Origin of the sequence: Actinoplanes sp. NPDC051343 (genome assembly GCF_044455125.1) — a bacterium.
Classification (GTDB): domain Bacteria; phylum Actinomycetota; class Actinomycetes; order Mycobacteriales; family Micromonosporaceae; genus Actinoplanes.
The window spans coordinates 233,857-289,114 of sequence record NZ_JBITEL010000002.1 but is presented as its reverse complement, the minus strand read 5'-3'; the positions used below and the strand labels follow the sequence as shown (position 1 = coordinate 289,114).

Genomic DNA, 55,258 nt, shown 5'->3' with positions numbered 1-55,258 from the left:
GCCGGCCTGGGCGGTCTGGTGGCGGTCACGGGTACGCCGTACTCCACCGCGAACTACGGGCAGGACCCCCGTTTCGCGCACACCACCGAGATCGACCACGGGGTGCACGACGAGGGGCTGGTGGCGATCCTCGGCGTACCCCTGCGGCTGGGCTCGGCGGTCATCGGCGTACTCTTCGCGGCCAATCGCACCGAGCGGCCGTTCGCCCGCGAGGAGGTCGCGCTGCTCGGTTCGCTGGCCGCGCACGCCGCGATCGCGATCGACACGGCGAGGTTGCTCGCCGACACCCAGGAGGCGCTGGCGTCCCTCTCGGCGGCCAACCGGACGATCCAGGACCACAGCGCGTCGGTCGAGCGGGCGGCGGCCGCCCACGACCGGATGACCGCGCTGGTGCTGCGCGGCGGCGGCGTCGAGGACCTGGCGGCCGACCTGGTCGAGGTGCTCGCCGGGGCGGTGCTGGTGCTGGACGCGTCGGGCCGTTCACTGGCGACCGCGACCACGGTGGGAGATCCGCCGGGCCGCGACGAGGTCCCGGTGAGCGAGGCGGTGGCCGCTTCCCGCGGCGAGGGCCGGAGCGTACGCCGGGGAGACCTGTACATTGCCGCTGTCGTGGCGGGGGCGGACGACCTGGGCGCGCTGGTGTTCCGGCCCGCCGGCGACCTGGCCGGCGCCGACCAGCGGATCCTCGAACGGGCCGCGCAGGTGACAGCCTTGTTGCTGCTGTTCCGGCGCACGGTCGCCGAGGCCGAGGGACAGGTCCGCGGCGAACTGCTGGACGACCTGATCAGCCGCCCGGTACGCGACGACGAGGCACTGCGCTCCCGCACCCGCCGCCTCGGCGTCGACCTGGACTCGCCGCACGTGGTCGTGGTCGCGTCCTTCGACGCCCCACCTCCCGGTGCGCCCCTCGGTTCGTCCAGCGGATCGTTCGATGCTTCGTTCGACGGTGGCAGCGGACTACGCCAGCGGGCGTTGTCGTGGGCGCGGTCGTTCGCCGGCGGGCGGGGTGGTCTCGCCGCGGCGCAGGGTGCGCGGGTAGCCCTCATGCTGGCCGGGTCGGACGCCGGCGACGCGGCCCGGCAGGTGTCCCGCGAAATGGGCCGGGCCCTGAACCGCCCGGTGACCGCGGGCGGCGCCGGCCCGGCGGTCGGGGCGGTCGCCGTGGCGGGCGCCTACCGCGAGGCCGACTCGTGCGCCACGGCGCTGGTAGCCCTGGGACGCGCCGGGGACGGGGCGGGCGGGTCGGAACTGGGCTACGTCGGCCTGCTGCTGGGCGACCGCCACGGGGTAGGCGACTTCGTGAACGACCGCCTCGGTGCGGTGCTCGACTACGACTCCCGGCGAGGGGCCGCCCTGGTCAAGACCCTGGAGGCGTACTTCGGCGCGGGCGGCAGCCTGGCCCGGGCGGCCGAGGCGCTCCACGTACACGTCAACACCGTCACTCAGCGGCTGGACCGGATCGCCCACCTGCTGGGCGCCGACTGGCACGACCCGGGGCGGGCGCTCGACCTGCAGCTGGCGTTGCGGCTGCACCGGTTGCGAGGGCCCGCAGGAGGGTGGTGAGCTCGCCGGGTCGCTCGCGCCAGGGATGATGGCCGGCGCCCTCGATGACGTTCAGCGTCGCCTGCGGGATCGCGGCGGCCAGTGCCGCCACGGTGCTGACCGGGCGCGGGTCCCCCGCACCGTGGATGAACCAGCAGGGCATGCCGATGCGCCCGGCGCCGGAACCCGGATGCGCGGCACTCCGCCGGAGCAGGCGCGGCCGGTCGGCGCTGGACTCGGCCTCGGCCAGGAGCTCGGCCTCGGCGTGGCGGCTGGTCTCGGCCATCAGCGCGCGGTTCGCGGTCCAGTTGATCGGGCGGTCGACGCTCGCGTCCTCGACGGCCCATTCCCAGGCGTGTTCGCGGTCGGCGTGGTCGGTGAACCAGCACAGGGCGCGGTACTCGGTCTCCTCGTCGCGGGTGCGGTTCGGGCGTTCCTCCAGCTCGGCCCGGCGCTGCCGCTGGCGCGGGGTCATGCGACGGGCGGCCTCGGCGGCGGCCGGGCCGCGCCAGTCGCCGAGGCCCGGACCCGAGAGGTAGCCCAGCGCGCTGGTGCGGTCGGGGTGGGCTACGGCGTACGCGAAAGCAAGCGTCGCTCCGAAGGAGTGACCGACGACCGACCACGTCTCGTGGCCCCACTGGCGGCGGAGCGACTCGATGTCGGCCCGGTAGCGGGCGAAGGTGTGCGCGTCGGACGCGTCCGAGCCGCCGCAGCCGCGGTGGTCGAAGCGGTGCACCGTGGTCAGCGGTTCGAGCATCCGGGCGACGGGTCCGAGGTAGTCCCAGAGGCCGGGGCCGCCGTGGATCAGGAGGACGGGCGGCAGGCCGGTCGCGGTGCCGGTGGTCCATGTCCGCAGGCGTACGCCGTCGCCGGTCTCGACCATGCGCATGCGGCCGATTCTGCCCGGTGGGTGCCGGCGACATGGTCCGGCGGCCGCCGATGTGGCCGGGCACGCTCGTTGCGGCCGGGTCCGGCTTCTAGGCTGCGGGGATGGAAGAGATCGACGTACCGGTGGCCGGAGGTAGCCTGCGGGCGGTGTCCTGGGGCGACTCCGGGCCGACGGTGCTGGTAGCCCACGGGATAACGGCCAACGCGCTGTCCTGGGCCCGGGTGGCCGGGGCGCTGGCCGGCCGCGTACGCCTGGTGGCCCCCGACCTGCGGGGGCGGGCCCGCAGTGCCGGTCTCCCGGGGCCCTATGGCATGGCCGCGCATGCGGCCGACCTGATGGCCGTCGCCGATCATCTGGGGTTGTCGCGGGTGGCCCTGGCCGGGCATTCGATGGGTGCGTTCGTGGTGACCGAGGCCGCCGCCCGCTATCCGTCGCGGGTGTCGTCGGTGCTGCTGGTCGACGGCGGCCTGCCGCTGCCGGTCCCGGCCGGGATCGACGTCGACGACGCCCTGCACGCCATCATCGGACCGGCGATGACCCGCCTGTCGATGACGTTCGACTCCGTGGACGCGTACTCCGGGTACTTCCGGCAGAACCCGGCGCTCGGACGCTATTGGACGCCGGAGATGTCGGCTTACGTGGCGCGCGACTTCACCGGATCGGGGTCGTCGTGCCTGCTCGAGGCCGTACGGGCCGACACGCGTGACATGTTGACGGCGGCCGCCCCGGCCGACGGCTTCCCCCTGCTGTGGGCGCCGCGCGGCCTGCAGGACGAGGACCCCGGCATGTACGCGGCGTCCGATGTGGCCGGCCGGGACGCCGAACTGGTCCCGGACGTCAACCACTACACCCTGCTGCTGGGGGCGGGTGCCGGCCGGGTGGCCGACCGCATCGTCGACCTCGTTACGTGATCTCGTGCGGCAGCAGGCGACGCCACGTGGCCGCCACGAACCGGTTGCTGCCCACCCGGTACATCGGCCAGACCTTCTCGGTGGCCCGCGGCAGCCCGTGCGGACCGTGCGGCAACCGGATCTCCTGGTAGAGCTGCTTCCCGGGCGTGGGTACGCCTTTGGGCCAGTCGCGACAGTGGTCGGGCCGGTAGTCGATCGAGACGACGCCGAGCATCACGCCGGGTGGCCGCCACGGTGTGCCGGCGTGGAGCACGTGCCGCCGGATCGCCTCCACCTGCTGATAGAGCTCGCGCACCGGCGGCGGGTACGCGTGCTGCGGGTCCCCGTCCTGCCACCCCTCGAGGCGGGCCGTGAGGTAGCCGCCGGACGGGGTTCGCGCCCGCACCTGGTCGAACGGCCGGTCGCCCGGGGGCGGCTTGTCGGGGTCACGCATCAGTCCGGCGGGCGTAGTCAGCACGCCGAGGGCCTGGTCGTGCAGCGTGGTGACCCAGACCGGCGGCAGCGGGAGCCGGGCCGCCGCGTCCGCGTAGGCCGTCCCGTCGGCGTAGACGGCGAGCCGCGGCGGCTGCATGACGCCCTCGCCCGGGTTGAAGAACCCGCCCGGCTGCTCCCACTCGAAGAGCGGCCAGCCGGGCAGGCCGGCCTCCCGGACCACGACCGGAGGGGTGTCGGTCGTGGTCCGGGAGGCGGCCCGTGCCCCCGCACCCACACAGGCGTACGCGATCCCGCTGAGCGAGAGCCCGGTGATCAGAAACCGTCGACGATCCACCCCTCCGACGCTAGTCCCATACGCCCGGTATGTCCGATGACCGGGGCGGGGAGTACCCCAACGGGTGGGCCGGCGGAAAACCTCGTGTGACATCGCCCGGACCTCTCCTCATGGGTGACCTCGGGCCGTCGTGCGGGCGCCGGCGACTCAGTCCGCGTACCGCTTGCGGGCGTCCTCCCACCCCGGCAGCGCATCCGCCGCCCGCTCCCCCGGCCCGACGTAGTCCGCCGACGGGCGGATGATTTTCTTCAGCCGCATCTGCTCGAGGATGTGCGCGCTCCACCCGGCCGTCCGCGCGCACGTGAACATCGCCGCGAACATCTCGGCCGGCACCTGCGCGAAGTCGAGGACGATCGCCGCCCAGTACTCGACGTTGGTCTCCAGCACCCGGTCCGGCTTGCGCTCCCGGAGTTCGGCCAGCGCCGCCTTCTCCAGTTCCCGCGCCACCTCGTAGCGCGGCGCCCCCAACTCCCGCGCCGCCTCCCGCAGGATGCGGGCCCGCGGGTCCTCGGCCCGGTAGATCGCGTGCCCGAAGCCCATCAGACGCTGCCCGCTGTCGAGCACCTGGTGCACGTACCCCCGCGCGTCCCCGGACCGTTCGACCGCCTCGACCATCCCGAGCGCCCGCGCCGGTGCGCCACCGTGCAGCGGCCCGGACAGCGCCGCGACCGCCGCCGACAGGCACGCCGCGACGTCCGCTCCGGTGCTGGCGACCACGCGCGCGGTGAAGGTCGACGGGTTCATCCCGTGCTCGGCGGCGCAGATCCAGTAGCGGTCGATCGCCGCCACCTGCCGCGGGTCCGGGTCGCCGTGCCAGCGGATCATGAAGCGTTCGGTGGCGCCGCGGCCGGCGTCGACGACCCGCTGCGGCACCGCGGGGAGCCGCGGCCCGCGCGCCGCCTGCGCCACGTACGACAGCATCATCACCGAGGTCCGCGCGAGGTCGTCCCGTGCCTGCGCCGGTTCGATGTCGATCAGCGGCCGCAGGCCCCAGTGCGGCGCGAGCATCGACACCGCCGCCTGCACGTCGACCCGGATGTCGCCCGAGTGCACCGGCACCGGGAACGGCTCGGCCGGGGGCAGGCCGCGAGCGAAGTCGCCGTCGGCGAGCAGCCCCCACACATCCCCGTACGAGACCCGCCCGGCCAGCGAACGGATGTCGATGCCGCGGTAGCGCAGCGACCCCCCGTCGCGATCCGGCTCGGCGATCTCGGTGTCGAACGCGACGACACCGGCAAGACCTGGATTGACTGTCAACATGACTTCAATGTGTATGTGGACAATGTTGACGTCAATGTTGATGCAGTCAACATGAGAGTATCTGCACATGGCCGCCGAACCGATGCTGAACACCGACGACGTCGCCCACCGACTGGGCGTCAAGCCTTCCACGGTCTACGCGTACGTCTCCCGCGGCCTGTTGAAAAGCCGGCGCAACGCCGACGGCAAGGGCAGCCTCTTCACCCGCGCCGACGTCGACGCGTTCGTCGCCGCCCGCAGGAAGACCACCACCCCGACCGTGCAGACCGGCATCACGCTCATCCAGTACGGCAGCCTGTTCTACCGCGGCCACGAGGCAGCCAAGCTGGCCTTCACCACCCGCTTCGAGTCGGTCGTGAGCCTCCTGTGGACCGGCGAACTGGTCGACGTCAGCCTGACGCCGGCCCCCGCCCTGCTCACCGTGGGCCGCGCGGTGGCCGCCGCGCTCCCGCCGGCGGCCCGCACCACCGACCACCTCCGCGTGATCGTGGCCGCGGCCGCCGCGGCCGACCCGCTGCGCTTCGACACCAGCCCCACCGCGGTGGCCGCCACCGGCCGGGCCCTGCTCGCCACCATGGTCGGGGCCCTGCCCAGCGCGGTGATCCCGGTGGCGCCCGCCTCGCTGGCCGAGGCACTGTGGCACCGTCTCTGCCTGCGCGACCCGACCGGGACCGACCTGCGCCTGCTCAACGCGGCGCTGATCCTGCTCGCCGACCACGACATCGCCGCCTCGACCCTGGCCGCCCGGGTGGCCGCGTCGACCCGCGCCCACCCGTACGCCGTGGTCGGCGCCGGCCTGGCCGCCCTCGACGGCCCCCTGCACGGCGCGGCCAGCGGCCTCGCCCACGGCCTGCTCGCCGAGGCGGTCACCCGCAACGACCCGGTCGCGACCATCGCCGACTACCTGCGGGCCGGCGACCCGATCCCCGGCTTCGGCCACAACCTCTACCCCGACGGCGATCCACGGGCCACGACCCTGCTCTCGGAACTCCCCGCGGGCAAGGTGCGGGACGTCACGGGCCACATCGTCGAGACGATGCGTACGCGCAGCGGCGTACACCCGAACGTCGACCTGGCCCTCGCGGCCTTCACCCTGCACAACGGCATGCCGGCGCATGCCGGCGAAACCATCTTCGCCGTCGCCCGGACCGCCGGGTGGATCGCGCACGCCCTCGAGGAGTACGCCGCCCGGCCACTGCGCTTCCGGTTCTCCGCCCAGTACGCGGGCCACCCGATTACCGCCGGGTAAGGTCTCCTTCCATGCCGTCCCACGAACCCGAGGCCCTCCCGGTAATCGAGGCCCTGCACTCCACCCCGTCCCGCCGCTACCTGTCCACCGAGCCGATCCCCGAGGACGTCATCCGGGCCCTGCTCGACGCCGCCGTGCGCGGCCCGTCCGGCGGAAACACCCAGCTCTGGGCGTGGATCGTCGTCCGCGACCCGGCGGTCAAGTCGCAGATCGCCGAGTGGTACCGCGAGGGCTGGAACGCCAACTACGGCGCCCGCCGCGCCGACCTCGAGGCCGCGGGCAAGCTGGACGCCGTCTTCCGCTCCAGCGGCCACCTCGCCGAGCACCTCGAGGAGGCCCCGGTCTGGATCTTCCCGGTCCTGCTCGGCCCGGCGAAGTCACAGAACCCCCGCCTCGGCGCCTCCATCTACGGCGCCGTCCAGCAGTTGATGCTGGCCGCCCGGGCGTACGGTATCGGCGCCACGCTGACCACCCTCTACACCGGCCACGAGGCCGAGGTGCGCGAGCTGCTGGGCCTCCCGGAAAACGCGATCACGATGGCCCTGATCCCCTTGGGCTACCCCAGCCGCGGCCGTTGGTCGCAGCCCAAGCGGCGCCCCCTCGACGAGGTCGTCTTCTGGGACAAATACACAACCCCCTAAAGACGTACGCGCGAGCGAGCCCCCGCCACCCGGCGCCGGCAACGCATCGGTTCAGCCACCACATCCCACCACCGAGTCACGGGCTTACGCATATTGTCCGCGGCAGATCCGTGCGTTCCTGCTGGTCGGTAAGCGTGCGTAGCAGTTGATCTACACTGCGCCGTCTCGGCACGGGCGTGTTCGTCGTGTGCGGCATCTACGACTACTGGGGCTGCCCCCACGATCCCTTGCCCTAGGTCGTGACGGTTATCGACGAGCTGTCTGCGCAATAACAAGGACCAGCGGGCCACGTCGCCGGCGAGGGTGCAGGTCCCGTTGGAGCAGCGGTCCGCCCCCGTTTGCACCGGAAGCCCGTTTACCGACGCCGACAGAGCGGGCTACCTCCGAGACCGGTGCGGTGACCTCGGATGCAATGATCCTAGGGTCGGGCCCAAAGAAGACAAGGACTGCTATCAGCTGGGCCTGTCTTTAAGAGGATTCCGGACTGTCTTCGGGGCCGGCAATCGGTGCGCGTCGACGCCAACCGTGACGCCCAGGGTGATCAAGATGCACTCGATGGCTATCTCAAGGCTCATCAGGCGACAGGCGGCTTTTTTTGCGAACGTCTTATCCCGCCGACGTATCGCCCTGACCGCGGCTGATCCGCGTACTCGGTCTCGGCACCGTTTATCCTCGTGCCCGCGATTGCCATACTGCGGTGTCGTTCCGGCTCGGCTGACTTCGCTTATGGAACGTTCTGCAATGCGCGGACGCGGAGGGCGGCGACGGCGGCGGCAGGGTCGGCGGCGTAGAAGTGGAAGACGCGCGCAAGGGCATGCTTGCCCAGCGGGCGCATGAATGCCACCGGCCGGGTGAGCTCCACCGTGACGGTTGTCTCGCCGCCTTGGGAGAGCTCGACGCATCCGTCATCGTCAACTGTCCCCTTCTTGCCACGCGCGATCCGGCGTTCGATCCGGACGGCAGCGATGTCCTGCTCCGGGATCCGGATGTCGAGAAGGGCGCCGGAGCGCAGCCGCAGCGAGCCGTCCGCGCCGATGACGTGGGGACGGACCACGAAGGAGGCAAATAGGCCGAGGAAGAACAGCACGCCCCATACGTCGAGGGCGAGCGTGATCCCGCGGACGAGCGGCCAGGGGATAACGAAGGCGAGAACCACCGTCTCGATGACGGAAACGCAGACAAGGGTGATCAGCAGGCCCGCACCGCCGGACGCGTACGGGACCGCGATGTCACCGTCTCGCACGCCGTGCCGCCAGCGGCCGGTCAGCAGACGCAGAATGCTGGTGTAGAGCCGGAACTCGTGAATCATGAGCCTGAGCCCTGGAACTGACAGCATATCGGCGGCGATGGCGTAAGAAGCGGGCCGCCTGGCTAGGCCGCCGCGCCGGTAGCGGACGTAGGTCATGGCCATCCTCGCCACCAGAAAAATGAGCGGCACAGTCGTCGCCAGTTGCAGAGCGACGCGGACCGTGGAACCGACGTGGACTCCAAACATGGCGCACAGCGCCAGCAGCAGCACGCCGGCCACCCGAGCCCCGATCGACCACCACACCGCCTTCCGCAGCGGACGACTTGCGGTACGGACCGTCATGATTTCCTCATCAGATCGATGGCGCGACGAATCGCGGCGGCCTGGGCCGGAGCGAAGTCCGCGTAGAACGCCGCGGCAAAACCCCCGGCCGTGTCCTCAAGCTCCCCTTCGGGAAACGGGATCGCCTTCCGGATCGTCTCCGGGACAGCCGCCGCCAGGGCCAGGGCGGTCTCCTCGACCCGGGCATCGTTTACGGGCAGGCCGACCAGCCCATCGAGGCGTGCGTAAACCGCGTAGACCTGTTCGGCGGCTCCGGGATCGGAGTCGAGTGCCCGTGCAAGCTGGCTGAGCCAGCCAGAGTCGCGGGCCAAGGGCGCTGTCTCCAGGAGAGCCAGGATCTCGCGGTCCTTCGCCGCCATCGCCGGCTCCGGCTCCGGCTTTCCCGCCGCGACGTCGGCCAAGCGGTCGAACAGCGCGGCCAGTCCGGCAGAGACGGGTGCCGGCCCGAAATCCCTGGCCCCGGTCTCGGCCTGTCGCAGCAGCGAAGCCAGCCGGACCCGGCGCCTGCGGATGTCCTCCTCCTGACGGGCGAGATCGCTGTCGAGCTCATAAAGGATCTCCGCCAAGTCTCGTCCGCCGTCATCGGCCAGCGCGTCACCCACCTCGTCCAGGCTCAGGCCCAGCTCGGTCAGGCGCCGTACCCGGGCCAGCTCGACGGCGTCCCGCAGCGAGTACTCGCGGTAGCCGTTCGCCCTGCGCTCGGGCTCAGCCAGCAGACCAATCCGGTGATAATGCCGGATGGCACGGGTGCTGATGCCGACCAGGCCGGCGAGTTCTCCGATCCTCACCCCTCAAGGGAACACCTTGACGCCGCGACAACGTCAACCCGCTTGTCACATGAGCGTGGTGCGCTCGCGGAGTAGAGATCTGCCGTAACTGACATCGGCACGAGCGTGCGTGAATCGGCCGACGACGCGATGACCCGGCGTAACCGCCATCGCTGAGCCGCCGAGCGGGATCAGCGGCAGATCAGTGCGCCGGGCACGGGCAAATGACCGCATTAGTGATCCGGAAGATCCTCGTGGTCGAGCAGGTTAACAAGATTCTGGGAGGATCGTTCGCCAAGCATCTTCGCGATCGTGTCGTGAAAGTTTTCTCGCCGACTTTTTTGCGGAGTTCACGGAGTCCGGATATATTTAATCCGGCCTGAGGGCGCCGATTTCGAGGCGAATCGCCAATGCCTGGCAATGGAGAGTTACTGCTTCGGTGGGCTCTTCTGTTTCGGCACGCAAGACACCGAGCGGGCTAATGGAACGGGCCATGCCGGCCCGGTCGCCCAGCTCGTGTTTGATGGTCAGGGATTGCCGGTAGCGGCGTTCGACGGCGGCCGCCGCTTCATCCCCATCCTCACCGAACCCGTCGACCTACCCTCATACGCAAAAGTCCGACAACCCCTCGACCTCACCGACAGGAAGACCTACGACGCCAACATCGACACCCTTGCACAAGCCATCCGTCGAGCCTAAACCTCCACTAAATCGACGCACTCAATTCGGCTGGATTTGCGCCTGTGATCAAGCCTTGGAGATACAGAACGCGACGACGGCGCCTACGAAGCCCTGCCGGCCGTTCAGGTGGGTGAACGACCCTTCACCGAAGCCGCCTGTTATCCGGAGGCATCGGCCGTCCGGTTGGCAGGCCCGCGAACCTGGCGGCACCACAGCCGGCGTTCTCTCGCGGCCAGGAGTCACCCGGGGCCAGACCGTCCCGCTGGCAGCGGCGCGCTCGACGAGGCTGAGGAACGCGAGGCGGACGACGGCGACCGTCGAGCGCACGGAAGATTGCCCGAGCCCGCACGTCGCGAGTGCCGTCGAGACCGAGATGCTGGCGCGACGGTAGCTCAGCACCATTCTTCGCCGCCCTTTGTCAGCGGCAGATGCGCGTTGATGACGCCGCTGCCACGGGGGTGGCGTGCAACTCGGCGGGCGCTCTACACGCAACGGCCGGTCGGCTCTGCTCGCCGAGCAGGAGAGGCCGGCGAGCCGATGCCGGCGCCTGAACCGATCCGGCTCGGCGCGATGTTACCAATTCGATCGCTGTGGTGACCGGCCGCCGCCGAGCACAGCTTTACGCTAGCCGGTTGGCATACGGCCCCGATCATTCGATTCACCCGGCCCTAACGGCCGGTGCATTCCGGATCCGCGATCGGGCACCGTTGCCCCATTGCGCGGAGAATTCCAACGTGGTGCCGTTCAGGCAGGGAGGCGGTCATTTCCAATGGCGACGGAGTCGCGGGCCGCCGGGTCCGGCGAGCTGACATGCGTCACGAACAATTGCGCTAACATGGGAGGACCGGTGGCAGCGACCGTTTGCCCTTTGTGCTACCGGGAAACGTATGCCGTTCCCCCGGATGATGCTGGGCACGCGCCGGGACGACAATCGACGTCCGGCCTCAGCGCGGCCGCCATAATTATTCGCGTGATCTTCGGCGGATTCTGGTCGATCGCCGCCGCTGCCGCGTTGAGTGCAAGCGTGTTGGCGATCGGCAATGGAATGGTCGGGCCGGGACTGGTTGCCCTGGCCGCAGCCCTGCTGTGTGGCCTGTACGCCCGCTACATGTTCCGAGGCGGCCGGTTCCTCATACTTTTCTGGTGACACCCGTCCGAACGCGGGGACCGGCCCGGGGCCGGGTTCCACACCGACGCGCGGGCGCATGATGGGCTCTCAGACGACTCACAGAGGCCGTCCAGCCGACTTGCCGCCGGTCTGAGATCATGGCGCCGTGAGCGGACGTATTCTGAGCAAGTCGGACCTTGTGGTGCTGGCCGTTGGCGTGCTTGCTGTCGCCGCGGCGGGAGTCATGCATTACGGCAAAATGCCTGCCGTGCTGGCGTTCGTGGTGGCCGGCGCGGCGGTGGCGCTGCTGGCCTCGCTGGTCGGGCGCAGCGTCGAGCAGCTGGGCGACCGGTTCGGGCCGGGCGCGACCGGGGTGCTGCAAAGCGCGCTGGGCAATCTGCCGGAGCTGTTCATCGGCTTTTTCGCCCTCCGGGCCGGGCTGCTCGCCGTGGTTCAGGCGGCGATCATCGGCTCGATCCTGTCCAACATTCTGCTGGTGCTCGGTCTGGCGTTCGTCGTCGGCGGTCTCAAGCACGGGCGGCAGCGGTTCGACTCCGACCGGGCCCGCACCTCCACTGTGCTGATGGTGCTGGCCACCGCGGCCCTCGTGATGCCGAGCCTCGCCCAGTACGTGCATGCCCCCGCGGCGCCGCACGAGAAGGCGCTCTCGCTGGTCGTCTCCGCCGTGCTGCTGGGGGTTTTCCTGCTGTCGCTGCCTTCCGCGCTCAAGCGCTCCGCTTCCGCGGAGCCGGGAAAGGCGCCCGATGAGAAGCGGGCCGAGGAGCATGCGGGTCCGCGGTGGCCGCTGTGGCTGGCCCTCACGATGCTGACCGGCGCGAGCGTGGCCGCGGCGCTGGTGTCCGACTGGTTCGTGTCCGCGCTGGAGCCGGCGATCACCTCGCTGGGCGTGTCGCAGGCGTTCGCCGGCCTGGTCATCGTGGCGATCGCCGGCAACGCCATCGAGAACGTGATCGGCATCCAGCTGGCCTACCGCAACCAGGCCGACTTCGCGATGAGCGTGATCATCCAGAGTCCGCTGCAGGTCGCGCTGGTTCTCGCGCCGGCGCTGGTGTTGCTGAGCCTGTTCACTGCCACCACGCTGACCCTGGTCTTCGCTCCGCTGCTGGTGATGGCGGTGGCGATCGCCGTGCTGGCGACGACGTTCATCGTCTTCGACGGCGAGTCGACCTGGTTGGAGGGCGTCACGCTGATCGCGCTCTACGCGATCATCGCCACGACGTTCTGGTGGGGGTGACGGGCGGCGAAACGGACGGCGCGCCGGGCCGGACGGTCCGGGTCTATGCGGCGGGCAACGCCGCGACCGAGGCGTCGCCGCGGGTGCGTACGCAGGCGGTCACCGCCCGGACGACCAGGACGGCCGCCGCCACCGCGCCGAGGAACAGCAGGGCGGCGTAGGGGTCGACCGCTTCCGCCCGGTTCTGTTCCAGCTGACCCTGCGGGGTCAGCGGCCCGGGGCCGGCGTACGGCATCCACGCGTCGGGACCGTACTGGTGGAGCACGTTGGCCGCCGGGAACAACGCCTGGCCGGGTGACGACCGCGAGCAGCGCGGCCGCCATTGCCATCTCGACCGGGCGGTTCAGCCGTGCGGTCCGGGCGGCGGCCGCGACGATCAGCAGGAAGGCCAGCCACCAGACGAGGCCGGGCGGGAGCACCGGCACCGGCCCGGCGTAGAGGGCGGCGGCTCTCCGGGCAGACCTCATGGGCCGGACATCAGCCCCGCGGCCGACCCGTGAACAGCCGGGACTCTGCACGATCTCGGACCGGCGGGCGGTCTTCCCCGGCCGGGGCGTCCCAGTCGATGCGGTAGCGCAGCACCGGCCCCAGCGTCTTCTCCGGCTTCATCGCGATCTTCATCAGCGGTCGCATCAGCAGGGGCAGGACGGCCTGCCCGAGCCGGCCGGGCGCCTTGGCGTGGTTGACCTTCGCCGCCTGGGCGGCCACGCCCTCGACCCGCGCGCGGCGCAACCTCTCGTAGGTGGCGAACGCCGGCGGCACGTCCAGGTCGCGCAGGCACCGCGCCAGTTGCACCGCACTTTCGATCGACAGCGACGCGCCCTGGCCGGAGCTGTTGGACGGGGCGTGCACCGAGTCGCCGACCAGCACCATGCGGCCCCGATGCCAGTGCGGCACCGGCGGCATGATGTGCAGCGCCCCGTTGGCCAGCAACGACTCCGGCGGGGTGGCGCGCATCAGGTCACCGCCGGGGGTGTCCGGGCCGTACGTCGCCAGGAGCTCCGAGAGCCACTGCTCCGGCGGGGTGGACCGCGCCTCGGCGATCGTCAGCGGTGCGGTGCTGGGCAGGTTGACGCCCCACACCGCGCCGCCCGCCGGCACCGGCCAGTACAGGTAGTACGCCTTGCGGCCGAACGCGAACGTCATCGTCCGCAGGTCACTGTCGACCCGGGCCGGCGAGAGGCCCTCGAAGGCCAGCATCCCGGTGTATCGCGGCCCGGGGGCCGCGGGATCGATCAGCCCCCGGACGGTGGAGTGCACGCCGTCCGCGCCGATCAGCACGTCCGCCCGGGCTTCGGATCCGTCGGCGAACAGCGCCGTCGCCGCTTGCGGCTCCTCGCGTACGCCCGTAAGCCGTTTCCCGTGCAGGAAGCGCACGCCCGCCGCGACCGCCAGGTCGCGCAGGATCTGGTAGAGGTCGGCGCGCCCGATCATCTGCATCGGGCCCGCCCCTGAGATGCCTGGCATCTCGATCCGCCGGCCGCCCACCGCCATCACCGTGCGGTCGATCGGCTGTGCGGCGGCGACCACGGCGTCCGCCGCGCCGACGATGCCGAGGGCGGACACGCCGTTCGGGGCGAGGGCGATGCGGCCGCCGAAGCCGTCGGCGGTGCCCGGATGAGCCTCGTAGATCGTCGCCTCGATGCCGGCGCGGTGCAGCGCGAGGGCCGTCACCGGGCCGGCGATGCCGCCGCCGATCACGATGGCGGTGCGTGCTCGTGTCATTTTCTGATTCCTTCCGTGGTGGTGGACAAAACCACCACGGACCGGCCCGGTTATCCTTGCGACTGCCGCCTGCTGACCGGGTCCGGTCCGTGGGTACCGCCCTGGTGGCCTGTTGCAGCAGGCCACCAGGGTTCATTTCTCGACGGACTTCCGGGCCGTTTCGGCCAGGTCGTCGGGCACCCGGCCGGTCTCGTGGAAGTACCTCCACTGCTCGAGGCCGGGGAGCGTGCCGCCGGCGACTTCCGCGATCAGCGACTCCATCCAGGCCGCTTCGGCGCGGAGCATCGCGATGTCGTACTCGATCTCGATGAGGAACAGCCGCGGCACCTCTTCGGCGTACGCCGCGAGCTGTTCCGAAGCGGCGGCGATCGCCGCCGACACCTCGGCGACACGCTGTTGCAGCAGCGTCGTCACCTCGCCGGGCTCGAGCACCGACATCACCGACAGCCCGGCCCGGAACCGCGGCGTCTCGTGTTCGACGGCCGACAGCAGTTCCCGTGTCCAGTCGGCCAGTTCGGCCCGGCCGGCCGGGGTGATGCGGTAGACCGTCCGCTCCGGGCGCCGGCCTTCGCGCCCGCTCGCGACCTCCTCCAGAAGACCGTGTTTGGCCAGGTTGCGCACGACCGTGTAGAGCGATCCCCACTTGATCGGGACGTCCTGGTCCTTGCCCCAGCCGCGCAGGACGCCGGCCATCTCGTACGGATGGAGGTCGCGCACGACGACGGTCGACAGGACGGCCAACGCCATCAGGTTGCTGACCGCCCGCTTCTTCGCCATCGTCACTCGTCCCCTCGGTTACTCGTTCGCGAGTATACGTGCACGAGTACGAGCGAAGTCAAACCATCTTTTAGGCTGACCGCATGAAGATCGAGGTGGACGACCTTTCCGGGCCCGGGATCCGGGCCCTGCTGGAGGAGCACGTCCTCGAGATGTACGCGATCAGCCCGCCCGAGAGCGTCCACGCGCTCGACCTCGACGGCCTGCGCAAGCCGGAGATCACGTTCTGGTCGGTGCACGACACCGACGGGCTGGTCGGGTGCGGCGCGCTCAAGGAACTGGACGCGGTGACCGGCGAGCTCAAGTCGATGCGTACGGCCCGAGGCGCGACGCGGCGCGGCGTGGCCTCCACCCTCCTGGCGCACATCGTCGAGGAGGCCCGGAGACGGCGTTACGAGCGTCTCTACCTCGAGACCGGCGCCGAGGACTTCTTCGCCCCGGCACGCGCCCTGTACGCCCGGTTCGGCTTCGAGGCGTGCGGGCCGTTCGCCGGCTACACCGACGATCCGAACAGCGTCTACCTGACGAAGGCGCTGCTGACCGAGGGGGCGTCGTGCCGACGTACATCAAAAGCGTGACCTTCGACTGCGCCGACGCCCTCGTGGTGGCCCGGTTCTGGGCCGCCGCCCTCGGCGGCGAGCTGGACGAGGATGCGACCGCCGGCAAGGCGTACGTGGAGGCGCCCGGCTGGGGCGGGCCGGCGCTGTGGTTCCGCAAGGTGCCCGAGCCGCGGACCGCCAAGCTGCGCATGCATTTCGACCTGCGCGCACCGGACGGGATCGAGGCCGAGGTCGCCCGGCTGGAAGCGCTGGGAGCGACGGTCTTCGCCCGCCACGAGGGCCTGGTCGTGATGCAGGACCCGGAAGGCCACGAGTTCTGCGTCGAGGACTAACCGGAGAAACGGTCGCCGCGGACCATCGCGCGGTAGGCCGCGAGCGCCTCGGTGTCGGTGTCCGGACGGAAGTTGTGGTCGGTGCCGTCCTGGGTGTCGGTGTCGAACCAGACCACGGCGCCGAGCGACGGCGTCTTCGCGGCCCACGCGGCCAGCTTCCTGATCCAGCGGGCCTTGGTGTGCGCGCCCAGGTCGACCGCGGCGGTCTCGCTCAGGATGATCGGTTTGCGTTTCCCGTACGCGGTGACGATCGCGCTGAACAACGTCGCCGGCGACTCGCCGTAGAAGTCGTAGCCGGACACCCCCACCCAGTCGACGTAGTCGTCGCCGGGGTAGTAGCGCTGGAACCTGTTCCAGGACGCGTCCGGCGCCGAGTTCCAGTTCGGGCTCCACACCCAGGCGATGTCGGTGGCCCCGTTCTCGCGGAAGATGCGATGAATCCGCCGCCACGCCGTCACGTAGCCGCCCGGGTCCTGCCCGTTGTGCGAACCGTCCCACTCGAACCAGTCGCCGTTCATCTCCCAGCCCCAGCGCAGCAGGATGGGCCGTCGCATGCCGGCCAGCTTCTTCGCCACCGAGGCGATCAGCCGGTCCGAGGAGCCGTCGTTGATCCGGCGGTAGGGGGCGCCGTGCCACGACACCATCAGGATGCTGTGCCTGCTGACGTCGGGTTCGCTGGTCGGGACGTAGCCGTCCCACGGGTAGAACCGGTGCACGATCCGCTGCTCGCGGCCGAGTTGGCGCCGGCGGAGGGCGAGGCTGCCCGGCAGCGAGAGGCCGCTCAGCGCCAGATAGGAGCCGGACATGAGCTTGCCCGGTGTGAACGGCACCGGGCCGCCGCGACCGTCCGAGGCCGGGGGCGTCGTCGTGTGTGTCGCGGCCGGCGTCGCGCTCGGGCCCGGGCCCGGGCTCCGGCCAGATGACGGTGTCGGGGACGGGGTCGGGGACGGGGACGGGGACGGGGAGGCGGTCGTGGGCGGTGCCGCCGGAACGGTCCCCGGCCCGGCGGTGCTCAGGCCACGATGAACGGTCGCGCACCCGGCCGGCAACGTCAGCGCCGCCAGGGCCAGCACGCTCCGCCGCCCGATCCGGCGCTGCTCCGACACCCGATACACCCCTTTACGACGCTCCGACCAGCCCGACCCGGCCAAGACTGCCTGCTCAAGACCGTGATCGTCGTCAGTCGGACCGCCGCGATGTCGGCCCGGACGTCCGCACATCCCGGCCGCCGAGCCCGAATGCACCGTTCCCGAAATGTCCGACTAGGGCGCGCCCTCCCACCAGGAAAGCACCCGCAGCGCCCGCAAGGTGTTCCACCGGCTGGGCGTGCCCACCCCGCCCTCGAGCGCGAAATGCACCCGCCCCGGATGGATCCGGTCGAGCAGCCAGCGTCCGTCCGGCTGCCGCTTCGACCGCACGACGTCGATCGCCCCGGCCATCCGCGGGTCGGGCGGGCCGGCCCGCCGGAAGTAGTCGAGCGCCCGCAGCACGTCGTAATGCCAGTAGTACGGGAACGCGAAGTCGAGATAGTCCGGCTTGACCACCTCGCCGGTGCTCAGCCGGCGGAACAGCCCCCGCGCGAGCAGATAATCCTCGCCGCGACGCCGGGCGTCCCGCACCTCCGGCGAGCCGCCGAACGCCAGCAACCCGTCGAGCACGTTGATCGTCGTGTCGAACGAGGACCGCGGCGACGGATAGCAGTTCCACCCACCGTCCGCCTTCTGCGCGCTCAGGACCCGCGCCACCAGGGGCGAGACGTCGACACCGAAGTACGCCCCGGTCTCGATCGTCCGCCCGTTGATGCACTCCTCGACCTCGCCGTCGAAGTACCGCTGGCCTTCGTGCTCCCACCGGCAGCCGGCGGCCACCCGCTCGATCATCGCGCGAGCGGACGGCCCGGCCGGGTCGAGGCCGAAGATCTGCAGGGTCTGCAAGCTGTGCATGGTGGCGGTCCACGGCTGCCCCGGCTCCTCGTCGGACGGACCCCGGTAGGACGCCGGGAAGCACGCGCCCCCGTCCCAGCACCCGTCCGCGCCCTGCAGTGCCAGAAGGCGCGCTCCCCACCCTTCCCGGGCCACCCGCGCGCGCAGCCCGGGATCCGAGCTCACCTGCCAGGCGATCGCCGGGTCGGAGTCCAGAAGCCAGGACATCACCTCAGATCGCCGCCAGGATCGCCGCGAGCTCGGCCGGCTTCGTCACCATCGGCCAGTGCCCGGAGTCGATGTCGATCAGGTCGAGGTGCTTGGCCAGGGCGGTCTCCGGGGTGTCCCCGGCCTCGATCCACTCCCGCGCCTGGGCCGGCGTGAACTCCGGGCAGATCGCCGCGACCGGCACGTCGAAGCGCCGCTCGTCGGTCAGCCGTACGACGCCCCGCGCGACGCCCTCCGGGACGGCGATCGCCGCCTCGGCCAGCGCCGCCCGCTGCGCCGGGGACAGGTCGTCGGAGTCCGGCCCCTCGAACGGTTCCCATCCGGGGAACGGCATCAGCCCGTCCGCGATCGGGAACAGGTCGGCGTACTTCTGCCCGTTGTCCGGCAGCAGCCCGCCGATCAGCGCGACCGCCGCGACCCGGGCCGGCCGCCGGTCGGCGGCCAGCCACGCGAGACTGCAGGCCGCCGAGTGCCCGACGACCACCACCCGGTCCGTCGCCGCGTCCACCGCCGCCACGACCGCCGCGACCTGATCCTCCAGCCTCGCCGCGGTGTTGCCGTCGCCCTGACCCGGCAGAGTCACCGGGACCGCGCCTTCCAGCCGCGGCACGATCGGGTCCCAGATCGACGGCGGCATCCACAATCCACCCGCAAGTAGGTAAGTCATGACGACAACCTAGGACCGATTCCGGACGTTCGGCTTCCGGTACATTCGAACCCGTGCCGAGTCCTACCGCGCGCGCCCTCCGCACCCTCGAACTCCTGCAGGCCCGCCCCGGGACCACCGCCGATCAGCTGGCCGAGCACCTCGGGGTGACCGAGCGCGCGGCCCGCCGCTACATCGGCATCCTCCGCGAGGCCGGCATCCCGGTCGAATCGGCGCGCGGCCCGTACGGCGGCTACCGGCTCGGCCGCGGCACCCGCCTGCCGCCGGTCGTCTTCACCGAGGAGCAGGCGCTCGGGCTGGTGATGGCGATCCTGGACGGCCAGCCGGGCGCGATCGACACCGGGGATCCGATCGGCGAGGCGCTCAGCAAGGTGATCCGGGCGCTTCCCGAGGGCATCGGCCGCCAGGCGGCGGCCCTGCGGGCGTACGCGTCGGCGGCACCCGACCGCAACCCGGCCCGGCCGAACCCGGCGACCGTGAGCACGCTCATCACCGCCGTAGCCGAACGTCGATGCGTGTCGGTGACCTATCGCGCGGAGAGCGGCGACGAATGGGACACGGACGTCGATCCGTGGGCGGTCGTCGTGCGCTACGGCCGGTGGTACCTGCTGTGCCGGTCCCATCGGGCGGACGCCATCCGGACGTACCGGGTGGACCGGATTCACGGCGTACGGAAATCGGCGCAGGCATTCGCGCCGCCGGAAGACCTCGATCCGGTGGCGGCGCTGGAACAGAATCTCGGTGCCGGCTGGCGATATCCGACGCGGGTGATCTTCCATGCGCCGCTCGGCAAGGTCGCGCCGTGGATCCGCGGGCCGATGGGCCGCCTGGAACCGGACGGCGACGACCGCTGCGTGCTGACCGGCAGCACCAGCAACCCCGCGATGTACGCGCAGGAATGGCTGGCCTCGGTCCCGTTCGATTTCGTCGTCGACCAGGGCCCGGAACTGACGGCTGCGGTCCGGCGGGTCGCCGAGCGATTCGCGAAGGCTACAGTTCGCTGAGCTTGCGCAGAACGCGCGCCAGATCGGCCCGGTCCGACGGGTCGAGCGCCGCGAAGAAGCGCTCCCCTTCGGCCTGCCGCGCCTGGAGAATGGCCTGCGAGATCCGCGCACCGCGTTCAGTCAGCGCGACGAGCACCGCCCGCCGGTCGTCGGGATCGGGACGCCGGGTGACCAGCGCCATGCGCTGCAGGTCGTCGACGACCTCGGTCGCCGACCGGGGGACGATGCGCAGCTTCTCGGCCAGCGCGCTCAGCCGCAGTTCCCCGTCGCGGGCCAGCACGCTCAACGCCCGGGCGAGCGACGGCGACAGGTCCCACGGCTCGAGCGCGATCTTGGTGCGGTGCCGGAGGCGGCGCGCGACCGTCCAGAACGCCTCGGCGAGGCGGTCACCGTCCGGGGAAGGGGAAGTCACCCGGAATACCCTACCGGGCGACGGCGTTGCAGCCTCATAATGAGGTAACCTCAGCATGTCGTCGCCGAAAGGATCCGCCCTTGCCCCGCCCCAGCCGCAAGAACACCGCCGCCGAAAAGGCCCAGGCCCGCAGCGTCTCCCTGAGGCGCATCGGCGCCCTCTTCACCGACCACAAGTGGCCCCTGTCGGTCGTAGTCCTGATCATCGTCGCCTCGTCGATCGTCGGCATGGCCTCGCCCTTCCTCCTGCGGGCGGTGCTCGACCAGGCGCTACCGCACAGCGACGTACGCCTGCTGGCCATGCTCGTCGCCGGGATGGTCGGCGTCGCCGCCGTCACGTCCGTCCTCGGCGTGGTCCAGACCTGGATCTCGACCGCCGTCGGCCAGAAGGTCATGCACCGCCTGCGCACCGACGTCTTCACCCACCTGCAACGGCAGTCGATCGCCTTCTTCACCCGCACCCGCACCGGCGAGGTGCAGTCCCGCATCACCAACGACATCGGCGGCATGGAGGCGGTCGTCACCTCCACCGCCACGTCGATCGCCGCCAACCTCACCACGACCATCGCCACCGCGGTCGCCATGGCCGCCCTGTCCTGGCGGCTGTCGCTGATCTCCCTGGTCGTACTCCCGCCGGCCGTGTGGCTGACCCGCCGGGTCGCCCGGATGCGCCGCGAGATCACCGACCAGCGCCAGAAGGAACTCGCCGACCTCAACGTCACCATCGAGGAGGGCCTGTCGATCGGCGGCGTCCAGCTCAGCAAGACCCTCGGCACCGCGCCCGCGCTGATCCAGCGCTTCACCGCCTCCTCCGAGCGCCTGATCGACCTCGAACTGCGCTCCGAACTCGCCGGCCGCTGGCGGATGGCGTCGATGAGCGTGCTGTTCGCGGCCATCCCCGCCGTGATCTACCTGGCCGCCGGCCTCCCGGCGACCCGCGGCGTGATGAGCATCGGCACGCTGGTCGCGTTCACCGCCCTGCAGTCGGGCCTGTTCCGCCCGCTGCTCGGCCTGCTCAACGTCGGTGTCTCGCTGACCTCGTCACTCGCGCTGTTCGCGCGCATCTTCGAATACCTCGATCTGCCGATCGACATCCAAGAGCCGGCCCGCCCGGTGCCGCTGACGGCTCCGCGGGGCCACCTGCGCTTCGAGGACGTCAGTTTCTCGTACGCGGGGAGCACCGCCCCCGCCGTCGAGAGTCTGACCCTGGACGTGCCCGCCGGTGGTTCGCTCGCGATCGTGGGCGAGACCGGCTCCGGCAAGAGCACGATCGCCGCGCTGATCGCCCGCCTCTACGACCCGGACTCCGGCCGCATCACCATCGACGGCGTCGACCTGCGCGACCTGTCCTTCGAAGACCTGTCGTCGGTCCTCGGCGTGGTCTCCCAGGAGACCTACCTGATGCACACGACCGTCCGCGAGAACCTGCGCTACGCCAAGCCGTCCGCCTCGGACGCCGAGATCGAGGCGGCCGCCCGGTCGGCGCAGATCCACGACCTGATCGCGTCGCTGCCGGACGGCTACGACACGATGGTCGGCTCGCGGGGCCACCGCTTCTCGGGCGGCGAGAAGCAGCGCATCGCGATCGCCCGCACACTGCTGCGCGACCCGCGCATCCTGGTACTCGACGAGGCGACAAGCGCCCTCGACACCGAGACCGAGCGGGCGGTGCAGCGCGCCTTCGACGCACTGGCCATCGGCCGCACCACGGTGACGATCGCCCACCGGCTGTCCACGATCCGCGACGCCGACCAGATCGTGGTCGTCGACCACGGCCGGGTCCTGGAGGAGGGCACCCACGACACGCTGGTGGGTTCCGGCGGCCGGTACGCGATGCTCGCCGCGTGACGGCCTCCCCCGTTTACCGCTGGCTCAGTCTCCGGGCCCGGTGAAGCCGAGACGGCGGTTCATCGCGATCGCGGTCTCGTTGCGCGGATGGTGGAACGTGACCAGCCGGCGGTAGCCGGCCGCACGCTTCAGGCCAGTGACAGGCCGCCGCCGCGGTAGGGACGCAGCACGCCGGTCATGTCGGAGAACGCGACACCCTGATCCGCACCCAGCGACGTCGCGGACATCCCGGCCCACTTGTCCGCCAGCCGGGCGATCACGACGCCGCGGGGATCGAACGTCGCGTCGTCGAACCGTCCGATGTCGAGCCCGAGCCGCACCCACTCCGCCATGGCGAGACCCTACACAGGCGCCTCCTCCGCGGCGACGGCCAGCAGGGCGATGATGGCGAGGCCGCGCTGGGCGGCGTCGTTGGTCGCGAAATCACCCGCCGGGATCTCCTGCACCGGCTCGGGCACGCGGCTGCCGGAGACGGTGACCGCCGCCGGCCAGGGCTTGCCGGCCGGGTCGTTCAGGAACTGGTCCCAGCCCCGCTGCCGCAGGCCCTTGTCCCCGGTCGCCTCTCCGGCCCAGGCGGTCACCCGCGAATAGATGGTGGGGAAGACGCCGGGGTTGAAGTCGAAGCCGTACCGCGCGATCTTCTCGGCCGACGGGGCCTGCACATAGCGCGCGAAGTCCAGGAACACCGCCTCGAAGGCCGGCACGTCGACCAGCGAAAGGGCCTCCCACAGGATCTGTTCGCCGCCGAACGCCATCGCCAGGTTGTATCCGCCCAGGTAGTCACCCTTGCCGAAGTTGGTCAGGTGGCCGGTGGCCGGGTCGAAGCCGACCGCGCCACCCGCCTCCCCGGTGAACAGCCCGGCCGGGAAGGCGGCGATGTCGGTCATCCCGGTGACGATCCGATCCCGCCAGCGCACGTCACCGGTCCGTTCCCACTCGGTCAGCCAGTTGCTCACCAGCGCGTACCAGTCGGGGCCGATCCGCAGCCGGGTCGGTGCCAGGGTCTGCGGCGGCAGCACCTCGCGGAGGGGTTCGACGGTCAGCAGCGTGCGGTCGGCCCGCAGTGACGCCCGGATCAGCTCGCCGAGCAGCTCGTCGGCGGTCAGGTAGTAGGCGAACCGCTTGGTGAACGACTCCCCGATCCGGGCCTCCTTCGCCCCGTCGCCCCAGTGCGAGACGTTGTGCCGCGAGCCCAGCCCGGCGAACCGCCCGGTGTGGTGGGTGTCGACCTCGCTCACGTGCCGGGTCATCGCCCGCGCCAGCCGGAACACCGCCGGGTCGCCCGAGCGCAGGAACGCGTACCAGAGCATCGCGTCGGTACCCAGCTCGGCGTTGTCCCAGGCGTAGCCGCCGACGTCGTAGCGCCACTCGTGCCGGTCGGCGTCGTAGGTGTGCATGACGTCGCCGTAGTTCCAGTAGCCGTACCAGTCCCGCTGGTCGACCTGCCCGGCGTAGAAGGCGATCTGGTCGTCGAGGGCCTTCTCCAGGGTGGCGCGTGCCGGGGTGCTGCGGTCGGGCAGGCTCCAGCGCCCGAAGACGCCCGCCGCGTGGTAGGCCGCCGGATCGGCGACGATCTGCGGCGGCGCCTCCAGGGCCCGGGACAGCGCGGCGATCCGGTCCCGCGACGGCGTTGCGGCGTACGCCCACAGCACCATCTCGTCCGACCGCACTATCCCCTCGGGCGTACTGAACCCCTCCTGGACGTCCTCGTAGGCCAGGTCCAGCCCGTGCGCCGTGGTGTCGTAGTGCCGCAGATCCATCGCGGGCGCATCCGGCGCCCACGACCACAGGGTGACCTGCGCCGTGCCACTGGCCGCGCCGCGGATGTCGAGCGCCCTCGGGAAGCGCTGCCAGAACTCGGTCAGCCCGAAGCCGAGCCCGCCCGACGGCCCACCCACGTACCCGAAACCGCTCGCCCGCCGGCCGCGCCCCGCATGCGTGAGCCACCGCCCGGCCGGCGATGTCCGCTTCGCGACCGTGAAGTGATGGGCCGACCCTTGGCTGATCCGGAAGTCGTTCCACTGGGCCAACTGGCCGTACGAACCACTGACCTGCGGGTTCCATGCGGACTGCGGCGGCGCCGGGGTGCCGTCCACCTGTGCCGCGTCGACGGCCGCGCCCGGGTCGCGGCGCAGTCCGGTCAGCACCCGCACCGGCTCGCCCCAGACGCCGCCGCCGACGACACCGAACCGGATGTGCCGGTCGTAGGTCTCGCCGGTCATCGGCACGTCCACCTGCAGGCCGAGGCCGCGCACGAAGTCGCGGCCCGCGTCGGCGTCCCAGGTGAAGCTGTGCACGAGCCGCACGGCTTCGCCGGCGACTGCACCGGCGGCCTCATCGGCGGCTTCGCCCGCGGCCAGATAGACCCGGAGGGTCCAGGGAAGGATCCGGCGCGGGCCCCCGGACGTACGCCGGTAGGTCCCCGACAACCGCACGACGGCCCGGACCGGGCCGGTCTGCTCGATCTCCGCCTTCTCCACATAGCCCAGGTACGACGATTGCCTCGGTACGACCGTCTCGTCGTCCGGCCGGTCCTGAAGGCGCAGCGTCAGCCGCCCGTTCCCGGCCGTGACCCGGCCGCCGCGCCGGAGGCTGACGATCGCCACCGGCCCGCGGGTCGCCAGCCGCACCTCGACCGTCCCGTTGGCCAGCACGATGTCCGCGCCCTGCCGCCGGACGGTGACCGGCGTGGCCGGCGGGTGCGGCTCACCCGGGCCGAGCAGGTAGCGGTCCCGCTCGCTGCCCCCGCCGATCGCGTGCCCGGTCCATTTGAGCGAACCGTCCGGCCAATAGGCCAACGGCCAGGTCTGCACCGCGATCGGCGCGCCGCTCCCGTCGGTCAGGGCCAGCGGGGTGTGGGCGGGGAGTACGCCCCGGGGCCAGGGCACCCCCCAGGCCGCCCCGCCCGCGGTCTCCGGTGGCCGCCCGTCGAGCCAGTGGAGCGCCGTCTCCCCCGGTTTCGTCGATGCCGCCGACGTCCGGTGAGGCTTCGCGGCGGGGACGCCACCGGCTGCGGCGAGGGTCGCGGTCAGGAGCGTACGGCGAGAGAGTCGCGGCATGCCGGTCCTCCGGTCTGATCGTCAGCGATCCGTTCCGGCATTCATACCGATCGATCAGGAACGGCTCAATCGCTCCGCCCCGAACAGTCAACATCCTCAGGAAAGCGCTTGCCCGGGCGAATCCCGCATTTCCGGCATCGCGTGCGTCGTGGCCGCCTTGGACGACCTGCTCGTTCAGCACCGTGCGCGTATCAGGTGACGGACGCTCGGCGACGGCCGGGCCCGCCGGTCAGTCGATGCCTTCGATGATGCGGAAGTCGCGCTCGACGCCGTCGGGGAGGGCCACCAGCGCCTTCTGGTATGCCTCGCTCTCGTATGCCGCGACGGCCTGTTCGAAGCTGTCGAACTCGACCAGAACGACGCGTTGCGTGATTCCGGCTTCGTGGGCGACGACCCGACCGCCACGGGACAGGGTGCGCCCGCCCCCAGCCCGGACAGCCGGACCGGCCAGCTTGTTGTAGGCAGTCAGCCTCTCCGGGTCGGAAATGGCGGGGTAGACACTGACCCAGTAGCCCTTAGCCATGGAAACCTCCGGTGTTCGGCCGGACACGTCCGACATCGAACTGACACTGGGATCGATCGATCCCGGCGACGGGTACTGCGGTCGGTTGAATCGTCATATGCGCAGGTTAGGGCTTGATGTGCGGTCGAGGGAAAGACCGGTACGGGACAGGCTCAGAAAGGATCGTTAGCAATTGACGATCCACCTGGTCCCCCCACGCGAGCAGTCGCCGCTGCACCGCCGCATCCGCGCCGTCGCCAAAAACCTGGCGCACGAGCTGCACTGGCTGCCGGACCGACGCGCAAGAGGTCAAGCGAGACGGACGCCTGCGGGGGCGAGGACCCTGCGCCCGCGGACTTCGCGCTGATGACGACGGCCGTCTTGCTGATTGTCCGACACGACCTCGCTACGCCGGCGGATCAGCATCCGATGACGGCCCCGGATCCGGTCCGAGCCGTACACCGCGGCGACGACGCCGCCCAGCTCGAGATCCCGGCGGATACCGCCCGCCGGGCACGGCGTGCGTCGTTCGTCGAGACGACGACCGCCGGCGTGTCAACGAAGGCAGGCGACTGTCCGCTATCGGTGCGACGAAACTCGCACTGGTTCCGGCAAGCTGGTACCAAGGCGAGATGGCCGACTTCGTCATCCGCAGGTGGGAGCTGGCACACTACGACGGCTTCCAGGCCCCACCGCACGTCCACGAGCGAGGCGACGAGGCCTTCTGCGTCCTCCGCGGCCGCCTCCGCGTCCTGATCGGCGACGCCTGGACCGAACTCGGCCCGGGCGAGCACGCGACCGTCCCGGCCGGCACCGCACACACCTTCGCCACCGCCGACCCGTCCGGCGCCGACGTCCTGGCCGTCATGACCCCCGAGATCGATGCCCTAGTGACCGCCCTCCACACGGCAACGACGGACTCGGAACGCGCCGCGCTCTGGAAGCGCCATCACGCCCACCTGGTGGAGCTGCGCTGACAAGCCGGCGGACCGAGCCCCACGGAACGCCGACCAGGACAACCCGATCCGGCTTCACGACCACAACGAACGCCGGGACCTCGGCCACCCCGACAAGCCAACGGCCCCGACCACAACGACGGACCACCAGCCGCCGCCTCTACCCACCACCGATTGACCGATGGCCACGCCGCCCCGCCGCGACAGACGTATCCCACGCCCTCTCGACCATGCGCCGACCGCGTCGAGGGCCCGGATCAGCGGCTGCGGCGGCTCAGGAGTGAAAGCCCGGCCGCCCCGGCCGCCAGCGCCAGCAGCGAGAGGCTGAGCTGCGTCGGCACAGCCGTCGTCGACACCAGGTCGACCACCCCGAGGGCCAGGAGCGCCAGCAGGCTGACCGCCAGCACGACGGCGGACAGGTGGGCGACGACCGCACGGCGGTCGACCGGGGCGCGGCCGCCGGGCGGCACGCGCAGGCTTTCGGCGTACGCGTCCGACACCCGCACCAGCGACTCCGCGTCGACAATCCCGCTCTCGGCCGTCGTCAGGCGGCGGAGTTCGAGCCGCGCGCGTACGTGCGAAGGCTCGAGCCGAAGCGCCCGGCCGTAAGCCTCGCGGGCGCTGAGCGGCCGTCCGGCCGCGAAAAGCGCCACCCCGTACGCCACCTGGATGTCCGCGTCGTAGTGGGCGAACTCCGCTGCCGCCCCCAGGCTGATCTCGGCCTCGCCCACCCGCCCGGCCGCCAGCAGGGCCCGCCCGAGGCGCTCGGCCAGCCGCGGGTTGCCCGGGTCGTCGGCGCAGCCGGTCCGGGCGGCCGCGATCGCCAGATCGTGCCGGCCGGTCGCCGAGTAGGCGGCGCTGGCCAGGTACAACGACTCCAGCCCACCGGGGTCGAGGCGCAGCGCGGACCGGGCCGCGTCGAGCGCCGCGGCCGGGTCGCCGAGGTCGAGCCGCGCCCGGGCAAGCAGTTGCCAGGCGCCGACGTTGGCCGGTTCCTCGCCGACGACCGGCGTCAGCAGGTGGGCAGCCTTACCGGCGCGGCCGTTCAGCAGCAGGTCGCCGGCCTGGTCGAGGAGTAGGTGGGTACGCACGCCGCCCCAATCGGCCGCCCACGGCCCGATCTGCCGGGCAGCCCCGGTGCGGATCGGTTGCCTCCGCCCGTGGGCGTAAGCCAGCCCACCGGCGCGCAGAGCGAATCCCGCACATCGGGCCGCCGGGCGTAAGCCGCAGGGGGTAGGCCCGAATGAGTAAGCCGCAGAGCGTAAGCGCAGAAGACTCGGCCGCCGCGAGTAAGCCGCAGAGCGTAGGTGCCCGAGGGAGAGTAGGCCTGCGCGAGCAAGCCGCCTAGCGTCGACCGCAGGGCGCTGCGGGCACATGCGCCACAGGGCCACCTGTGCGGCATAGTGATCGCCATGGCTTACGGAGTGGTGCTCCTGCCCGACGCGCGGACCGCCCGCGCCCTGACCGAGCTCTCGCACGCCATCGGCCACGGTGCCCGGCCACTCAACCAGCTGGGTGACCACGCCCCGCCGCATGTCTCCGTCCTGCACTTCGACGTCCCCGGCGAGCGGGACGCCGAGATCGCGGAGCACGTGAGCCGAAACCCTGTGAAGCTGACGGTCAAGGTGATCGGCCTGCTCTACGTGCCGGTCCCGGAGGGCGACTACTACGTTCCGACCGGCGGCATCTACTTCGGTGTCGAGGTCGTCCGCCGCCCGGACCTGGACGCCCTGCACCGCGAGTACCTGGAGTTCGGCGCCGCACGCGGCATGGCCCCGTTGGGTGCGGTCGGCGCCGACTACCGGCCCCACATCACGCTGGGTGTCGCCGGGGTGCAGCCGGCTCTTCCGCCGCTCGACATGATGCCGCTCGGCGAGCTGTCCATGACGTTGGCGAGCGGGCCGATCGGGCCCTTCGGCACCTTCCCCACGCTCGGCGCGGATGGCGCAGGTCACAGGTCGGACGCTTAAGCCAACCGTTTCGCAACCGATCTGGGCGGTTGCAAATGTGGAGCGAAGGGAGTTGCGAGATGACCACGCGAATCGGATCCGACGACGGTCACCGCTGGGACTCGCACAACGCATGGGTGCACCTGCGCAAGGACTGGCAGCAGCTGTCGGTCGACGCGCTCGCCAACGCCGATGCCCGGGTGATCGCCGCCGACAAGGCCGCCGTCGTGGAGAGCCGCCGGCAGATCGCCCACGTGCAGGGCTCGCACCTGGTCGACGTCACGGTCTAGGGAAGCGTCACCGCTCGGGACAGACGTCTCCGCCCACGGAAAACGTCACCGCCCAGGGAAAGGCGTCACCTCCCACGACGCGTGATCGCCCAGGACAGGCGCGATCGCCCAGGACAGGCGTCATCCGCCCGAAGGCGTCACCACCCAGGGCAGACGTCTTTGCCCAGGGCAGGCGTCAGGGTCGGGGAAAGGCGGCACGCTTCTGGCAATCGGCCGCCGGCGGCCCGGGGCGACCCTTCGGATGCTGTGGAGACCCTATGAATAGGGTGGCCGCATGCGTTTCTCCGGGATCGACGACCTGCTCGCCCACGACGACCTCGGCGTCAGCGACTGGCATGAGGTCGACCAGGGCCGCATCGACCGGTTCGCCGAGGTGACCGGCGACCGGCAGTGGATCCACGTCGACCCGGAGCGGGCCAGGCGCGAGGGACCGTTCGGCGGCACGATCGCCCACGGTGCGCTCACTCTGTCGCTGTGCATGACCTTTCTGACCCAGGTCGTTCAGGTCGACGGTGTCACCTTCGTGGTCAACGGGGGCTTCGACCGGGTGCGGTTTCAGGCTCCGGTGCGGGCCGGGGACCGCCTGCGAGGTTCCGTACGCCTCGTGCAGTCGCGCCGGCTCGGTGACGGCGCCCGGATCGTCGTGCGCACCCGCGCCGAGATCGACGGGGGGACCAAGCCTGCCTGCATCGCCGACCAGGTGCTGGCCCTGTACTAGCGGGCGCGCTCAAGTCGGGCCGTGCGGTGCCGATGGCAGGACGTGTCGGCACGGCGGAACGCATGGCGCTGGTGGGCCGGGGCTAGTGCCCTGGCGACCATCGGGTACTTCCTGCTGCCCCGCGACACCGCCCCGCAGCGGCTGACCTTCGCCGCGTTCGGGCTCGTCTGCGCCGTCGCGGTGGTCGCCGGCGTGCGGCTGCACCGGCCGCGCCGCTCCGGCGTCTGGTACTTCTTCGCCGCCTCCGGCCTCACGACCACGGTCGCCAACGCGATCGTGGCCGGCTACCAGGAGCAGCACGGGAACGTGCCGTACCCGTCGACCGCCGACCTTTTCTACACCTTGACCTATCCGATGATGGCGATCGGCCTGCTCGCGATGCTGCGGGCCCGGCAGGGCCGCAACGTGGCCGGGCTGCTCGACGCCGCCATGGCGACCACCGCGATCGGGCTGGCGTTCTGGGTGTTCGTGCTGCACCCGGTGGCCGCCGGGTCCGGTGCCTCGGTCGCGCAGCGGATCCTCGGCACCGAGTACCCGTGCTGGGACGTTCTGCTCGTCGCCCTGCTGGCCCGGCTCTACCTGGGCGGTACCGGACGGATCACGACCAGCGACCGCCTGCTCGGCCTCGCGGTGACGCTGCTGACCGCCGGGGACGCGACGTTCGCGCTGGTCTCGCTGCACCACCCGGCGTACGGGATCTGCAGCCTCATCTGGCTGCCCGCCTACGCCCTGTTCGCCGCGGCCGCCCTGCACCCGTCGATGAGCGAGGCGGCCGGTGCTGCCCGCGAGCGCGACCAGGCCCGCGTAGGCCCGGCGCGCCTGGCCCTCCTGGCCGCCTCGTCCCTGTCGACGAGGGCCGCATCCGGGCCGTCGAGGCGCTGATCCGCTGGGAGCACCCGGAGCGGGGCCTGGTCAGCCCGGTCCAGTTCGTGCCGGTCGCCGAACAGAACGGCCTGATCGTCGAGCTGGGCGCCTGGATCCTGCAGACCGCCTGCGCCCGCCTGGGCGCGTGGCGCGCCGAGCTGGGCGACCGCGCCCCCGAGCAGGTCTCGGTCAACGTCTCGGCCCGCCAGCTGGCCCGCCCCGACTTCGCGGCCGGCGTCGCCGAGACGCTGGCCGTCACCGGACTGCCCGCCGGGTGCCTGACGATCGAGGTCACCGAGACCGCGGTCTTCGAGGGCGGGCAGGCGGTCACCGCGCTGCACGAGCTGCGGGCCCTGGGCGTACGGATCGCGCTCGACGACTTCGGCACCGGCCACTCGTCGCTCGGCCTGCTGCAGACCGTCCCGGTCGACACCCTCAAGGTCGACAAGTCGTTCGTCGACCGCATCACCGAGGCCGGCCGCCACGCCGTCATCGCCGAAGCCCTGATCCAGGTCAGCGCCGGGCTGGGCCTGACCGCGGTCGCCGAGGGCGTCGAGACGGCCGAGCAGGCGGCCGCCCTCTACCGGCTCGGCTATCGGCTGCTGCAGGGCTACCACTACGGACGCCCGGTTGCCGACCCCGATTTCGACCTGGTCCGCGCCACCGTCGCGGCGGGCGGCCTGAAGATCACGCCTCCGGCGGGATGAGCAACGGGTGGCGGCGGTCGTGCGAAGCGGACACGTCGGCCATCGCACGACGGTAGGCGGCGCAGCTCAGACGGCCGGAGCGTAGCTGCGCCTGTAGGTCGTTGCACGCGCGTACGCTCGCCTCGTGACCGACCCACCGGCCGGCGGCCGGAGTCTCGGGGTGACCAGCACTGATCTGGCCCGCACCGATCTGGCCGGCAGCGAGCGACCCGGCCATGCCCGGCCGCGCCGGCGGCGCCGAGAACGGTCCCCGGTCGAGAGCCACCGCAGCAGCCACGCTCGCGAGCAGCAACATGCTCGCGATCACCAGGACTACCTCCATGTCCGGCCCCACCTCCGGTGACAGCATCGCTCGCCCGCGCAAATGCGGCCAGGGCCGAAAGGCCGGGAACGCCCCGCGCGTCAGATGACCCAAATCGGATGACCCGGCCGAGCCGTTTCTGAACCTTCCGGCGCTCGTTTCCGTTCCCCCGGTCGTGCAGCCGATCGACCTCGACACCCCGGCACCCGAGCCCGACGCCGGGACTGTCGACACCGCCGGCAAAAAGGCCGGAACCTCACGTGTACGCGCTGTGCTCGACAGCCGGGCCCTGACGGTGCTGGCCTGCCTCCTGGTCTTCGCCGCGCTGATCTTCCCGAACGTGTTGTCCCGCCTGACCGTGCCCGGCTTCGCGCGCATCCCGGTGGAAGGCGCGATCCTGCTCGGCCTGCTGGTCGTGCTGCCACCGAAGGCCCGGCGCGTGGTGGCCGTCGTCGCGGGCGTCCTTCTCGGCTGGCTGGTCGTCGAGAAATGCCTGGACATCGGCTTCTTCGACGAGCTGAACCGGCCGTTCGACCCGGTGCTCGACTGGGTGCTGTTCGACGACGCCTACAACTTCGTGGCCGACTCGTACGGCCGGGCGGCGGCGATCGGTGCCGTCGCCGCCATCGGGCTGCTGGTCGTGATCGTGATGGCGCTCTGCACGTGGGCGCTGCTGCGGCTCGGCCGGCTGGTCGGCGCGCACCGGAAGGCGTCCGCGTTCACGGCCGGCGGCGTCGCGCTGGCGTGGGTGCTCGCGTTCTCCACCGGGTTGTCGCTCGCCGCGTCGGTGCCGGTCGCGGCGCGCAGCACCTACACGTACGCCTTCGACCGCGTGCGGCAGGCGCAGGCGGGGCTGAAGGACGAGGCCGCTTTCCAGAAGGAAGTGCAGGTCGACGCGTACCGGAACACGCCCGCGGACCGGATGCTGACCGCCTTGCGCGGCAAGGACGTGGTTTTCACCTTCGTGGAGAGCTATGGCCGCAGTGCGGTCGAGGCGCCCGGCCTGGCGCCCGAAATCGATCAGGTTCTGGACAACGGCACGGCGTCCCTGAAGGCTTCCGGGTTCGCCTCCGCAAGCGGATGGCTCACCTCCCCGACGTACGGCGGGGGAAGCTGGCTGGCCCACTCCACCTTCGAGTCCGGGCTGTGGATCAACAACCAGCAGCGCTACCGCGACCTCGTCTCCTCCGACCGCATGACGTTGACCAGCGCATTCAAGAGGATCGGCGTGCACACCGTGAGCGTCATGCCGGGCACCACCAAGGCGTGGCCGGAGGGCAAGTTCTACGGCTACGACACGGTGTGGGACTCGCGCAACCTCGGCTACGCCGGCCCCCGCTTCAGCTGGGCACCGATGCCCGACCAGTACACGCTCGAACAGCTCAACAAGATCGAGTACCAGGTGCCGGGCCGCAAGCCGCTGATGGTCGAGATGCCGCTGGTCTCCAGCCACACCCCGTGGGCCCCGATCCCGGACTACCTGCCGGACTGGAACCAGATCGGCGACGGCTCGGTCTACACGAAAATGGTCGCCGACGGCACCAGGCCGGGGTCACTCTGGTCGGACAGGAAACAGGTCCGTCTGGAGTACGGTAAGTCGATCGTGTACACGTTGACGACACTCATCAACTGGGTCGAGAAGTACGGCGACAAGAACCTGGTCATGGTCTTCCTCGGCGACCACCAGGCCTCCCCGATCGTCTCCGGCGACGGTGCGAGCCACGACGTCCCGGTCGCGATCGTCGCCCACGACCCGGCGGTCCTGCAGGCGATCGGCGGCTGGGGCTGGGACGACGGCCTGCGGCCGTCGACGAAGGCCCCGGTGTGGCCGATGAGCGACTTCCGCGACCGGTTCTTCAGCGCGTTCGGCAGCACACCGCAACCCTGATGGGCCTGTTGCCGCGCTCGACCCCGGCCACCGAGGGCATCGCGCCGCACGGGATCGCGGCACTGCTCGACCGGCTACCGGAGGAATGCCACTCGCTGATGGTGGTGCGGCACGGGCACGTCGTCGCGGAGGGCTGGTGGGCGCCGTTCTCGGCGTCCCGGCCCCACCTGCTCTATTCGCTGACCAAGTCGTTCACCGGGGTGGCGGCCGGTATCGCGATCGGCGACGGCCTGCTCTCCCTGGACACCCGGCTCGGCGACGTCCTTCCCGCCTACGACAGCGCGCTGACGGTCGAGCACCTGCTGACGATGACGGCCGGCCACGCCGGCGACAGCCTGGCCGAGGCCTGGACGCTGGAACCGCACGACCTGGTCCGAGGCTTCCTGCGGGTGCCGTTCCCCCACCCGGCCGGCACCCGGCACGCGTACGACAACGCGACAAGCTTCGTCCTGGCCCGCATCGTGGAGCGGGTCACCGGCCGCAGCCTGCCCGACTTCCTCGACGAGCGCCTCTTCGCCCCGCTGGGCATCGCCGGCGCCGAATGGGACCGGGTGGCCAGCGGCGAAACCTTCGGCTTCCACGGGCTGCACCTCACCACCGAGGCGATGGCGGCCTTCGGCGAACTACTCCTCCGCGGCGGCCGCCGGCTCATCCCCCGCGACTGGCTGGTGCGGGCGACGACCCGCCGCGTCGAGACGCTCCAGTTCGAGGACGGGTCCCGCACGATCGACCACCTTCAGGGGTACGGATATCACCTGTGGATGTCCCGCCACGGTTACCGAGGTGACGGTGCGTTCGGGCAGTTCTGCCTGGTGATCCCGTCGCACGACCTGGTCGTGGCGGTGACCGCCGCGACCCCGCACGGGCAGGCCGTGCTGGACGCCGTCTGGGACTGCCTCCTGCCGGCCGTCGACGTCGCAGCACCGGACGACCCGTCCCTGCCGCTGCGGCTCCAGCGACTGTCACTTCCGCTCGTGACCGGCGACCACGCCCCGGACCGTCCCGCCCGGGCCAGGATCCCGTCGTGGGGAACGTCGGTGTCGTTGGACCCGGGCCCCGCCAGCTGGCGACTTCGCCTGGAAAACCTGCCCACGGTCCCGTCACCGGCCCCGCACCCGGCCGGCTGGCTGCCGCGACTCGAAATCCCGCCCGCGGCCGGCCGGTCGCCGCGATCCGAAAACGCGCCATGCCCCACCTCGCCGGTCAACTCGGTCGACATCGAGATCGGCCATCGGGAGTGGCGCGAAAGCTCGCCCCTGGGCCGCCCGGTGGTGGCCACGGGCGCCTGGCAGGGCAATATCTTCGTCGCCGACCTCTACGTCATCACCGGCCCGCACCGCCTCCGGCTGACCATCGACGGCCCAGTTGCGTCGGCGACCTGGAACCTGGTCCCGCTGACCGGCCCCAACCTGCTCAACCAGCTCCGCTCACCCCTGATGACAAGGCCGGACGTCGGTTGAGCCGCGCCGGACGCAGTTAGCCCGGAGACCCGGACGCGGTATGCCCGCAACCACGCGCGCACTCAGCCCGCGGGCCCAGCCGCGCTAGGCGTAGGGGCCCGGGCGGTCCCATCCGGCGGGCAGGGCGGGCTGCGGCCAGGTTGGATCCGGGCGGAAGTCGGTGCCGGTGCCGTCGAACGGGTAGGCGCCGGCCTCGATGAGCTTGATGACGCGCTCCCCCTCGGCGCGGATCTCGTCGGCGCCGGCCCGGTCGAAGTAGTGCGGCTGCCCGATCCGGTCGGCCAGTTCGTCCTCGTCCTTCCACACCCAGGAGCGGTCGGGCGCCACCACGACGTCGAGCACCAGGTCGGTCGCGTCGACGCCCTCCTCCTGACGGGTGTGCGGTGTCTCGAGGTTGACGTACCACCCGGCGAACTCGCCCCGCCGGAAGAACCACCACACGGAGTGCGCGGCCCCGGGCGGCATCAGGATCAGGACGTCCTTGTCGCCCCACGTCTTGCGAACCAGCCGCGGCCCACGCATCTCGCCCAGCGGCATCGCGTGGAGGGTGCGGTTGTCCTCGTCCTCCAGGCCGGCGACCTCGGTGCCGGCCCGCATCCACAGGAGTAGTCCCTCGTCGTCGTCCCGGACCACGACCATCGGCTTCACGAAGCTGTAGGTGGAGGCGCGGACGTAGCGCCGCAGCACTACCTGCCCCGGAGCGAAACGCACGGACGGCACGCTAGCGCATCCCGATGACATGTTGACTGAATCAATGTTGACGCGGTGACGCGGCAATCAACATGTCAATGTTGCTGCGCAATGCAGCAGGCGACACCGAACGTCGGGGCGCCATGCCGAACGACACCGAGCGTCTGACCCACGCCGAGCGACGTCAACCATCCGATGCCAGGACGGACGACGCCGATCACCGGCCGCCGGAGCGAACGGCGTCGATCATCTGGCGCCAGGCTGAGCGGCGTAGGCCTCGGGGCATGCGCCGGGCGTGGCGGTTGGCCGGGTCGCTCTCGTGCGGGCGGGCGCGGAGCCGGGCGGGTACCCACGGGCCGCCGGTCCGGAAGAGGCCGCCCGCCAGCGGTTCGGCCTTGACGGCGCGGCGGAGCAGCGGGACGTAGCCGGGGCCGAACCAGCACCAGGACGGCGGCGACGGGGGCAGGCCCAGCCAGTCGCCGAGGGCGGCCAGATACGGTTCCGGCGGGTCGGTGGGCGGGCCGACGAGCGTACGGCCGTCCAGCAGCAGGCCGCCCGCGACCGACGCCGAAATGTAGACCGTGGCCGGGCCGGCGAGCGCCGGCGCGAAGCGCCGCACCCGCTCGTCGTCGGGACCGGTCTCGACGTCCAAGCTGTGCGAGACCGTCAGGCCCCACTTCGGACCCGGGGGTGCGGCCACCGACGCGTGGTGCACCGGCGGCGAGCCGATCATGAACAGGAACTGGTCGGACGACGCGTACGCCGCAAGCAGGCCCTGCTCGCCCGCCCGGCCGAAGCGGCCGCGCAGCGGCTCCGTGTCGCCGAACCGCACCGGGAGCGCCTCGGGCAGGTGGGCGCGGGCGGCCGTCAGCCAGCGGGGCACGATCGGTGCCGCCCCGGGCCGCTCGTAGATCCGGACCGTGAGGACGTCGAGTTCGCGTTCTCCCACGTCAGCGAGCCTAGCCCGGTGGATCATGACATCCGGCACGGATCCGGGGCATCGAGGTCGATTAACGTTCCGGGCATGGATACACCGATCTTCACCGGTCGTAACGGGGCCGCCTGGTACGTCAGCCTGCTCGGCGGCGTCAAGATGCGCGGCCGGTGGCGGATGCCGAAGGACATGGTCGTGGTCACGCCGATCGGCGGGGCCAACCTCGACCTCGACGAGGTGGAACTGCCCGCGGGCGAAACGCCGATCCTGACCAAGGTCTCGCTGGTCGGCGGGGTGTCGCTGCAGGTGCCGCCGGAGCTCGAGGTCCGGGTGGAGGGCTTCCGGCTGTTCGGTGGGGTACGGGTCGAGCCGGGCGCCAGCGATCCGGGCACAGTGCTCAGGGTGCGCGAATACAGCCTCGCCGGCGGGGTGCACGTGACCCGGACACGGTAGAAACAGTGGATGTTGCTCTACCTGGACTGCGACACCGGCATCGACGACGCGCTCGCCATCGGGTTGCTGCTGGCCCACGACGACGTCCGCCTGATCGGAATCGGAACCGTCAACGGCAACACCTCGGCGGTGCAGGCCGCCGCGAACACGGCCGGCCTGCTCGCGCTGGCGGGACGCGCCGACATTCCGGTCGCGGTCGGGGTGGGTGAGCACCATGACGGGGCGCACCACGTGCACGGCGACAACGGCGTCGGCGGGGTGGTGCTGCCCGAAGGCCGCCCGCACGACCCTCGCACGGCCGCCGGCCTGCTCGTCGACCTGGCGCGGGAGCACGCCGGGGCGCTGCACGTTCTCGCCACCGGGCCGTGCACCAATCTCGCGGCGGCGCTGCGCGCCGAGCCGCGGCTCCCCGACCTGGTCGCCTCGGTCACGGTCATGGGCGGCGCTCTACGCGTACGCGGGAACGTGAACCCGCACGCCGAGTTCAACATCGCCGTCGACCCGGCGGCGGCCGCGGCCGTGTTCGCGGCCGGCTGGGCGGTAACGCTGGTGCCGCTCGACGTGACGCTGGATCATCGGTGGACGACCGGCGACTGGCAGCGGCTGGGCGGTTCGCCGCTCAACGACGCGCTGCACGAGATGCTGCCGGTCTACTTCGACGCCTACGAGACCCGGTTCGAGGAGCGCGAGATCGCGCTGCACGACCCGTTGGCGGCGGCCGTTGCGGTCGGTGACGTGACCCCCGGCGACGCTCCGCTGCTCAAGCTGGGCGTCGACCCGGCGACGGGCCGGGTCGTTCAGGAGGCGGGCGCGGGTCCGCGCGTACGCGTGGTGCTGTCGCTGACCGCCCCGGCCGGACCGGCGATGCTGGATCGTCTGCTCCGCGGCGCAGGCGCCGGCCCGCAGGCCGCGTCGCCGGAGGGACGGCAGCCGGCCGGGTCATGACCTCGCGGCCGGTGACACGCAACCGGTCCGCACCGGCCGCCCCGAGGCCGTAGCAATTGTCGAGCCGGACTGGCCGTCCGGTGTGGGTGAGCGCCCGTTCGGGCGTACGCGAACAGGGACTTACCCGGCAACACCCGCCGCGTCACCATTATCCCCAGCGTGCGACATTCGGGATTTTGGGAGCGTAGTGGTGAACATCGGGAATGACCGCCTCGCCCTGGTGGTCACGGTCGATCGCCATGACGACCCGGGGCTCCGCGACCTCGCCGCGCCCTCGGCGGACGCGGCGGCACTGGCCGAGGTGCTCGGCGACGAGAGCCTCGGCGGGTTCCGGATGGAGTTCCTGCACAACCCGACGTCCTGGACGACGTGCGAGAAGATCGACGCGCTGCTCGCCGACCGGCGGCCGTCCGACCTGGTGCTGTTGCACTTCTCCGGCCATGGACTCAAGGATCTGGACGGCGAGCTCTACCTGGCGGCGACCAACACCGTGCCGGACCGGCTCGCGTCGACCGCGGTCGAGGCGGCCTGGATCAGCCGGATGATGCAGCGCAGCCGGGCCCAGCGCGTCGTGCTGCTGCTGGACTGCTGCTACGGCGGGGCATTCGAACGTGGCGTACTCGCGCGAGCCGACGCGCGGATCGACGTCGGTGACCGGTTCCGCCCCGCACGCCTCGGTGAGAGCCGGGGCCGCGTGGTCATCACGGCGTCGACAGCGATGGAGTACGCGTTCGAGGGCGCCGGAGTCAGCGAGGGGCGGCCGGCGCGGCCGTCGGTCTTCACCGCGGCCCTCGCCGAAGGCATCCGCACCGGCGAGGCGGACCGGGACCGGGACGGTTTCATCGCGCTCGACGAGCTGTACGACTACGTGTACGACCGGGTGCGCGAGCGGTCGGGGCATCAGACGCCGTGCAAGTGGGAGTTCGGAACCCGGGGTGACCTTTACGTCGCCCGCAGCCCGTTCAAGCCGGACAGCGTCGTGTCGCTGCCGCCGGAGTTGCTCAATCTGGTCGCGCATCCGTCGGCCGCGGTCCGGCTGGCGGCGGTGCACGAGCTGGCGGCGGTGGGCGACGGCGGCCGGGAAGTCGCGCACGGCGTGCTGAGGCGCCTGGCGGACGACGACAGCCGTACGGTGTCGGCCGCGGCCGCGGAAGCCCTCGGGAGCAGCCCGGACCGACCGGCGCCGATCGACGACCCGCAGCCGGCCGAGCAGCCACTCCAGCCGGCGGAGGGCGCCGCGGCGCGGGCGACCCCGGTTCGACGGCGGATGGTGCGGTCCGGTGCCGGGGCGGGGCTGGCACTCCTGGTCGCGGTCGTCGCCGGAGTGACGGTCAACGCGCGCGGCGACGAACGTCCTCCCGGCGGCGGCCGGCCGGCCGCGACTCCGGCGGCCGTTGCGAGCGGCCACGCCGCGACTCCCGGCAGCAGCGTTGCCGGGGCGAAGGTCGATCGGATGCCGGTCTCGGCGGCGGTACCGGTCCGGCCGGCCGTGCTGGGGCGGATCAAGGTCGGACGGGAACCGGAAGGCCTCGCGGTCTCGCCGGACGGTCACACCGTTTACGTGGCGGACCAGGGCTCGCACGAACTGTTCCTGGTCGACCCGGTGCGGCACCTCGTCCGGGCCAGGGTGACGCTTCCTTTCGTGCCGCGCTTCGTCGCGTTGTCGAGCGACGGCACGCAGGCCTATGTCGCGATGTACAACGACGACATCACGGGCAGCGGCGTGGCGATCGTGGGCACCCGTACGCACGTGCTGGAGGCGGTCGTGCCCACCGGACCGATGCCGTTCGCGCTGGCGGTCGCGCCGGACGACCGGGTCTGGGTGCCGATCCACCGGGCCGATCGGGTTCAGGTCATCGACCCGGCGAGCCGGCACATCGTCGCCGACATCCGCGTGCCGCCGAGCCCGCACGCGGTCGCCTTCGGCGGAGAGGCCGCCTACATCGCGGACCATGAGACGAACGCGGTCTCGCCGATAGACCGGGCGACGGGCCGGGTGCGGGGGCCGATGCCGGCCGGGCACAGCCCGCATCATCTGGCCCTGACCGACGACGGGAGCACCGCGGTGGTGGCCGACTACGACGGTGACACCGCCACGATCATCAGCCTGGGGTCCGGGAAGGCGCGGGCGACCGTGCGGGTCGGGCATCATCCGCAGAGCGTCGGCATCGGGGGCAACCGGATCGCGGTCGTCAACGAGGGCGGCGACTCGGTGACGGTGCTGGATCTGCCCGACGGGAAGAAGGTGGCGACGCTGAAGGTCGGGCGGAGCCCGCGGTCGATCGCGGTCGCGCCCGACGGCCGCACCGCCTACGTCAGCGACGGCGGCGAGGGGGCGGTCGAAGCGATCCGGCTCGGCTGACGCGACCGGTTCAGATCGGCGGCCGACTGCTCTCGAACGCCGCGGCCACCCGCAGGGTCAGGGCGTCCGACCAGCGGGGACCCATCACCTGCAGCCCGATCGGGAGACCGGCCTCGTCGGTGCCGGCCGGGACCGAAGTGGCCGGGAGGCCGGCCAGGTTGGCCGGAAGGCAGAGGGTGCACCAGTCGTCGAAGAACGGGTCGACCGGGCGCCCCTCGATGGTCTCGGGGCGCAGCCGGCCGACCGGGAATGCGGTCATCTGCATCGTCGGCGTGACCAGGACGTCGTATCGGGAGAAGAAGCCGGCCCAGGCCGCGGAGTAGGCGTTCCGCTCGTGCAGCGCATCGACGTAGGCCCCCGCGGTGATCGTGGCGCCGGCTTGAACGATCGCGGCCGTCCCGTCGGACATCCGGGAGCGCCACGACGCCAGCAGCGGGCCCTCGGAGGCGTAGCCCTCGGCCAGCGCGACGGTGTTCCAGAGTGCGGTCGGGTCGCCCAGGCCGGGCGCGGCCGGGATCAGCTCGGCGCCGAGGGAGGCCAGCCGCGCGACCGCCGCGGCGAAAGCGGCGCGGACCGAGGGGTCGACCGGCGCGAAGCCCAGGTCGGCCGAGTAGGCGATGCGCAGACCGGCCAGCGTGCCCGGTGAGACGGCCGCGCCGGTCACGTCGCCCACGTCTACGGGGACGGTCGTGTCGTCAGCGGCGGACGGGCCGGCGATCACCGACAGCATCAGGGCGGCGTCGCGGACCGAGGTGGCGAGCGGGCCGTCGACCGACAACGACTTCCAGCCCTTGAATCCGGGTTCCTTCGGCACCAGGCCGAACGACGGTTTGTGGCCGACCACGCCGCAGAAGCTCGCCGGGATGCGGATCGAGCCGCCGCCGTCGGTGCCGAGGGCCAGGTGGGTCAGGCCGGCCGCCACCGAGGCGCCCGCTCCCCCGCTCGAGCCGCCCGGGGTGCGCGAAAGGTCGCGGGGGTTGCGGGTCAGGCCGAAGACCAGGTTGTCGGTGACGCCCCGGTAACAGAACTCCGGGTTGTTGGTCTTGCCGACGATCACGGCTCCGGCGTCGCGCAGCCGTTGCACGGCCACGCAGTCCTCGGGCGGCACGAAATCGGCGTAGGCCAGGGACCCGTTGGTGGCGCGTACGCCGGCAAGCCAGATGTGGTCCTTCACCGTGACCGGCACGCCTTCGAGGGGCCCGCCCGCGCCCCGCGCGAGGCGGCGGTCCGAGGCCTCGGCCGACGCCAGCGCCGACGACGCCAGGACCTCGGTCATCGCGTTGAGATCGGGCTGCCGGCGGGCGATCGCCGCCAGCGCGGAAGAGACCACGTCGACGGCGGTGGCCCGGCCGCCGCGGAGGGCGGCGGCCAGGGCGTACGCGTCGGCAAAGGTCATTCCTGCGGCCGCGCGTGCGCGTCGGCCAGCCGCTCGAGCTGCGCCGCCTCACGGTCGGCGATCACCGTCTCCGCCTGGACGTCGATCGTGCGGGCGAGCAGCCAGTAGAGGAGGCCGGCGACCGGGAGCCCGATGAAGAACGAGATGTCGGCGCCCCCCATCGCATCGGCCACGAACCCGGTGTATTTGCTGGTGCTCAGGAACGGCAGCATCGCGCCGAAGCCGACCAGGTAGGAGACGATGCCCCGCCAGCCCCAGCGGCCGTAGAGGCCGCGCGGGTTGAAGATCTCGGCGATCGCGTAGTGGCCGCGCCGGACGACGTAGTAGTCGACCAGGTTGACCGCGGTCCACGGGACGAACAGGTAGAGGACCAGCAGCAGGAAGTCCTCGAAGTTGGTCAGGAAGTCGGCGCCGATCAGCAGTGCGGGCACCAGCGAGAGCACCGCCGTGAAGACGATCGTGACGATGCGGACGGTGCTGGTCGGGCGGATGCTGCGGAACGAGTCGGCGGCCGAGATCAGGGTGAGGGAGCCGCCGTACATGTTGAGGGCGGTGACCGACACCAGGCCGAGCATCGCGAAGACGAGCACGATCCCGCCGAAGCCGTGGAACACGCGGTCGCCGGCCTGACGGAGCGAGCTGACGGTGTCGAAGTTGTCGCCGGCCCACGAGGCGAGTGCGGCGCCCAGGCACATCAGCCAGATGCCGCCGAGCGCCGAGCCGAAGTAGGTCCAGAGGAACGTGCGCTTGATGCCGACCGTCGGCGGCAGATAGCGCGAGTAGTCGGAGACGTAGATGGCCCAGCTGATCTGGTAGCCGGCGACCGCGCCGAACTGCACCAGGAACGGGGTGGCGTGGAAGCCGCCGAGGTCGAACGAGCCGGCCGGGTAGGGCAGCAGGAACACCGCGATCGTGAGGATGCCGAAGATGACCAGGAAGCCGGCCGACAGCCAGCGCTCGACCGAGTGGATGAGGTCGTAGCCGATCAGGGCGACGACGGCCGCGAGCACGGTCGCGATGACGATCCAGACCTTGGCCGGGCCGTGCACGGTGGCGTGCAGCGAGTCGCCGGCCAGGATCGTGTTGAAGATGTTGAAGCCGGCGTACTGCAGGTAGGCGAAGGCCCAGACCAGCAGCGCGCCGACGTAGCCGAACTGCGGCCGCGACTGGATCATCTGCGGCAGGCCGAGTTGCGGGCCCTGCGCGGCGTGGAACGCCATGAAGAACGTGCCGAGCAGGGCGCCGAGGACGATCGCGAGCAGCGACCAGATCAGGTTGCCGCCGCCGATCGCCGAGAACGTGCCGACCGCCAGGGTGGCGATCTGGGCGTTGCTCATGAACCAGAGCGGGCCCTGGCTCCACACCCTGCCGTGCCGTTCGTCGAGCGGCACATAGTCGATGGACCGTACTTCCACTCCGGCGATCGATGCCATCGGTCACGCCTCCCTGGCCATCACACTCACGAGTTCGTATGCGACATGCGCGGCCGCGATCCCGGTGATCTCGGCGTGGTCGTAGGCCGGCGCCACCTCGACGATGTCGGCGGCGACGACGTTGGAGAGGGTCCGCAGCATGGCGAGCAGCTCGCGGCTGGTCATGCCGCCCGCCTCGGGTGTGCCGGTGCCCGGCGCGAAGGCGGGATCGAGCACGTCGATGTCGACCGACACGTACACCGGTGCCGAACCGAGCCGGGACGTCATGCGCGAGACGGCGGCGGCCAGGCCGTCGCGCTCGATCTCGGCACAGTGGATCGCCAGGAAGCCGAGCCGGGCGCTGTCCGCGAGGTCGGAGGAATCGTAGAGCGGCCCCCGGATCCCCACGTGGACGCTGTGCTGAAAGTCGAGAAGGGACTCCTCGGCGGCCCGGCGGAAGGGCGTCCCGTGCGTGTAGGGCTCACCGAAATAGGTGTCCCAGGTGTCGAGGTGGGCGTCGAAGTGCAGCACCGCGACCGGCCCGTGCACGGCGTGCACGGCCCGCAGCAGCGGCAGGGCGACGGTGTGGTCGCCGCCGAGCGCCAGCAGCCGGCGCCCGCCCGCGAGCAGGGCGGAGGCCGCCGCCTCGATCTGCCCGATCGCCGACGCGATGTCGAACGGATTGCAGGCGATATCGCCGGCATCGGCCACCTGCTGCACCCCGAAGGGCGCGACTCCGAGCGCCGGGTTGAAGGGACGCAGCAGCCGCGAGGACTGCCGGATATGGGCGGGACCGAATCGCGCGCCCGGCCGGTAGCTGACCCCGGAGTCGAACGGCACCCCGGCGATGACGACGTCCGCGGAATCGAGGGAGGACAACGTCGGCAGCCGGGCGAAGGTCGGCGGCCCGGCAAACCGGGGCACCATGGTCGCATCGACCGGACCGACGGCCTTATCGGTGGACACTCGGGGCAATTCGTCCATCGACGACCACCTCTCCACGACGATGATCGAACCGTAGACCCGAGGTGCGCCACGAATCAATGGGCTGCGGATTCAGTTGTGCGGACCTCGCGGAGGACAAGCTTCGTTGGTAGCGTCGCGCCATGACGACGGAATCCGGTGTCGATCGCGTACGGCGGCAAGCGCTCGCGGCGCGCGAGCGTGCCACCTTCGCCGACCGCAACCCGGAGTCGGCCGCGGCCTACGCGGGCGCCGGCCACCTCTTCGGCCAGGTGCCGATGACGTGCAGCGCCACCACGAGGTGTTCGAGGCCGCGCTGAGCGAACTCACGACAGCTTGAGCCGCTGGGTGGAGTCGGCGTCGACCTTCGTCGGGACAGGGAGAGGGGCGGGGGCCGGCGCGGGGGCCTGCATGGTGACGGTGAGCCCCGTTCCGGGCGGCACCGCGGTGCCCGGCGGCAGCGTCTGCTCGACCACCGTGGAGTCCTCCGGCGTGCCGGGCGGCACGACCAGCGTGAGCTGCTTGTCGGCGACCGCCTCGCGGGCCTCGGCGAGCGTGCGGTTGCGCAGTTCGGGCACGTGCTCCTCGCTCTGCCGCTCCGACTCCTCGAGCAGCTCGCGCACCCGGATGCTGGTCCACAGGTAGTCGAGGATGAACCCGGCGAGCAGCCCGACGATCAGCACCGCGATGCCGATCGCACCGGAGTAGGGCGCGTTGCCCAGCGGGGCCTCCAGGGCGTGCGACAGCGAACGGACCGCCGGCACCAGCTTGCCCAGGTTGACCAGGCCGAGGCCGATCACGATGGTGGTCAGCCAGTCCGACACCTTGATCAGGTTGGAGTTGGTCAGGTAGTAGGTGCTGGCCTTGGCCGGGACCGGCGGAACGTCGGCCGGCCCGTCGGCGGTCAGGTCGGAGACCCGGGCCCGGGGCAGCCCGAACAGGAAGCCCAGCCCGGCACCGGCCGCGGCGGCCGCCGCGAACAGCACGAACGACGTCACCCCGGCGCCGCCTTCGTGGCTGAACAGGCCGAGCAGGACGGCCACCACGATCATCGCGACCAGCAGCACGATCGCCACGGTCAGCACGCCACGCTGGATCTTGTCGCCGGCCATCCGGCCGGGCATGCTCGGCCGGAACAGTCGCGTCAGCCGGCCGGTTCGTCCTGAAGTCATGGCGAGCACCGTACGGAAGATCGAGCCGGACAACTATCCCCGGGTCGGCGAATTTGTCGCCGAGCGCAACACGGGCCGCAGGGCGTCGAGCACCGCCGGATCGTCGATCGTGGACGGCACCGCCTCGTCCCGCCCGTCGGCGATGGCCCGCATGGTGCGGCGCAGGATCTTCCCGGACCGGGTCTTGGGCAGGCCCGCCACCACGTCGACCCGGCGCAGCGCGGCGACCGCCCCGATCTGGTCCCGCACCAGGCCGACCAGCTCATCCTCCACACCGGAACCGTCGAATCCCGCTTTGAGAACCACGAAGCCCCGCGGGACCTGTCCCTTCAACGCGTCGCCGACCCCGATCACCGCGCACTCGGCGACCGCCGGATGCCCGGCGAGGACCTCCTCCATCGCGCCGGTCGACAGCCGGTGCCCGGCCACGTTGATGACGTCGTCGGTGCGGCCCATGACGTAGAGGTAGCCGTCGGCGTCGAAGCGGCCGCCGTCGCCGGTCAGGTAGTTGCCCGGGAACGCCGACAGGTAGGAGCGGAGGTAGCGCTCGTCGTCCTGCCACAGCGTGGGCAGGCAACCCGGCGGCAGGGGCAGTCCGAGCACGATGGAACCGTCCTGCCCCGGCGGCAGATCGTTGCCGGCCGGGTCCACGACGCGTACCCGGAAGCCGGGCGAAGGCAGCGAGGGTGACCCGGCCTTGGTCGGGAGGTCGTCGAGCCCGCGCGGGTTGGCCGCGATCGGCCAGCCGGTCTCGGTCTGCCACCAGTTGTCGATCACCGGGACGCCGAGCAGGTCGCCGGCCCATTCGTAGGTCTGCGGGTCGAGCCGCTCGCCGGCCAGGAAGAGCAGCCGCAGGCTGCTCAGGTCGCGCCCGGCGGCGAGCCGGCCGGACGGATCCTCCTTCTTCACCGCGCGCAGGGCGGTCGGCGCGGTGAACATCGCCGTGACCCGGTGCTGCTCGACGACCCGCCAGAACGCGCCGGCGTCGGGGGTGCCGACCGGCTTGCCCTCGTAGAGGACGGTCGTCGCCCCGGTGAGCAGCGGCGCATAGACGATGTAGGAGTGGCCGACCACCCAGCCGACGTCCGAGGCGGCCCAGAAGACGTCACCCGGCCCGGTCGCGAAGATGGCCTCCATCGACCAGCGCAGGGCGACCGCGTGACCTCCGTTGTCACGCACCACGCCCTTCGGCCGCCCGGTCGTGCCGGAGGTGTACAGGATGTAGAGCGGATCGGTCGCCTTGACCGGCACACAGCCGGCTGGTTCCGCGCCCTCGGTCGCCGCGTCCCAGGTCACGTCGCGACCCGGGACCAGGTCGAAGGGCTGCTGCGGGCGCTGCACGACGACGCACCGCGCCGGCCGATGCCGGGCGGCGGAGAGCGCCGCGTCGAGCATCGGCTGATACGGCACCACCCGGCCGGCCTCCACCCCGCACGAGGTCGCCACGATCACCTTCGGGCGGGCGTCGTCGATGCGGGCCGCCAGTTCGCGGGCGCCGAACCCGCCGAACACCACCGAGTGCACCGCACCGAGCCGTGCGCAGGCCAGCATCGCGATCACCGTCTCGGGCACCATCGCCATGTAGAGCACGACCCGGTCGCCTCCGGCGACACCGAGCCTCCGCAGGGCTCCGGCGAAAAGGGCGACGGCTTCCTGCAACTGCTGATAGGTGTACGCGCGGACGACGCCCGTCACCGGACTGTCGTAGATCAGCGCCGTCTGCCCGCCGCGTCCGGCCGCCACGTGCCGGTCGAGAGCGTTGTAGGACGTATTGAGTTCCGCGTCGGGGTACCACCGGTAGATCGGGGCCGCCGAGTCGTCGAGGATCCGCTGCGGCGCCCGGGTCCACTCGATCGCGGTGGCCGCCTCCCGCCAGAAACCTTCCGGGTCGTCCATGCTGCGCGCGTACGCCTGCCGGTAGTCGCCCATGAGGCTTTCTATCAATTGTCCGGTGGAACGTGAACAGCACTCCGTAGATTGTCGTCATGGGTCTGTTCCGAGACCGCGCTGCCGCGGCGCCACCGCCACTGCTCGCCGTGCCCCGCGACATCGAGGCACTGGAGGAGCTGGCCAACAACCTCGAGGGCGTCACCGACGAGGCGCACTCGTGGCGCGTCTGGGCGTCCACCTACGTCGAGTTCTACGACCTCCCCTACGCCGCGATCTGGACGGTCGACGGCTCGTCCGCGCAGCTCGCGTACGCCGCCGGGCCGCTCGCCGACACGCTCGGCCCCGGCCCGTCGGCGCTGGTGCAGCTGGCTCTGCGCACGGGCCGGCCGGCCTACGCCGACGCGAGCAGCCCGGGCACCGACTCCCGGCTCGCCGCCGCGCTGCGCGGCGGCTGCCTTTCCGGATCGGCCGTGCCGACCGAGCGCGGCAGCAAAGTTGCGGCGATCATGGAGTACTACACGCCCGGCGCCCCGAACCCGGATGCCGCTCTGCTGAGCAAGTGGACCGCGATCGCCCGGCTCGGCAACCAGATCCGGCTGGCCGCGCTGGCGGCGTACACCACCCGGCAGCTGGCCGACGACCGGCTCGCGGTGACCGCGGTGGTCAGCGCGCTCGGGCACACCAACGACTCCCAGATCACGATCCAGGCCGCGCTCGACGCGGTGCGCACCGCGTTCCACTGGGCGTACGGGTCGTACTGGCAGATCGACGAGGACGAGAACGTCCTGCGGTTCCGCACCGAGTCGGGCAACGCCGGCGAGGAGTTCCGCAAGGTCACCCTGGCGGCGACGTTCGCCGAGGGCGTCGGCCTCTCCGGCCGCGCCTGGCGCGCCCGCGACCTGGTCTTCGTCCGCGACATCGGCGAGCTCACCGACTGCGTACGCGCGCCGGCCGCGCAACGGGCCGGCGTCCGCTCCGGCGTCTGCTTCCCGATCGTCAGCGGCGACCGGATCATCGGCACGATGGACTTCTTCACCACCGAGTACGTCGACCTCAGCGAGTCGCGGGCGGACGCGCTGCGCAACGTGCAGCAGCTGGTGTCGCAGCGGCTCGACATCGTGCGCAACGCCGAAATGTCGGCCGCCAACGCCCGGGCCCTGCTCGACACCGTCGAACGGCTCCGCACCGCGACCGGCGAGGCGACCCGGGTGGCCGACGAGGCGGTCGGCCGGGCGTCGGCGATGAGCGGCGACGTCTCCGCGCTCGGCGACGCCTCCAACGCGATCGGCGACGTCATCCAGATCATCTCGTCGATCGCCGACCAGACCAACCTGCTCGCGCTCAACGCGACCATCGAGGCCGCGCGGGCCGGCGAGCTCGGCAAGGGCTTCGCGGTCGTCGCGGGCGAGGTCAAGGAACTGGCCCGGGAGACCGCGGACGCCACCAAGCGGGTGTCCGAACAGATCACCGCGCTGCAGGCGAGCGCCGAATCGGTGTCCGGCGGCATCAGCGCGACCAGCGAGACGATCGGTCAGCTGGACGGGGTGCAGGCCCGCATCAGCGAGGTGCTGGAGGAGCAGACGACGATGGCTCACGCACTGCAGATCTGAAGGCGGCCCGCAGGATCGGGGCGGTCTTCTCGGGGACGGTCGGGTTCACCCCGAGACCGGTCGCGATCTCCAGGCCGGCCCGGCGGCTCACCCGCGGGTAGAGGCCGATGTGCCAGCGGTACCAGCGGGCGGCGTCCGGGCCGGTGGCCGGGCCGGCGTGGACGACGAGGTTGTAGGCCGGGTCGTCGCGTACCGCGGCAAGCGCGGAAGCGACCGCCGGGAGCGACCCCGCCATGGTTTTCAATGCCTCGTCCGAGGCATCGGCCAGCCCGGCCGCCTCGTCGTCGGGCAGCAGCACCGTCTCGTGGCTGACCGCCGCGGCGCGTGGCTGATAGACCAGGATGCCGCCGGCGTCGTGGACCACCCGGACCTGATCGGACCGTTCGCGCGCGGCCTCGTCGTCGTGGAGGCGGCGGCCGGTGCGCTCGTGGAACTCGCGGGCCCGCTCCCAGCGTCCGGCGAGGCCCGGCGGCGCCTGGTCGAGGGCGATGATCTGGCTGTGCGGATGCCGCAGCGAGGTGCCGGCGGCCGCGCCGTGGTTGCGGAAGACGACGATCGCGGCCGGGCGCCGCTCCCGCCGGATGGTGCGGCAGCGGTCCCGCATCGCCGTCAGCACCTCGAGCACCGCGCCGGGCGTCGCGCTCCGCAGGTCGCCGTCGTGCCGGGGCGACTCGATGACGACCTCGTGCAGGCCGGTCGCCGCCGGCCACTCCCCGCCGCCGTCGAGAATCGGATAGCGGTTCGGCACCACCCGCACCCGCCACGGTTCGGACCGGCCGGCCGGAACCCGCAGCACCTCGGGCATCGTCATGTGCTCATGGCCCGGGTCGAACGGGCACTGCGCCTCGCCGCCGCCGGCGATGTCGCTCGGGCGACCGGCCCGCTCCGGCGCGACGATCCGCCACTCGCCGGTCTCCGGGTCGATCCGATATTCCGCTCCCACGCGCCCGACCTTAACCGCGGGAAACGCCCCGGCGCCCGCGCCGCCCCGGGTACGGTCCGATCATGGGCGACCTGCTCCGCCTGATCGCCGGCGCCGACGGGCCCGCGGTCGCCGACGCCCTGCTCCGGCTGGACGAGAAGTCGCGGCGCGCGCTGGTTCCCACGCTGAGGTCGCTCTCCCCGTCCCCGGCCTCCGACGCCCTCTGCGTCGCCGGTGCCGCCTGCCTGCCCCGGGCCGCGCAGATCGTCTCCTGGCTGCGGAGGTTTCCCGACCTCCCCGGCCGGACCGTCACAGCCGTGGTGGACGTGCTGGCCGCACCCGGCCGCCCGTCGATGCCCGCCGTCGCGAACGGCCTCGCCACCCGCCTGAACCCCCGCGACCCCGACTGGCCCCTCACCGCCGCCGTGCTCCGAGCGGCCGACGTGCCGCCGCCGGCCACGCCCGGGATGGTGGCCGGCTGGATCCGCTCGCTCTCCTCCACGGTGCCGCGCACCCTGGCCGCCCGCCTGGCCGCCGACCCGTGGCTGAACGCGCTGCTGCCCGCGGTCTTCGAACTCCCCGGCCTCGGCACCTGCCTGGACGACGCCTGGCCGGCCGCCCTGCTCCGCCTGGCCACCGCCGGGCGCATCGACCGGGCCGCGCTGATCCGGCTGGTCCTGCAGCGCCTCCGGGACGGCGACAAGCCGGGCGCGCTGCGCCCGATCCTCGAGATCCACCGCCTGCTCGACCCGGCTCTCCCGGAACGGGCCGCCCACGCGCCGGACTACCTCGCCCTCCTGCGCTCGCCCCTGGCGCTCGCCACGCTCGGCCAGCAGACCCTGCACATGCTCGACGACGCCGGCCGCCTGGACCCGTCGGCGCTGACCGAGGCGAGCGCCGCCGTGCTGACGCGCACCGAGAAGAAGCTGGTCCGGGCCCAGCTGGCATGGCTCGACGAGGCCCTCGACCGCCACCCCGAGGCGGTGCCGGAGCTGCTGTCGGCGGCGGCGACCGGCCTGTCCAACCCCCGCATCGACCTGGCCGAGCAGGCATTGCGGCTGCTCAGGGCCCATCCGGGCGGGCTCGATCGGCTGCGCTCGGAACTGCCGTCCCTGAGCGGGGACCTCCGGCGCCAGGCCTCGGAAGCCCTCGGCCTGGCTGCCGCGCCTCGCGCGCCGTCGTTCGCTCCGGCCCCCAAGCCGTACGCGCCGGGACCGATGCCGCCTCCCGCCCTGGACCCGCCGGCCTCCCCTTTCGACATCGAGCGCCTGCTGGCCGGCCTGGTCGAAGCGGCAGCCGTCTCCCCCGACGCCGTAGCGCCGTTCCTGCCCCAGCTCACGGACCTGGCCCCGGACGACGGCCCGCTCGGTCTGCTGGGCGCCCGGGTCGCCGAACTCGCGGCCCAGTTCGACGCCGGCCGGCCACCGCCGTTCCTGCTCGCCTATCCGTCCCTGCGCGACGGCCACGTCGACCCGGCCCGGGTCCTGTTCCGCCTCGCTGCGGCGGACGCCGACGGCTGGCAGCCCGGCCGTCTCGATCTGGCCCAGGCCCTGTTGCGCCTGCCCCGCCGGGTCGACGCCGCCGTCACCGGGGCGGCCGCCCGCCTGTGTTCCCCGGCCGGCCGGCGCTTCGCGACGTGGCTGCGCGAAGGCGGCCTGCCCGACCCGCCGGTCACGGTAACCGTGCTGCCCGGGCCGCCCATGCGGCGGCTGGCCACCCTGCCTTGCCTGCAGTTACCGAGCGGCCCGTTGCCTCCACCGGCATTCCCGGTCGACGCGCCGATCGAGCGCGCGGCCGCGTCCAAGGTGCTGTGCCAGCCCCCGCCCCTGCCGGGTGGGGAGAAAGTCAAGCAGCCGGGTCTGACAATTTTCGCCGGTCATCCACCGACCGAGGGCTGGCCGATGGTGCTGCCCGGCCACCGGGAGATCGTCGCCGCGCACGTCCAGCCGTTCCTCGTGCCGGCCGCCGACCAGGACCATCACGGCGGCACCGGCGTCCTGCCGGCCCTCGCCCGGGCGGGCGGGCCGTTCGGGCCGGCCATGGCGCTCTGCCTGGCGTACGGTCTGGCCGCCCGCTACGAGCAGGACCGGCGTCCGGCCGTCGACGCCCTGCTGCACCTGGCCTCGACCGGCGGGCTCGACGCCCCGCTGGTCGGCCGGGAACTCGGCCAGCTGCTGACCGCCGGCCGCGTCGTGCTGGGGCGCATCGTCCCGGCGCTCGCCCAGGTCCAGCGGGACGGCGCGCCGCACGTCGTCTGGACGATCGCGCGCACGCTCGTACCCGTTCTGCTGCGGATGGACCGCCCACCGCAGGCCACCCCGGACCTGCTGGCGCTCGCCGCCTCGGCGGCGGCGGCGATCGGCGCCGCCGCCGACCTGCCCGAGGTGGCCGCCCTCGCCGCGCACCCCGGCCGGACCCGCCTCGTCACCGAGGCCGGCCGTCTCGCCCGCACCCTCACCGGTTAGGTTCCTGGCCGTGACCGGGCGGTTCGCGGGCTTGTCCGAGCTGTCGCACGAGGAGCGCGAGCCCGGCTACTTGCCCGACCTGCAGCTCGACCAACTGGTCGACGCCGTCGTGACGCGACGTGAAACCGTATTCAGCGATCGCTGGCATTGCGAAGCTCGTAGGGCAGCTTCGAACAGCCCGGCCACCGGTCATCCCACAACATCGACAACGCTGCGGTGTCCACTACGCCAGGAGCGGTCATCCACTCGTCCTTCTGATCGGGGGCCACGTGCCGACTCTGGCGGCACCGCCCACTTTATCGACCTCCGGAATGCCGGGTTCTACCGAATAGGGCTGTGTACCAAGACCTTGAAGATTCCAACGACTTTGAGCCCAAGGTTCTGTGTAGCCCGCGGTGTAATCACCACGGGCTACTCGACGAGTCAGCCCACTCCGATGCCGTCGTTCACGGCGGCCAGAACATGCCCGTTCGATGCATACGCGGTAAGGCTGGACACGGACGTCGCCGGCGAGAACCAGTAGAAGATCACGGATGGGTCCTCGCTCCACCGCGCCTGTCTCGCGATGACGGTGTTGCCGTGTGCTTCGGTGGTGATCCGGGCAGCCGGTCCGACGTAGTAGCCGAACGTGGGTGTCTGTCCTCCGTCCACGGTCATGGCGCGTTGCCCGGCGTGGAAGCCTTTCGCCCGGTCCGGGCCGGCGGTCTCGTTGGTCATCACGTCCCCGGTCAGTGTTCCGTCCGCCAACCGGCGGCCGAGCATCAGCCCGAAGTGCGTATGGGGGAGTTGCTTGTCGTCGATCGGCACCGCATACAGCAACCACCCGCCACTCGTGCTGGCGCCCAGGCCGGTGGGGACGACAGTCCCCAGCGGGTTCGGTGCTGCCGCTTTCGATGGCGGCGCGAGTTCTGCGGCTGCGCGGGCCGGGGCCGGGGCCGGGGCCGGGGCCGGGGCCGGGGCCGGGGCCGACGATGCCGTGCCGGCGACGGCGATGTGGGCCCCGACGAGCACGCCGGCGCAGGCGACGGCCGCCCCGGCGGCATATACCCAGCGATTCCTTTTCGATGGCATGCGAGTCCTCTGCGATTCTGGAGTGGTCCGTTGCGGTGAGGAAGACGGGCGAGCACCCGCTGAGGTTGCAGGGGCCGGTGAATCTTTTGGGACGCGTGCGCGTCGGTGAAGTATGGGGAATGTGAGGCATGGCCCACTGTGACGGCGAGTTCGTCGATTTCGCGCGGGCGAGTGCGGCGAACCACGTCATCGACCGCTGGCGCCGCCCGATCCGGGAGTACGCCACCGACAAGGTCCCCCGGACGCCGCTGCGCCGCACGACGTGGTCGGCACTGTCGGAGGTCGCGGACATCCTGGTGAGCGGCGCCGGCGGACGCCGTGGCGCCGCTACCGGCCCGTGATGAGGCGATCCGGGCGGAGCTCGACGATCACCCGGTCTGCCGTCCATTGTGGATCCGTGGTGCGCTCGGGAAGGTACTTCTCGAGCAGCGGGCGGGCCAGCGCGTCGTGGCCCTCCTCGATGAGCCTTGCCCGGCCGTACGCGACGACGTAGAAGTTCTTCTCGAAGTCGTCGATGAGCAGCGAGATGGATGGGTCGCGCTTCAGGTTCAGGTACTTCGCCCGCGAGCGGGTGGTGCTGAATCGGAACGTCTCGCCGTCCCACAGGAACCATACGACGGTGAGCTGCGGCGGCCCCGTGGCGCGGTTGACTCCGACCACGGCGTGATTCGTCCCCGCGAGCAGCTGCTTGACGTCGTCCTCGGACTCGGACATGGTTGCGCCTCCTTCAGAACGTCAGGATGACCTTGCCGAGCAGGCCACCGGCCTCGGGCGGCGGGCACATGCCCGGGCCGGGAGACCAGTGCGTCACCCGGGCGCCCGACCGGCGGGCCAGCTGGAGAGCCAGCGAGCCGACGCCGCCGACCGCGCCGGTTACGAGGATGCGTTCGCCGGGCCCGGGCTTGACCCGCTCGAGCGCCTGACTCGCGGTAAGGCCCGCGAGCGGCAGCGCCGCCGCCTCGACGAGGGCAAGCCGCTGCGGCGCCGCGGTCCGGATGCGGGCGGGCACGAGGTCTGCCCAGGTGCCGAGGCCGGTGGCGATCTGCCCGGACATCGTGATGACCCGGTCGCCGGGGGCGAACCGCGGCACGGTGCTGTGCGCTACGACGCCGGACAGGTCCCAGCCCAGAGTCATCGGGAACGCCGGACCCCGGTCCCAGGCGCGGGTCTTCCAGTCCACCGGGTTGATGCTGCTGGCGATCGTGCGGACCAGGACTTCGCCCGCGGCGGGCACTGGCGTCGGCACCTCGCGCAACGTGAGGACATCAATGCCGCCGTGGCGGTCGATCTGCACAGCTCGCATGGGATGAGGCTAAAGTTTGACATGGATGTGAGAGTCAATCTCCTGTGACGGGGGGCATATGCGCATCGGCGAACTGTCCGGGCGTACCGGTGTTAACGAGCGGCTGTTGCGCTACTACGAGGAGCAGGGCCTGCTGCGCCCGGACCGTCTGCCCAGCGGCTACCGGGTCTACGCAGAGTCCGATGTGCAGACGGTAGGTCGCATTCGATCCCTGCTGACGGCGGGGCTGTCCACGAGCGTCATCGCGAGCGTGCTGCCGTGCGTTTCCGAGGACGGCGGCTTCCTCGCCCCGACCTGCCCCCGAATGCGCGCCGACCTGACCGATGAAAGCCGGCGGATCGGCGCTGCGATCGAGGAGCTGGAAACCTCCCGCCGGCTGCTGGAGGCCATCATCAACGGCGAGCCACCTGCGCGGGCAGTTTCCACCAGGAACAGCCGGCCCGGACCTGGTAGCCGATAGCGGCGAGCTCACCAGCGTCGAGGACGCCGCAGACCGCAGAAGTCCTCCGGCGCCACGTACAGACCAACTGGAAGCACTCACGATCGGCACCTGGAATGGCCGCCGCCAACCGCAACCCGGACGAGATATATCGTCACTCGACGGGCATGATCGAGTGCACTGTCATCGGCATGAGCTTGCACCAAGCCGGTCTTGGGCCTACGACACAGTGCGTGACGGCCCCCTACCGCCTGGGGCACGCGATCGGCGGCCACATCCGGATGAGTCTCCGGATCGGATCGACGTTTGAGCGTCACGATTCGGGCCGGCGCCGCAGAGCCGATCTCCTGATTATCCCTCGTAGTTCCAGCCCTCGGCGCAGATTCGCGCTTCGCTGATG

54 protein-coding genes and 2 pseudogenes (1 of these 56 cut by a window edge) are annotated in these 55,258 nt (G+C 71.6%); 28 read left to right on the top strand and 28 right to left on the bottom strand.

Annotated elements, in window-relative coordinates:
• Window positions 1-1,563 carry the 3' portion of a helix-turn-helix domain-containing protein gene (locus ACIA5C_RS08115; protein ID WP_396052489.1) on the top strand. Its footprint begins 393 nt before the window's first position, so the window shows 1,563 of its 1,956 coding nt (coding positions 394-1,956); its start codon lies off the left edge, out of view; the stop codon is at window positions 1,561-1,563.
• Window positions 1,564-1,576: 13 nt separating this feature from the next.
• Here the strand turns inward: ACIA5C_RS08115 and ACIA5C_RS08110 are convergent.
• Window positions 1,577-2,425: pseudogene (locus ACIA5C_RS08110) on the bottom strand (alpha/beta fold hydrolase); the annotation flags it as partial.
• 107 nt (window positions 2,426-2,532) lie between these two features.
• On the opposite strand from ACIA5C_RS08110, the gene ACIA5C_RS08105 reads away from it, so the two are divergent.
• Window positions 2,533-3,342, top strand: coding sequence for an alpha/beta fold hydrolase (locus ACIA5C_RS08105; protein WP_396052488.1), 810 nt, complete (start codon window positions 2,533-2,535; stop codon window positions 3,340-3,342).
• On the opposite strand, the gene ACIA5C_RS08100 is transcribed toward ACIA5C_RS08105, so the two are convergent.
• Both ACIA5C_RS08100 and ACIA5C_RS08095 read right to left on the bottom strand, forming a co-directional pair.
• Complete coding sequence (locus ACIA5C_RS08100; RefSeq protein ID WP_396052487.1) at window positions 3,335-4,111, bottom strand: hypothetical protein; 777 nt, start codon at window positions 4,109-4,111, stop codon at window positions 3,335-3,337. The genes ACIA5C_RS08105 and ACIA5C_RS08100 overlap by 8 nt on opposite strands.
• Window positions 4,112-4,258: 147 nt before the next feature.
• On the bottom strand, window positions 4,259-5,371 hold the full coding sequence (locus ACIA5C_RS08095; protein WP_396052485.1) for a citrate synthase 2: 1,113 nt from the start codon (window positions 5,369-5,371) through the stop codon (window positions 4,259-4,261).
• A gap of 67 nt (window positions 5,372-5,438) precedes the next feature.
• Here ACIA5C_RS08095 and ACIA5C_RS08090 point away from each other — a divergent pair, with 67 nt between their 5' ends.
• The 3 genes from ACIA5C_RS08090 (at window position 5,439) to ACIA5C_RS08080 (ending at window position 7,497) form a co-directional block, all read left to right on the top strand.
• Window positions 5,439-6,620, top strand: coding sequence for a citrate synthase (locus tag ACIA5C_RS08090; RefSeq protein WP_396052484.1), 1,182 nt, complete (start codon window positions 5,439-5,441; stop codon window positions 6,618-6,620).
• An 11-nt stretch (window positions 6,621-6,631) separates the two neighbouring features.
• Complete coding sequence (locus tag ACIA5C_RS08085) at window positions 6,632-7,261, top strand: nitroreductase family protein (protein ID WP_396052482.1); 630 nt, start codon at window positions 6,632-6,634, stop codon at window positions 7,259-7,261.
• Window positions 7,262-7,416: 155 nt separating this feature from the next.
• A complete protein-coding gene (locus ACIA5C_RS08080) occupies window positions 7,417-7,497 on the top strand; it encodes a DUF6196 family protein (RefSeq protein WP_396053093.1) in 81 nt (26 codons plus the stop codon).
• A 488-nt stretch (window positions 7,498-7,985) separates the two neighbouring features.
• On the opposite strand, the gene ACIA5C_RS08075 is transcribed toward ACIA5C_RS08080, so the two are convergent.
• Entirely contained in the window at window positions 7,986-8,852 is an 867-nt protein-coding gene (locus ACIA5C_RS08075; protein WP_396052481.1) for a hypothetical protein, read from the bottom strand.
• Window positions 8,849-9,640 (bottom strand): MerR family transcriptional regulator, encoded by a 792-nt coding sequence (locus ACIA5C_RS08070; protein WP_396052480.1) that lies wholly within the window; start codon window positions 9,638-9,640, stop codon window positions 8,849-8,851. Before ACIA5C_RS08070 ends, ACIA5C_RS08075 begins: the two co-directional genes overlap by 4 nt.
• A 399-nt stretch (window positions 9,641-10,039) precedes the next feature.
• Here ACIA5C_RS08070 and ACIA5C_RS08065 point away from each other — a divergent pair, with 399 nt between their 5' ends.
• From ACIA5C_RS08065 to cax, 3 genes are all read left to right on the top strand, one after another.
• Window positions 10,040-10,318 carry a hypothetical protein gene (locus tag ACIA5C_RS08065; protein WP_396052478.1) on the top strand — a complete coding sequence of 93 codons (279 nt, stop codon included), beginning with the start codon at window positions 10,040-10,042 and terminating at the stop codon, window positions 10,316-10,318.
• A 952-nt stretch (window positions 10,319-11,270) separates the two neighbouring features.
• Window positions 11,271-11,447, top strand: a complete 177-nt coding sequence (locus ACIA5C_RS08060; RefSeq protein WP_396052476.1) for a hypothetical protein — start codon at window positions 11,271-11,273, stop codon at window positions 11,445-11,447.
• Between the two features lie 127 nt (window positions 11,448-11,574).
• Entirely contained in the window at window positions 11,575-12,663 is a 1,089-nt protein-coding gene (gene cax / locus ACIA5C_RS08055) for a calcium/proton exchanger (protein WP_396052474.1), read from the top strand.
• Window positions 12,664-12,706: 43 nt separating this feature from the next.
• Here the strand turns inward: cax and ACIA5C_RS08050 are convergent, their stop codons facing one another.
• The 3 genes from ACIA5C_RS08050 to ACIA5C_RS08040 all read right to left on the bottom strand — a co-directional run bounded on the left by ACIA5C_RS08050 (window position 12,707) and on the right by ACIA5C_RS08040 (window position 15,165).
• Complete coding sequence (locus tag ACIA5C_RS08050; RefSeq protein ID WP_396052473.1) at window positions 12,707-12,928, bottom strand: hypothetical protein; 222 nt, start codon at window positions 12,926-12,928, stop codon at window positions 12,707-12,709.
• A gap of 212 nt (window positions 12,929-13,140) precedes the next feature.
• Window positions 13,141-14,388, bottom strand: a complete 1,248-nt coding sequence (locus ACIA5C_RS08045; RefSeq protein ID WP_396052471.1) for an FAD-dependent oxidoreductase — start codon at window positions 14,386-14,388, stop codon at window positions 13,141-13,143.
• A 132-nt stretch (window positions 14,389-14,520) separates the two neighbouring features.
• The gene (locus tag ACIA5C_RS08040) at window positions 14,521-15,165 is read right to left on the bottom strand and encodes a PadR family transcriptional regulator (protein WP_396052469.1); all 645 of its coding nucleotides are present in this window, start codon (window positions 15,163-15,165) and stop codon (window positions 14,521-14,523) included.
• An 83-nt stretch (window positions 15,166-15,248) separates the two neighbouring features.
• On the opposite strand from ACIA5C_RS08040, the gene ACIA5C_RS08035 reads away from it, so the two are divergent.
• A complete protein-coding gene (locus ACIA5C_RS08035) occupies window positions 15,249-15,743 on the top strand; it encodes a GNAT family N-acetyltransferase (protein WP_396052467.1) in 495 nt (164 codons plus the stop codon).
• The gene (locus ACIA5C_RS08030) at window positions 15,719-16,057 is read left to right on the top strand and encodes a VOC family protein (RefSeq protein WP_396052465.1); all 339 of its coding nucleotides are present in this window, start codon (window positions 15,719-15,721) and stop codon (window positions 16,055-16,057) included. Before ACIA5C_RS08035 ends, ACIA5C_RS08030 begins: the two co-directional genes overlap by 25 nt.
• Before the next feature lie 266 nt (window positions 16,058-16,323).
• On the opposite strand, the pseudogene ACIA5C_RS08025 reads toward ACIA5C_RS08030, so the two are convergent.
• From ACIA5C_RS08025 to ACIA5C_RS08015, 3 genes and pseudogenes are all read right to left on the bottom strand, one after another.
• Window positions 16,324-16,701: pseudogene (locus ACIA5C_RS08025) on the bottom strand (glycosyl hydrolase); the annotation flags it as partial.
• A 618-nt stretch (window positions 16,702-17,319) separates the two neighbouring features.
• On the bottom strand, window positions 17,320-18,207 hold the full coding sequence (locus tag ACIA5C_RS08020) for a hypothetical protein (RefSeq protein ID WP_396052464.1): 888 nt from the start codon (window positions 18,205-18,207) through the stop codon (window positions 17,320-17,322).
• Between the two features lie 4 nt (window positions 18,208-18,211).
• Complete coding sequence (locus ACIA5C_RS08015) at window positions 18,212-18,874, bottom strand: alpha/beta fold hydrolase (protein WP_396052462.1); 663 nt, start codon at window positions 18,872-18,874, stop codon at window positions 18,212-18,214.
• 53 nt (window positions 18,875-18,927) lie between these two features.
• Between ACIA5C_RS08015 and ACIA5C_RS08010 the strand changes: the two genes are divergently transcribed.
• Window positions 18,928-19,878 (top strand): helix-turn-helix transcriptional regulator, encoded by a 951-nt coding sequence (locus ACIA5C_RS08010; protein ID WP_396052460.1) that lies wholly within the window; start codon window positions 18,928-18,930, stop codon window positions 19,876-19,878.
• Here ACIA5C_RS08010 and ACIA5C_RS08005 read toward each other — a convergent pair.
• Window positions 19,865-20,290 carry a MarR family winged helix-turn-helix transcriptional regulator gene (locus tag ACIA5C_RS08005; protein ID WP_396052458.1) on the bottom strand — a complete coding sequence of 142 codons (426 nt, stop codon included), beginning with the start codon at window positions 20,288-20,290 and terminating at the stop codon, window positions 19,865-19,867. The two genes, ACIA5C_RS08010 and ACIA5C_RS08005, sit on opposite strands and share 14 nt — an antisense overlap.
• Before the next feature lie 80 nt (window positions 20,291-20,370).
• Between ACIA5C_RS08005 and ACIA5C_RS08000 the strand changes: the two genes are divergently transcribed.
• The gene (locus tag ACIA5C_RS08000) at window positions 20,371-22,137 is read left to right on the top strand and encodes an ABC transporter ATP-binding protein (RefSeq protein ID WP_396052456.1); all 1,767 of its coding nucleotides are present in this window, start codon (window positions 20,371-20,373) and stop codon (window positions 22,135-22,137) included.
• Between the two features lie 128 nt (window positions 22,138-22,265).
• Here ACIA5C_RS08000 and ACIA5C_RS07995 read toward each other — a convergent pair whose 3' ends face one another.
• From ACIA5C_RS07995 to ACIA5C_RS07985, 3 genes are all read right to left on the bottom strand, one after another.
• The gene (locus ACIA5C_RS07995) at window positions 22,266-22,469 is read right to left on the bottom strand and encodes a hypothetical protein (protein ID WP_396052455.1); all 204 of its coding nucleotides are present in this window, start codon (window positions 22,467-22,469) and stop codon (window positions 22,266-22,268) included.
• Between the two features lie 9 nt (window positions 22,470-22,478).
• A complete protein-coding gene (locus tag ACIA5C_RS07990) occupies window positions 22,479-25,196 on the bottom strand; it encodes a hypothetical protein (RefSeq protein ID WP_396052453.1) in 2,718 nt (905 codons plus the stop codon).
• Between the two features lie 229 nt (window positions 25,197-25,425).
• Window positions 25,426-25,719 (bottom strand): DUF1330 domain-containing protein, encoded by a 294-nt coding sequence (locus ACIA5C_RS07985; RefSeq protein WP_396053092.1) that lies wholly within the window; start codon window positions 25,717-25,719, stop codon window positions 25,426-25,428.
• Between the two features lie 611 nt (window positions 25,720-26,330).
• Here ACIA5C_RS07985 and ACIA5C_RS07980 point away from each other — a divergent pair.
• A complete protein-coding gene (locus ACIA5C_RS07980) occupies window positions 26,331-26,675 on the top strand; it encodes a cupin domain-containing protein (RefSeq protein WP_396052452.1) in 345 nt (114 codons plus the stop codon).
• A 236-nt stretch (window positions 26,676-26,911) separates the two neighbouring features.
• Here the strand turns inward: ACIA5C_RS07980 and ACIA5C_RS07975 are convergent, their stop codons facing one another.
• Window positions 26,912-27,745 (bottom strand): tetratricopeptide repeat protein, encoded by an 834-nt coding sequence (locus ACIA5C_RS07975; protein ID WP_396052450.1) that lies wholly within the window; start codon window positions 27,743-27,745, stop codon window positions 26,912-26,914.
• A gap of 321 nt (window positions 27,746-28,066) precedes the next feature.
• On the opposite strand from ACIA5C_RS07975, the gene ACIA5C_RS07970 reads away from it, so the two are divergent.
• From ACIA5C_RS07970 to ACIA5C_RS07950, 5 genes are all read left to right on the top strand, one after another.
• Window positions 28,067-28,624 (top strand): hypothetical protein, encoded by a 558-nt coding sequence (locus ACIA5C_RS07970; protein WP_396052448.1) that lies wholly within the window; start codon window positions 28,067-28,069, stop codon window positions 28,622-28,624.
• 59 nt (window positions 28,625-28,683) lie between these two features.
• On the top strand, window positions 28,684-28,893 hold the full coding sequence (locus ACIA5C_RS07965) for a hypothetical protein (protein ID WP_396052447.1): 210 nt from the start codon (window positions 28,684-28,686) through the stop codon (window positions 28,891-28,893).
• A gap of 274 nt (window positions 28,894-29,167) precedes the next feature.
• Window positions 29,168-29,611: a MaoC family dehydratase gene (locus tag ACIA5C_RS07960; protein ID WP_396052445.1), complete on the top strand. Its 444-nt coding sequence runs from the start codon at window positions 29,168-29,170 to the stop codon at window positions 29,609-29,611.
• A gap of 42 nt (window positions 29,612-29,653) precedes the next feature.
• Entirely contained in the window at window positions 29,654-30,493 is an 840-nt protein-coding gene (locus tag ACIA5C_RS07955; RefSeq protein WP_396052444.1) for a hypothetical protein, read from the top strand.
• Window positions 30,472-31,182, top strand: a complete 711-nt coding sequence (locus tag ACIA5C_RS07950; RefSeq protein WP_396053091.1) for an EAL domain-containing protein — start codon at window positions 30,472-30,474, stop codon at window positions 31,180-31,182. The genes ACIA5C_RS07955 and ACIA5C_RS07950 overlap by 22 nt, the downstream gene beginning before the upstream one ends.
• On the opposite strand, the gene ACIA5C_RS07945 is transcribed toward ACIA5C_RS07950, so the two are convergent.
• Window positions 31,163-31,504 (bottom strand): hypothetical protein, encoded by a 342-nt coding sequence (locus tag ACIA5C_RS07945; RefSeq protein WP_396052443.1) that lies wholly within the window; start codon window positions 31,502-31,504, stop codon window positions 31,163-31,165. The genes ACIA5C_RS07950 and ACIA5C_RS07945 overlap by 20 nt on opposite strands.
• Window positions 31,505-31,658: 154 nt before the next feature.
• Between ACIA5C_RS07945 and ACIA5C_RS07940 the strand changes: the two genes are divergently transcribed.
• Together ACIA5C_RS07940 and ACIA5C_RS07935 are read left to right on the top strand one after the other, a co-directional pair.
• Complete coding sequence (locus ACIA5C_RS07940; protein WP_396052442.1) at window positions 31,659-33,371, top strand: sulfatase-like hydrolase/transferase; 1,713 nt, start codon at window positions 31,659-31,661, stop codon at window positions 33,369-33,371.
• Window positions 33,371-34,831, top strand: coding sequence for a serine hydrolase domain-containing protein (locus tag ACIA5C_RS07935; RefSeq protein ID WP_396052440.1), 1,461 nt, complete (start codon window positions 33,371-33,373; stop codon window positions 34,829-34,831). The genes ACIA5C_RS07940 and ACIA5C_RS07935 overlap by 1 nt, the downstream gene beginning before the upstream one ends.
• Before the next feature lie 84 nt (window positions 34,832-34,915).
• Here the strand turns inward: ACIA5C_RS07935 and ACIA5C_RS07930 are convergent, their stop codons facing one another.
• Together ACIA5C_RS07930 and ACIA5C_RS07925 are read right to left on the bottom strand one after the other, a co-directional pair.
• Complete coding sequence (locus ACIA5C_RS07930) at window positions 34,916-35,542, bottom strand: DUF402 domain-containing protein (protein ID WP_396052439.1); 627 nt, start codon at window positions 35,540-35,542, stop codon at window positions 34,916-34,918.
• A 196-nt stretch (window positions 35,543-35,738) separates the two neighbouring features.
• Window positions 35,739-36,470: a hypothetical protein gene (locus ACIA5C_RS07925; RefSeq protein WP_396052437.1), complete on the bottom strand. Its 732-nt coding sequence runs from the start codon at window positions 36,468-36,470 to the stop codon at window positions 35,739-35,741.
• A 75-nt stretch (window positions 36,471-36,545) separates the two neighbouring features.
• Here ACIA5C_RS07925 and ACIA5C_RS07920 point away from each other — a divergent pair, with 75 nt between their 5' ends.
• From ACIA5C_RS07920 to ACIA5C_RS07910, 3 genes are all read left to right on the top strand, one after another.
• Complete coding sequence (locus tag ACIA5C_RS07920) at window positions 36,546-36,908, top strand: hypothetical protein (RefSeq protein WP_396052435.1); 363 nt, start codon at window positions 36,546-36,548, stop codon at window positions 36,906-36,908.
• 9 nt (window positions 36,909-36,917) lie between these two features.
• On the top strand, window positions 36,918-37,853 hold the full coding sequence (locus tag ACIA5C_RS07915; protein ID WP_396052433.1) for a nucleoside hydrolase: 936 nt from the start codon (window positions 36,918-36,920) through the stop codon (window positions 37,851-37,853).
• Window positions 37,854-38,043: 190 nt separating this feature from the next.
• A complete protein-coding gene (locus ACIA5C_RS07910; RefSeq protein WP_396052432.1) occupies window positions 38,044-40,215 on the top strand; it encodes a caspase family protein in 2,172 nt (723 codons plus the stop codon).
• Between the two features lie 10 nt (window positions 40,216-40,225).
• Here ACIA5C_RS07910 and ACIA5C_RS07905 read toward each other — a convergent pair whose 3' ends face one another.
• From ACIA5C_RS07905 to speB, 3 genes are read right to left on the bottom strand one after another with little or no spacing between them, the layout of a single operon-like run.
• Complete coding sequence (locus tag ACIA5C_RS07905; protein ID WP_396052431.1) at window positions 40,226-41,611, bottom strand: amidase; 1,386 nt, start codon at window positions 41,609-41,611, stop codon at window positions 40,226-40,228.
• Window positions 41,608-43,044, bottom strand: coding sequence for a purine-cytosine permease family protein (locus ACIA5C_RS07900; RefSeq protein WP_396052430.1), 1,437 nt, complete (start codon window positions 43,042-43,044; stop codon window positions 41,608-41,610). Before ACIA5C_RS07900 ends, ACIA5C_RS07905 begins: the two co-directional genes overlap by 4 nt.
• Before the next feature lie 3 nt (window positions 43,045-43,047).
• Complete coding sequence (gene speB, locus ACIA5C_RS07895; protein ID WP_396052429.1) at window positions 43,048-44,007, bottom strand: agmatinase; 960 nt, start codon at window positions 44,005-44,007, stop codon at window positions 43,048-43,050.
• Window positions 44,008-44,129: 122 nt separating this feature from the next.
• Between speB and ACIA5C_RS07890 the strand changes: the two genes are divergently transcribed.
• Complete coding sequence (locus ACIA5C_RS07890) at window positions 44,130-44,306, top strand: hypothetical protein (protein ID WP_396052427.1); 177 nt, start codon at window positions 44,130-44,132, stop codon at window positions 44,304-44,306.
• A gap of 6 nt (window positions 44,307-44,312) precedes the next feature.
• Here ACIA5C_RS07890 and ACIA5C_RS07885 read toward each other — a convergent pair whose 3' ends face one another.
• Complete coding sequence (locus ACIA5C_RS07885) at window positions 44,313-45,158, bottom strand: PASTA domain-containing protein (protein WP_396052425.1); 846 nt, start codon at window positions 45,156-45,158, stop codon at window positions 44,313-44,315.
• Between the two features lie 33 nt (window positions 45,159-45,191).
• Window positions 45,192-47,087 (bottom strand): propionyl-CoA synthetase, encoded by a 1,896-nt coding sequence (locus ACIA5C_RS07880; protein ID WP_396052424.1) that lies wholly within the window; start codon window positions 47,085-47,087, stop codon window positions 45,192-45,194.
• A gap of 56 nt (window positions 47,088-47,143) precedes the next feature.
• On the opposite strand from ACIA5C_RS07880, the gene ACIA5C_RS07875 reads away from it, so the two are divergent.
• Window positions 47,144-48,658 carry a methyl-accepting chemotaxis protein gene (locus ACIA5C_RS07875; protein ID WP_396052423.1) on the top strand — a complete coding sequence of 505 codons (1,515 nt, stop codon included), beginning with the start codon at window positions 47,144-47,146 and terminating at the stop codon, window positions 48,656-48,658.
• Here ACIA5C_RS07875 and ACIA5C_RS07870 read toward each other — a convergent pair.
• Entirely contained in the window at window positions 48,606-49,601 is a 996-nt protein-coding gene (locus ACIA5C_RS07870; RefSeq protein ID WP_396052421.1) for a DUF4931 domain-containing protein, read from the bottom strand. The two genes, ACIA5C_RS07875 and ACIA5C_RS07870, sit on opposite strands and share 53 nt — an antisense overlap.
• A gap of 62 nt (window positions 49,602-49,663) precedes the next feature.
• On the opposite strand from ACIA5C_RS07870, the gene ACIA5C_RS07865 reads away from it, so the two are divergent.
• A complete protein-coding gene (locus tag ACIA5C_RS07865; RefSeq protein WP_396052419.1) occupies window positions 49,664-52,045 on the top strand; it encodes a hypothetical protein in 2,382 nt (793 codons plus the stop codon).
• A 423-nt stretch (window positions 52,046-52,468) separates the two neighbouring features.
• On the opposite strand, the gene ACIA5C_RS07860 is transcribed toward ACIA5C_RS07865, so the two are convergent.
• Window positions 52,469-52,852, bottom strand: coding sequence for a hypothetical protein (locus ACIA5C_RS07860; RefSeq protein ID WP_396052418.1), 384 nt, complete (start codon window positions 52,850-52,852; stop codon window positions 52,469-52,471).
• Window positions 52,853-53,244: 392 nt separating this feature from the next.
• Between ACIA5C_RS07860 and ACIA5C_RS07855 the strand changes: the two genes are divergently transcribed.
• Entirely contained in the window at window positions 53,245-53,457 is a 213-nt protein-coding gene (locus ACIA5C_RS07855; protein ID WP_396052416.1) for a hypothetical protein, read from the top strand.
• Here the strand turns inward: ACIA5C_RS07855 and ACIA5C_RS07850 are convergent.
• Window positions 53,444-53,830: a pyridoxamine 5'-phosphate oxidase family protein gene (locus tag ACIA5C_RS07850; RefSeq protein ID WP_396052415.1), complete on the bottom strand. Its 387-nt coding sequence runs from the start codon at window positions 53,828-53,830 to the stop codon at window positions 53,444-53,446. The two genes, ACIA5C_RS07855 and ACIA5C_RS07850, sit on opposite strands and share 14 nt — an antisense overlap.
• Window positions 53,831-53,843: 13 nt before the next feature.
• Window positions 53,844-54,419: an NADP-dependent oxidoreductase gene (locus ACIA5C_RS07845; RefSeq protein WP_396052413.1), complete on the bottom strand. Its 576-nt coding sequence runs from the start codon at window positions 54,417-54,419 to the stop codon at window positions 53,844-53,846.
• Between the two features lie 58 nt (window positions 54,420-54,477).
• On the opposite strand from ACIA5C_RS07845, the gene ACIA5C_RS07840 reads away from it, so the two are divergent.
• Complete coding sequence (locus tag ACIA5C_RS07840; protein ID WP_396052411.1) at window positions 54,478-54,879, top strand: MerR family transcriptional regulator; 402 nt, start codon at window positions 54,478-54,480, stop codon at window positions 54,877-54,879.
• Window positions 54,880-55,258: the final 379 nt, after the last annotated feature.

Bases quoted from the DNA above. Each gene is read 5' to 3' on its own strand.
- ACIA5C_RS08085 (WP_396052482.1), top strand. From the start codon at position 6,632: ATGCCGTCCCACGAACCCGAGGCCCTCCCGGTAATCGAGGCCCTGCAC.
- ACIA5C_RS08045 (WP_396052471.1), bottom strand. From the start codon at position 14,388: ATGACACGAGCACGCACCGCCATCGTGATCGGCGGCGGCATCGCCGGC.
- ACIA5C_RS07960 (WP_396052445.1), top strand. From the start codon at position 29,168: ATGCGTTTCTCCGGGATCGACGACCTGCTCGCCCACGACGACCTCGGC.
- ACIA5C_RS07890 (WP_396052427.1), top strand. From the start codon at position 44,130: ATGACGACGGAATCCGGTGTCGATCGCGTACGGCGGCAAGCGCTCGCG.
- ACIA5C_RS08040 (WP_396052469.1), bottom strand. From the start codon at position 15,165: ATGGCGAAGAAGCGGGCGGTCAGCAACCTGATGGCGTTGGCCGTCCTG.
- ACIA5C_RS07985 (WP_396053092.1), bottom strand. From the start codon at position 25,719: ATGGCTAAGGGCTACTGGGTCAGTGTCTACCCCGCCATTTCCGACCCG.
- ACIA5C_RS07935 (WP_396052440.1), top strand. From the start codon at position 33,371: ATGGGCCTGTTGCCGCGCTCGACCCCGGCCACCGAGGGCATCGCGCCG.
- ACIA5C_RS07970 (WP_396052448.1), top strand. From the start codon at position 28,067: ATGGCTTACGGAGTGGTGCTCCTGCCCGACGCGCGGACCGCCCGCGCC.
- ACIA5C_RS08095 (WP_396052485.1), bottom strand. From the start codon at position 5,371: ATGTTGACAGTCAATCCAGGTCTTGCCGGTGTCGTCGCGTTCGACACC.
- ACIA5C_RS07980 (WP_396052452.1), top strand. From the start codon at position 26,331: ATGGCCGACTTCGTCATCCGCAGGTGGGAGCTGGCACACTACGACGGC.
- ACIA5C_RS08105 (WP_396052488.1), top strand. From the start codon at position 2,533: ATGGAAGAGATCGACGTACCGGTGGCCGGAGGTAGCCTGCGGGCGGTG.
- ACIA5C_RS07840 (WP_396052411.1), top strand. From the start codon at position 54,478: ATGCGCATCGGCGAACTGTCCGGGCGTACCGGTGTTAACGAGCGGCTG.
- ACIA5C_RS08035 (WP_396052467.1), top strand. From the start codon at position 15,249: ATGAAGATCGAGGTGGACGACCTTTCCGGGCCCGGGATCCGGGCCCTG.
- ACIA5C_RS07990 (WP_396052453.1), bottom strand. From the start codon at position 25,196: ATGCCGCGACTCTCTCGCCGTACGCTCCTGACCGCGACCCTCGCCGCA.
- ACIA5C_RS07880 (WP_396052424.1), bottom strand. From the start codon at position 47,087: ATGGGCGACTACCGGCAGGCGTACGCGCGCAGCATGGACGACCCGGAA.
- ACIA5C_RS07850 (WP_396052415.1), bottom strand. From the start codon at position 53,830: ATGTCCGAGTCCGAGGACGACGTCAAGCAGCTGCTCGCGGGGACGAAT.
- ACIA5C_RS08015 (WP_396052462.1), bottom strand. From the start codon at position 18,874: ATGACTTACCTACTTGCGGGTGGATTGTGGATGCCGCCGTCGATCTGG.
- ACIA5C_RS07905 (WP_396052431.1), bottom strand. From the start codon at position 41,611: ATGACCTTTGCCGACGCGTACGCCCTGGCCGCCGCCCTCCGCGGCGGC.
- ACIA5C_RS07875 (WP_396052423.1), top strand. From the start codon at position 47,144: ATGGGTCTGTTCCGAGACCGCGCTGCCGCGGCGCCACCGCCACTGCTC.
- ACIA5C_RS08075 (WP_396052481.1), bottom strand. From the start codon at position 8,852: ATGACGGTCCGTACCGCAAGTCGTCCGCTGCGGAAGGCGGTGTGGTGG.
- ACIA5C_RS08020 (WP_396052464.1), bottom strand. From the start codon at position 18,207: ATGTCCTGGCTTCTGGACTCCGACCCGGCGATCGCCTGGCAGGTGAGC.
- ACIA5C_RS08090 (WP_396052484.1), top strand. From the start codon at position 5,439: ATGGCCGCCGAACCGATGCTGAACACCGACGACGTCGCCCACCGACTG.
- speB (WP_396052429.1), bottom strand. From the start codon at position 44,007: ATGGACGAATTGCCCCGAGTGTCCACCGATAAGGCCGTCGGTCCGGTC.
- ACIA5C_RS07945 (WP_396052443.1), bottom strand. From the start codon at position 31,504: ATGGAGGTAGTCCTGGTGATCGCGAGCATGTTGCTGCTCGCGAGCGTG.
- ACIA5C_RS07855 (WP_396052416.1), top strand. From the start codon at position 53,245: ATGGCCCACTGTGACGGCGAGTTCGTCGATTTCGCGCGGGCGAGTGCG.
- ACIA5C_RS07885 (WP_396052425.1), bottom strand. From the start codon at position 45,158: ATGACTTCAGGACGAACCGGCCGGCTGACGCGACTGTTCCGGCCGAGC.
- ACIA5C_RS07915 (WP_396052433.1), top strand. From the start codon at position 36,918: ATGTTGCTCTACCTGGACTGCGACACCGGCATCGACGACGCGCTCGCC.
- ACIA5C_RS07965 (WP_396052447.1), top strand. From the start codon at position 28,684: ATGACCACGCGAATCGGATCCGACGACGGTCACCGCTGGGACTCGCAC.
- ACIA5C_RS07865 (WP_396052419.1), top strand. From the start codon at position 49,664: ATGGGCGACCTGCTCCGCCTGATCGCCGGCGCCGACGGGCCCGCGGTC.
- ACIA5C_RS08065 (WP_396052478.1), top strand. From the start codon at position 10,040: ATGGAGAGTTACTGCTTCGGTGGGCTCTTCTGTTTCGGCACGCAAGAC.
- ACIA5C_RS07845 (WP_396052413.1), bottom strand. From the start codon at position 54,419: ATGCGAGCTGTGCAGATCGACCGCCACGGCGGCATTGATGTCCTCACG.
- ACIA5C_RS07995 (WP_396052455.1), bottom strand. From the start codon at position 22,469: ATGGCGGAGTGGGTGCGGCTCGGGCTCGACATCGGACGGTTCGACGAC.
- ACIA5C_RS07920 (WP_396052435.1), top strand. From the start codon at position 36,546: ATGGATACACCGATCTTCACCGGTCGTAACGGGGCCGCCTGGTACGTC.
- ACIA5C_RS07900 (WP_396052430.1), bottom strand. From the start codon at position 43,044: ATGGCATCGATCGCCGGAGTGGAAGTACGGTCCATCGACTATGTGCCG.